The organism is Neptuniibacter caesariensis (assembly GCF_000153345.1).
GTDB lineage: Bacteria > Pseudomonadota > Gammaproteobacteria > Pseudomonadales > Balneatricaceae > Neptuniibacter > Neptuniibacter caesariensis.
Genome location: NZ_CH724125.1, coordinates 1,552,031 through 1,609,701, shown reverse-complemented (window position 1 = coordinate 1,609,701; position 57,671 = coordinate 1,552,031). Strand labels below are relative to the sequence as shown.

The 57,671-nt window shown below is 46.5% G+C and carries 52 protein-coding genes (1 of these 52 cut by a window edge); 32 read left to right on the top strand and 20 right to left on the bottom strand.

Going from position 1 to position 57,671, the window contains the following annotated elements; all coding sequences use genetic code 11:
* Positions 1–816, top strand: partial view of a putative metalloprotease CJM1_0395 family protein gene (locus MED92_RS07555; RefSeq protein WP_007020933.1) — the 3' portion only. 114 nt of this gene lie to the left of the window's left edge; 816 of the gene's 930 nt are visible here — the last part of the coding sequence; its start codon lies beyond the left edge, outside the window; its stop codon occupies positions 814–816.
* Positions 817–852: 36 nt separating this feature from the next.
* On the opposite strand, the gene MED92_RS07550 is transcribed toward MED92_RS07555, so the two are convergent.
* Genes MED92_RS07550 through xseA form a run of 4 tightly spaced genes read right to left on the bottom strand, consistent with a single transcriptional unit; the run spans position 853 to position 4,563 of the window.
* Entirely contained in the window at positions 853–1,608 is a 756-nt protein-coding gene (locus MED92_RS07550; protein WP_007020932.1) for an alpha/beta fold hydrolase, read from the bottom strand.
* Between the two features lie 59 nt (positions 1,609–1,667).
* Positions 1,668–2,294, bottom strand: coding sequence for a BamJ family beta-barrel-assembly machinery protein (locus tag MED92_RS07545; protein ID WP_007020931.1), 627 nt, complete (start codon positions 2,292–2,294; stop codon positions 1,668–1,670).
* A 56-nt stretch (positions 2,295–2,350) separates the two neighbouring features.
* A complete protein-coding gene (locus tag MED92_RS07540) occupies positions 2,351–3,199 on the bottom strand; it encodes a peptidoglycan DD-metalloendopeptidase family protein (protein WP_007020930.1) in 849 nt (282 codons plus the stop codon).
* 5 nt (positions 3,200–3,204) lie between these two features.
* On the bottom strand, positions 3,205–4,563 hold the full coding sequence (gene xseA / locus MED92_RS07535; protein ID WP_007020929.1) for an exodeoxyribonuclease VII large subunit: 1,359 nt from the start codon (positions 4,561–4,563) through the stop codon (positions 3,205–3,207).
* Positions 4,564–4,726: 163 nt separating this feature from the next.
* On the opposite strand from xseA, the gene guaB reads away from it, so the two are divergent.
* Together guaB and guaA are read left to right on the top strand one after the other, a co-directional pair.
* The gene (gene guaB, locus MED92_RS07530) at positions 4,727–6,196 is read left to right on the top strand and encodes an IMP dehydrogenase (protein WP_007020928.1); all 1,470 of its coding nucleotides are present in this window, start codon (positions 4,727–4,729) and stop codon (positions 6,194–6,196) included.
* A gap of 91 nt (positions 6,197–6,287) precedes the next feature.
* Positions 6,288–7,868 carry a glutamine-hydrolyzing GMP synthase gene (gene guaA / locus MED92_RS07525; RefSeq protein ID WP_007020927.1) on the top strand — a complete coding sequence of 527 codons (1,581 nt, stop codon included), beginning with the start codon at positions 6,288–6,290 and terminating at the stop codon, positions 7,866–7,868.
* 73 nt (positions 7,869–7,941) lie between these two features.
* Here the strand turns inward: guaA and MED92_RS18480 are convergent, their stop codons facing one another.
* Positions 7,942–8,577 (bottom strand): TetR/AcrR family transcriptional regulator, encoded by a 636-nt coding sequence (locus tag MED92_RS18480; protein ID WP_007020926.1) that lies wholly within the window; start codon positions 8,575–8,577, stop codon positions 7,942–7,944.
* Positions 8,578–8,698: 121 nt separating this feature from the next.
* Between MED92_RS18480 and MED92_RS07515 the strand changes: the two genes are divergently transcribed.
* Together MED92_RS07515 and tadA are read left to right on the top strand one after the other, a co-directional pair.
* Positions 8,699–9,121, top strand: a complete 423-nt coding sequence (locus MED92_RS07515) for a DUF2852 domain-containing protein (protein ID WP_007020925.1) — start codon at positions 8,699–8,701, stop codon at positions 9,119–9,121.
* A gap of 85 nt (positions 9,122–9,206) precedes the next feature.
* Positions 9,207–9,713, top strand: coding sequence for a tRNA adenosine(34) deaminase TadA (gene tadA / locus MED92_RS07510; protein WP_007020924.1), 507 nt, complete (start codon positions 9,207–9,209; stop codon positions 9,711–9,713).
* Here tadA and mltF read toward each other — a convergent pair.
* Positions 9,710–11,188, bottom strand: coding sequence for a membrane-bound lytic murein transglycosylase MltF (gene mltF, locus MED92_RS07505; RefSeq protein WP_007020923.1), 1,479 nt, complete (start codon positions 11,186–11,188; stop codon positions 9,710–9,712). The genes tadA and mltF overlap by 4 nt on opposite strands.
* A gap of 107 nt (positions 11,189–11,295) precedes the next feature.
* Between mltF and purL the strand changes: the two genes are divergently transcribed.
* Positions 11,296–15,198 carry a phosphoribosylformylglycinamidine synthase gene (purL, locus tag MED92_RS07500; protein ID WP_007020922.1) on the top strand — a complete coding sequence of 1,301 codons (3,903 nt, stop codon included), beginning with the start codon at positions 11,296–11,298 and terminating at the stop codon, positions 15,196–15,198.
* A gap of 65 nt (positions 15,199–15,263) precedes the next feature.
* Here the strand turns inward: purL and MED92_RS07495 are convergent, their stop codons facing one another.
* From MED92_RS07495 to MED92_RS07480, 4 genes are all read right to left on the bottom strand, one after another.
* Positions 15,264–15,707, bottom strand: coding sequence for a DsrE family protein (locus tag MED92_RS07495; RefSeq protein ID WP_007020921.1), 444 nt, complete (start codon positions 15,705–15,707; stop codon positions 15,264–15,266).
* Between the two features lie 75 nt (positions 15,708–15,782).
* The gene (locus tag MED92_RS07490) at positions 15,783–16,379 is read right to left on the bottom strand and encodes an OmpA family protein (protein WP_007020920.1); all 597 of its coding nucleotides are present in this window, start codon (positions 16,377–16,379) and stop codon (positions 15,783–15,785) included.
* A gap of 211 nt (positions 16,380–16,590) precedes the next feature.
* Positions 16,591–16,890 carry a YciI family protein gene (locus MED92_RS07485; RefSeq protein WP_007020919.1) on the bottom strand — a complete coding sequence of 100 codons (300 nt, stop codon included), beginning with the start codon at positions 16,888–16,890 and terminating at the stop codon, positions 16,591–16,593.
* Positions 16,891–16,901: 11 nt separating this feature from the next.
* The gene (locus MED92_RS07480) at positions 16,902–17,450 is read right to left on the bottom strand and encodes a septation protein A (protein ID WP_007020918.1); all 549 of its coding nucleotides are present in this window, start codon (positions 17,448–17,450) and stop codon (positions 16,902–16,904) included.
* 70 nt (positions 17,451–17,520) lie between these two features.
* Between MED92_RS07480 and MED92_RS07475 the strand changes: the two genes are divergently transcribed.
* The 4 genes from MED92_RS07475 to rluB all read left to right on the top strand — a co-directional run bounded on the left by MED92_RS07475 (position 17,521) and on the right by rluB (position 20,451).
* Positions 17,521–18,354: a PHP domain-containing protein gene (locus tag MED92_RS07475; RefSeq protein WP_007020917.1), complete on the top strand. Its 834-nt coding sequence runs from the start codon at positions 17,521–17,523 to the stop codon at positions 18,352–18,354.
* A 76-nt stretch (positions 18,355–18,430) separates the two neighbouring features.
* On the top strand, positions 18,431–19,048 hold the full coding sequence (locus MED92_RS07470) for an L-threonylcarbamoyladenylate synthase (protein ID WP_007020916.1): 618 nt from the start codon (positions 18,431–18,433) through the stop codon (positions 19,046–19,048).
* A gap of 82 nt (positions 19,049–19,130) precedes the next feature.
* The gene (locus MED92_RS07465) at positions 19,131–19,523 is read left to right on the top strand and encodes an H-NS histone family protein (protein ID WP_007020915.1); all 393 of its coding nucleotides are present in this window, start codon (positions 19,131–19,133) and stop codon (positions 19,521–19,523) included.
* Positions 19,524–19,620: 97 nt separating this feature from the next.
* A complete protein-coding gene (rluB, locus tag MED92_RS07460; protein WP_007020914.1) occupies positions 19,621–20,451 on the top strand; it encodes a 23S rRNA pseudouridine(2605) synthase RluB in 831 nt (276 codons plus the stop codon).
* 68 nt (positions 20,452–20,519) lie between these two features.
* Here rluB and MED92_RS07455 read toward each other — a convergent pair whose 3' ends face one another.
* The 3 genes from MED92_RS07455 to ubiG are packed head-to-tail and all read right to left on the bottom strand — an operon-like array spanning position 20,520 to position 22,684.
* Entirely contained in the window at positions 20,520–21,260 is a 741-nt protein-coding gene (locus tag MED92_RS07455) for a YciK family oxidoreductase (protein WP_007020913.1), read from the bottom strand.
* 14 nt (positions 21,261–21,274) lie between these two features.
* Positions 21,275–21,958 (bottom strand): HAD-IA family hydrolase, encoded by a 684-nt coding sequence (locus MED92_RS07450; RefSeq protein WP_007020912.1) that lies wholly within the window; start codon positions 21,956–21,958, stop codon positions 21,275–21,277.
* Positions 21,959–22,684: a bifunctional 2-polyprenyl-6-hydroxyphenol methylase/3-demethylubiquinol 3-O-methyltransferase UbiG gene (gene ubiG, locus MED92_RS07445; protein ID WP_007020911.1), complete on the bottom strand. Its 726-nt coding sequence runs from the start codon at positions 22,682–22,684 to the stop codon at positions 21,959–21,961.
* 197 nt (positions 22,685–22,881) lie between these two features.
* On the opposite strand from ubiG, the gene gyrA reads away from it, so the two are divergent.
* The 12 genes from gyrA to MED92_RS07385 all read left to right on the top strand — a co-directional run bounded on the left by gyrA (position 22,882) and on the right by MED92_RS07385 (position 36,464).
* A complete protein-coding gene (gene gyrA / locus MED92_RS07440; protein ID WP_007020910.1) occupies positions 22,882–25,482 on the top strand; it encodes a DNA gyrase subunit A in 2,601 nt (866 codons plus the stop codon).
* A gap of 68 nt (positions 25,483–25,550) precedes the next feature.
* Positions 25,551–26,630, top strand: coding sequence for a 3-phosphoserine/phosphohydroxythreonine transaminase (gene serC / locus MED92_RS07435; RefSeq protein ID WP_007020909.1), 1,080 nt, complete (start codon positions 25,551–25,553; stop codon positions 26,628–26,630).
* A gap of 25 nt (positions 26,631–26,655) precedes the next feature.
* Positions 26,656–27,747: a prephenate dehydratase gene (gene pheA, locus MED92_RS07430; protein WP_007020908.1), complete on the top strand. Its 1,092-nt coding sequence runs from the start codon at positions 26,656–26,658 to the stop codon at positions 27,745–27,747.
* A 10-nt stretch (positions 27,748–27,757) separates the two neighbouring features.
* A complete protein-coding gene (hisC, locus tag MED92_RS07425; RefSeq protein ID WP_007020907.1) occupies positions 27,758–28,864 on the top strand; it encodes a histidinol-phosphate transaminase in 1,107 nt (368 codons plus the stop codon).
* Positions 28,861–31,077, top strand: a complete 2,217-nt coding sequence (locus tag MED92_RS07420; RefSeq protein ID WP_007020906.1) for a bifunctional prephenate dehydrogenase/3-phosphoshikimate 1-carboxyvinyltransferase — start codon at positions 28,861–28,863, stop codon at positions 31,075–31,077. The genes hisC and MED92_RS07420 overlap by 4 nt, the downstream gene beginning before the upstream one ends.
* Positions 31,077–31,763, top strand: a complete 687-nt coding sequence (gene cmk, locus MED92_RS07415) for a (d)CMP kinase (protein WP_007020905.1) — start codon at positions 31,077–31,079, stop codon at positions 31,761–31,763. Before MED92_RS07420 ends, cmk begins: the two co-directional genes overlap by 1 nt.
* 33 nt (positions 31,764–31,796) lie before the next feature.
* Complete coding sequence (gene rpsA / locus MED92_RS07410) at positions 31,797–33,488, top strand: 30S ribosomal protein S1 (protein WP_007020904.1); 1,692 nt, start codon at positions 31,797–31,799, stop codon at positions 33,486–33,488.
* Positions 33,489–33,522: 34 nt separating this feature from the next.
* The gene (locus MED92_RS07405; RefSeq protein ID WP_007020903.1) at positions 33,523–33,813 is read left to right on the top strand and encodes an integration host factor subunit beta; all 291 of its coding nucleotides are present in this window, start codon (positions 33,523–33,525) and stop codon (positions 33,811–33,813) included.
* A 17-nt stretch (positions 33,814–33,830) separates the two neighbouring features.
* Positions 33,831–34,136 carry a LapA family protein gene (locus MED92_RS07400; protein WP_007020902.1) on the top strand — a complete coding sequence of 102 codons (306 nt, stop codon included), beginning with the start codon at positions 33,831–33,833 and terminating at the stop codon, positions 34,134–34,136.
* Positions 34,126–35,319, top strand: coding sequence for a lipopolysaccharide assembly protein LapB (gene lapB / locus MED92_RS07395; RefSeq protein WP_007020901.1), 1,194 nt, complete (start codon positions 34,126–34,128; stop codon positions 35,317–35,319). Before MED92_RS07400 ends, lapB begins: the two co-directional genes overlap by 11 nt.
* A gap of 53 nt (positions 35,320–35,372) precedes the next feature.
* A complete protein-coding gene (gene pyrF / locus MED92_RS07390; RefSeq protein ID WP_040662369.1) occupies positions 35,373–36,083 on the top strand; it encodes an orotidine-5'-phosphate decarboxylase in 711 nt (236 codons plus the stop codon).
* A 78-nt stretch (positions 36,084–36,161) separates the two neighbouring features.
* A complete protein-coding gene (locus MED92_RS07385; RefSeq protein WP_007020899.1) occupies positions 36,162–36,464 on the top strand; it encodes a ComEA family DNA-binding protein in 303 nt (100 codons plus the stop codon).
* 47 nt (positions 36,465–36,511) lie between these two features.
* On the opposite strand, the gene MED92_RS07380 is transcribed toward MED92_RS07385, so the two are convergent.
* The 7 genes from MED92_RS07380 to MED92_RS07350 all read right to left on the bottom strand — a co-directional run bounded on the left by MED92_RS07380 (position 36,512) and on the right by MED92_RS07350 (position 43,979).
* Positions 36,512–37,408, bottom strand: coding sequence for an ROK family protein (locus MED92_RS07380; protein WP_007020898.1), 897 nt, complete (start codon positions 37,406–37,408; stop codon positions 36,512–36,514).
* 60 nt (positions 37,409–37,468) lie between these two features.
* Positions 37,469–38,359 (bottom strand): AEC family transporter, encoded by an 891-nt coding sequence (locus MED92_RS07375; RefSeq protein ID WP_007020897.1) that lies wholly within the window; start codon positions 38,357–38,359, stop codon positions 37,469–37,471.
* Between the two features lie 60 nt (positions 38,360–38,419).
* On the bottom strand, positions 38,420–38,908 hold the full coding sequence (locus tag MED92_RS07370; protein WP_007020896.1) for a universal stress protein: 489 nt from the start codon (positions 38,906–38,908) through the stop codon (positions 38,420–38,422).
* Between the two features lie 128 nt (positions 38,909–39,036).
* A complete protein-coding gene (gene dld / locus MED92_RS07365; protein ID WP_007020895.1) occupies positions 39,037–40,740 on the bottom strand; it encodes a D-lactate dehydrogenase in 1,704 nt (567 codons plus the stop codon).
* A gap of 94 nt (positions 40,741–40,834) precedes the next feature.
* Positions 40,835–42,217: a TRAP transporter large permease gene (locus MED92_RS07360; protein ID WP_007020894.1), complete on the bottom strand. Its 1,383-nt coding sequence runs from the start codon at positions 42,215–42,217 to the stop codon at positions 40,835–40,837.
* Positions 42,217–42,744: a TRAP transporter small permease subunit gene (locus MED92_RS07355; protein ID WP_007020893.1), complete on the bottom strand. Its 528-nt coding sequence runs from the start codon at positions 42,742–42,744 to the stop codon at positions 42,217–42,219. Before MED92_RS07355 ends, MED92_RS07360 begins: the two co-directional genes overlap by 1 nt.
* 164 nt (positions 42,745–42,908) lie before the next feature.
* A complete protein-coding gene (locus MED92_RS07350; protein ID WP_007020892.1) occupies positions 42,909–43,979 on the bottom strand; it encodes a TRAP transporter substrate-binding protein in 1,071 nt (356 codons plus the stop codon).
* A gap of 363 nt (positions 43,980–44,342) precedes the next feature.
* Here MED92_RS07350 and pdhR point away from each other — a divergent pair, with 363 nt between their 5' ends.
* The 10 genes from pdhR to MED92_RS07300 form a co-directional block, all read left to right on the top strand.
* Positions 44,343–45,098 carry a pyruvate dehydrogenase complex transcriptional repressor PdhR gene (gene pdhR, locus MED92_RS07345; RefSeq protein WP_007020891.1) on the top strand — a complete coding sequence of 252 codons (756 nt, stop codon included), beginning with the start codon at positions 44,343–44,345 and terminating at the stop codon, positions 45,096–45,098.
* A 249-nt stretch (positions 45,099–45,347) separates the two neighbouring features.
* Positions 45,348–48,008 (top strand): pyruvate dehydrogenase (acetyl-transferring), homodimeric type, encoded by a 2,661-nt coding sequence (aceE, locus tag MED92_RS07340; protein WP_007020890.1) that lies wholly within the window; start codon positions 45,348–45,350, stop codon positions 48,006–48,008.
* A 45-nt stretch (positions 48,009–48,053) separates the two neighbouring features.
* Complete coding sequence (aceF, locus tag MED92_RS07335; RefSeq protein WP_007020889.1) at positions 48,054–49,997, top strand: dihydrolipoyllysine-residue acetyltransferase; 1,944 nt, start codon at positions 48,054–48,056, stop codon at positions 49,995–49,997.
* A gap of 394 nt (positions 49,998–50,391) precedes the next feature.
* Positions 50,392–51,729, top strand: a complete 1,338-nt coding sequence (locus tag MED92_RS07330) for a UDP-glucose dehydrogenase family protein (protein ID WP_007020888.1) — start codon at positions 50,392–50,394, stop codon at positions 51,727–51,729.
* A gap of 93 nt (positions 51,730–51,822) precedes the next feature.
* Positions 51,823–52,824, top strand: coding sequence for an NAD-dependent epimerase (locus MED92_RS07325; protein ID WP_007020887.1), 1,002 nt, complete (start codon positions 51,823–51,825; stop codon positions 52,822–52,824).
* 111 nt (positions 52,825–52,935) lie between these two features.
* Positions 52,936–53,988, top strand: a complete 1,053-nt coding sequence (gene rfbB / locus MED92_RS07320; RefSeq protein ID WP_007020886.1) for a dTDP-glucose 4,6-dehydratase — start codon at positions 52,936–52,938, stop codon at positions 53,986–53,988.
* 10 nt (positions 53,989–53,998) lie between these two features.
* Entirely contained in the window at positions 53,999–54,874 is an 876-nt protein-coding gene (gene rfbA, locus MED92_RS07315) for a glucose-1-phosphate thymidylyltransferase RfbA (protein WP_007020885.1), read from the top strand.
* A 6-nt stretch (positions 54,875–54,880) separates the two neighbouring features.
* Entirely contained in the window at positions 54,881–55,417 is a 537-nt protein-coding gene (gene rfbC, locus MED92_RS07310) for a dTDP-4-dehydrorhamnose 3,5-epimerase (RefSeq protein ID WP_007020884.1), read from the top strand.
* Complete coding sequence (gene rfbD / locus MED92_RS07305) at positions 55,414–56,295, top strand: dTDP-4-dehydrorhamnose reductase (RefSeq protein ID WP_007020883.1); 882 nt, start codon at positions 55,414–55,416, stop codon at positions 56,293–56,295. Before rfbC ends, rfbD begins: the two co-directional genes overlap by 4 nt.
* Positions 56,296–56,538: 243 nt before the next feature.
* A partial coding sequence (locus MED92_RS07300; protein WP_007020882.1) for an MBL fold metallo-hydrolase occupies positions 56,539–57,671 on the top strand: 1,133 nt, incomplete at its 3' end.

Sequence of the window (57,671 nt, the reverse complement as noted above, 5' to 3'; positions counted from 1 at the left end):
GAACAAGAACTTCAATCTTCTCGCAATCTGGCCAATCGGGATCGGGTGACTTTGTCTGCCCAGGCTACTGAACTGTCTCGACTTGCCAGTTCGGGCTCTGCTTCGCTTGAGCGTGAAGATGGAGAATTGGTTGGTTTAGAATCTGATAGTGAGCTGGTGGGGTTAGAAACACCAACCGCATCCGGGCCGGTAAGTTCTTCTAAATCTGAAGAGGTTCAGCAGCAAAAAGAGTTGGAGATTACCCGGGATCTGGCTAAGCGGGATCGGGAAGTGCGTGCCCACGAACAAGCGCATGCGGCTATCGGCGGTCAATATACTTCAGCGCCCAGCTACACTTATGAACGTGGACCGGATGGTCGATTATATGCAGTTGCTGGTGAGGTGAAAATTGATACATCTCCCATTCCAAATGACCCGCAGGCCACTTTAGAGAAAGCTGAGATTATTCAGCGAGCCGCCTTGGGTGTTGCAGAGCCATCACCGGCAGACCGTGCGGCAGCAGCAGAAGCCAGAGCAATGGCTGCGGAAGCCCGTGCTGAGATTGTACAGCAGCAAGAGGAAGAAAGAGTTGAAGAGTCTCGAGCTCGTGAAGAGAGTGCTGGTGAAAATGATGGTCCGACAGCAGGCGAGCGCCTTCAGGAGTTAAGGGACCAGCGAGAGGCGCGATCTGAATCGGCCGCGGAATCGCTCAACGAGTTTAACGATCGCCTAAATGATATCAATAAGCAGCTTGCTGAGATAAACAAGAAGTTAGTCGATGCAGGTGTATTCCAGAAGCTCTTCCCTGAAGGTTCACTTCTGGATCAACAAATCTAAATAGCCGTTGTTCTGATTGGCTGCTCTGATCGTTTTCTATAAATAGCTTAAGACTATGTCGGTAAACTTGGCAGGTTTCTCGGCATGGGGCCAGTGGCCAGCGTCTCTGATTACTTTATAGTCAGCTTTGGGGAATAGCTTGATTACGGCATCCCTGTATTTGGGAATTAGGTAATCCGACTTGCCGCCCTTAATAAACAAAACCGGTTTTTGATAAGGTTGCCCTTGAGGGGCAGCACTGATGTTCGAATATTGCTTATGTAGCAATGGCAGGTTCATTCGCCAAGAGAATTCACCGTTTTCATTTTTATATAGGTTTTTCAACAGGAAAGCTCTAACTCCTAATTCTGGGATGGAGTTCGCTAGTTGTTTATCGGCATCACCTCTGGATTTCAATGAGGGTAATTCAACAGAAAATAAGCCTTTGAATACATCATCATGATGTGGTGTGTATTGGACAGGGGCGATATCAACAATAATCAGTTTTTTTATGCGATCCGGATGTAAGAGGGCAAGCTGCATAGCTGCCTTCCCCCCCATGGAGTGGCCGATAATGTGAGCCGCTTCCAGTTGAAGGTGTTCCATCAGGTTGATGATATCTTTTGCCATCAGCTCGTAACTGATCTCGTCAGTGTGAGGTGAGCGGCCGTGGTCACGCATATCAACAGCAATAACCTGGAACTGCTCGGCTAAAGATTTTATCTGGCTGCCCCAGTTTTCTGAGGTGCCAAACAGACCGTGAAGGATAATAAGCGGTTCTCCCTCACCGTGAACCTGATAGTTTAATAGCATAGTTTTGACCTAAAAAAGGCGACCTTATGGGTCGCCTTGATATGTTCTTTGTCTGTATCTTACAGGATTTCCAGCAATTCTACGTCAAATACCAGAGCAGAATATGGAGGGATGCCGCCCGGGGAGCCCTGAGCGCCGTATGCCAGGTTGTAAGGGATGTATAGCTTCCACTTAGCGCCTTTGTTCATAAGCTGCAGTGCTTCAGTCCAGCCAGCGATAACACCGCCCACTGGGAATTCTGCCGGCTGGCCGCGATCATAGGAGCTGTCGAATACGTTACCATCGATGAATGTGCCGTGGTAATGCGTACGAACTTTAGACTCAGCAGTAGGTTTTTCACTACCTTCTTCACCGGCTTCGATGATTTCGTACTGTAGGCCAGACTCAAGTACGGTTACTTCGTCACGCTTAGCATTTTCAGCCAGGAACTCTTCACCAACAGCAGCAGCTTTCTTAGCTTCTTCTTCCTGCTTAGCGCGAAGACGCTCGTTGATCACGTTAAATGCTTCCTGAATCTCTTGTACTTCAACCTGCATCGCTTCGCCGTTAAACGCGTCCGTGATACCTGCAGAGATTGCATTTAGATCCATGCCGTCAAATGGCTGTTGAGCCAGCTGATCGCCCATCTGGCGACCGATACCGTAGCTAGCTTTTTGTTCCAGTGTTTCGAATTTAGCTTCAGACATTATTGAGTCCCGTTGGATTAAAAAAACGAGCTCAGTCATGGCCCGTTTGGTATTTCTTACTTCTTCAAAAACAATATGGGGTCGACACGTGTGTTATTCAAGCTTACTCCCCAATGTAGATGAGGACCGGTTGAACGGCCTGTTGATCCAATAGCCCCAAGCTGATCCCCTTTTTGGATTTTATCCCCGATTTTTACGTCTATGCGGCTCATATGGCAGTACATCGTAGTCAGTCCTCTGCCATGATCAACAATGACGGTTTTGCCATTGAAAAAATAATGTCCTGTATCGGCAACAACCCCCTCAGCAGGGGCTATGATAGGTGTGCCTTTAGGCGCGGCGATATCCAGGCCGCTGTGCGGATTACGGGGCTGCTTGTTATAAAATCGTTTCAAACCGAATGGGCTGCTGAAGCGTCCTTGGGCGGGCAGATCAAATTGAATGTCTTTGAGGGCTGGTTCGCTCCAGCTCTTATAAGCAGCGACCATCTTGGCCTTTTCTCTCCTCCAGCGCTTCACGTCTTCTGGATCAGGTTCTACATGGCGTTTGTTTTTAATGGTTAAGTACTGAGCTTTGTATTCTTTGTCATCGACTGAAAAATAGAAGGAGGTAGCGTTAGCTCTTAAATGCTGTTTCTTTGTCGCTTTCGCGCTCAAAGGGATGCCAGCTACTGCAATCCACTTGGCTTGTTCAGCGTAGCTAGTCCCCTCTGACGGCAGCACCATAATCCGATTACCCTTATACCAGGCAGAAGGTGTAGCTTTCGTGTTAAGGCCTTCCAGTGGGATAATCGCTATGCCGCCAGGAACGCGGCTTTCTTTCGGTAGTTCGAGTGCGTAGATGTTGGAACAAAGTAAGCAGCCAATAATGGAAAGCGTTGTCGCTGCTTTCTGAATGATTTTCATAAGAATTAATCCGTTATTATCTCGTTAATGGTGCACTTCATGCGCCCTTGGTGAAGTCGGGCTTCAATCTGGTCGCCAACAGATGAATCATGAGTGTCGGTTAGCACTTTGCCCTGTTGATCCTGAACAATGGCATAACCTCTTTCCAGGGTCGCCAAAGGGCTCACTGTATTGAGTTGAGCCGCTGCTTTGTTGAGTTGCTGACGATTGAACTCAAGCTTGTGTAGGATTCCTTGTGCAAGCCGCGATTTAAAGTTCTTAATACGTTCTGAATGCTGCAAGAGCCTTTGTTGCGGAGTGTTAGCCTGCAAGCGGGTTCGAAGGTTTTCAATGCGGCATTTACGACCACTTAGCGACAGCTGGGCCGCTTGTTGCAATCTTATTTCCAAATGGTCGAGCCGTTGGGCTTTCTCGCGAAGTTGTTGGCCTGGATGGCGAAGTCGGCTCTTCAGATTATAAATACGATTATTGGCATCCTGGATAACTGAATTCAACTGACGTTGCAGGCGTTCAGATTGCTGTCGAAGTCTTAGTTTAAGCTGATGTTGGTCGGGGCTGATGAGCTCGGCAGCTGCAGAAGGCGTGGGTGCACGTACATCTGCTACATAGTCAGAAATTACCGTGTCGACTTCGTGGCCGACTGCGCTGATAACCGGGATCTCGCAGTCGAAAATGGTACGTGCAACGGGTTCTGTATTGAATGGCCACAAATCTTCAAGGGATCCACCGCCACGGCCTACAATCAAAACGTCACATTCTTGATGTGCTTCGGCCAGAATAATTGCTTTACAGATTTGTGCCGGAGCATCTTCACCCTGAACTGCTGTGGGGTAAAGGGTTACAGGTAAACCGGGAAAGCGTCTTTTTAACACAGTTAAAATGTCATGAATGGCTGCGCCTGTGGGGGAGGTGACAACGCCTATACGGGCAGGATGTTCAGGGAGAGGCTTCTTGTGTTCGTTTCCGAACAGGCCTTCCTGATTTAGTTTTAGTTTGAGTTCTTCGTAGGCTGCCTGCAGGGATCCGCCGCCATCTTGGGACATGAATTCGCAGATGAGCTGATAATCCCCACGCCCTTCGTACAAGCTAACTTTAGCGCGAACAACAACCTGATCTCCCTGTTTCGGGCTGAAGCGAATCAGTTGGTTGCGGTTTTTGAACATCGCGCAACGTACCTGAGCTTTGTCGTCTTTCAGGGTGAAATACCAGTGGCCAGAGCTGGGTTTAACGAAATTAGAGATCTCGCCAGTCACTTCGATGGTTAAAAAAGATCGTTCTAAAAGTAATCGGGCTTGTCGGTTCAGCTCCGAGACACTTAAAGCGTGATTAGAGGTTCTTATTTGGGCGCGTTTTTCAGTTAGCATCCGCGAATCTTAAACCATCTCTGACTACACTACAGTGGTTTAAAGAAAAAATTCTAAAAACTGCTTTATTTGTACAGTTTGCCGCTATTTTGAGATTGAGACGAAAGGCTAATTTCTGTATAATTTCGCGTTTAAATTTACTGACTACACAGGCTGGCAAAGAATGTTGCGTATTGCTGAGGAAGCTCTCACTTTTGACGATGTGTTGCTGGTTCCAGGCTACTCTGAAGTACTGCCGAAGGACGTTTCACTAAAAACTCGTTTGACTAAAGGAATTGAGCTTAACATTCCTCTGGTCTCTGCTGCTATGGATACAGTGACCGAATCTGGTCTGGCAATTGCCATGGCTCAGGAAGGCGGTATCGGTATTATCCATAAAAACCTAACCATTGAGCAGCAAGCTGCAGAAGTGCTTAAGGTTAAAAAATATGAAGCAGGCGTTGTAAGCGACCCTGTTACTTGTCGTTCTGACATGACTGTGGGTGAACTACGCCAGTTGGCTGCTGAAGTCGGTTTCTCTGGCTTCCCTGTGGTTGATGATGGTGATCTGGTTGGTATTGTAACTGACCGTGATTTTCGTTTTGAGCGCAAGCTGGATGCAACAGTTGCCTCCATCATGACGCCTAAAGATCGTCTTGTGACGGTTGAAGAAGGTGTTGATCCTGATGAGGTTCGCAACTTGTTGCGTAAACACCGAATTGAAAAAATCCTGGTTGTTGATAGTGCCTTCAAACTGCAAGGCATGATGACAGTTAAGGATATGAACAAAGCGCAGACCCACCCAAATGCGGCGAAAGACGCGAAAGGTCGTTTGATCGTAGGTGCTGCTGTAGGCACAGGCCCTGAAACAGGTGATCGTGTTGCTGCTTTGGTTGAGGCGGGTGTTGATGTTGTTATCGTTGATACTGCACATGGCCACTCTAAAGGTGTAATCGATCGTGTTGCCTGGGTTAAAGAAAACTTCCCGCAGGTGCAGGTAATTGGCGGTAATATCGCAACAGCTGAAGCGGCGATTGCGCTGGCTGAAGCAGGCGCGGATGGTGTGAAAGTGGGTATTGGTCCAGGCTCCATCTGTACAACGCGTATTGTTGCAGGTGTTGGTGTTCCTCAGATCAGTGCGGTTGCGAATGTTGCTGCTGCAATGTCTGAGCGTGGCGTACCTGTTATTGCTGATGGCGGTGTTCGATTCTCTGGTGATTTGGCTAAGGCTGTTGTAGCCGGTGCTTCCGCGATCATGGTTGGCTCTATGCTGGCAGGTACTGATGAAGCGCCTGGCGAAGTTGAACTGTTCCAGGGGCGTGCTTTTAAATCCTACCGTGGTATGGGTTCACTGGGTGCTATGGGTCAATCTTCAGGTTCATCTGACCGTTACTTCCAGGATGCTTCTAAGGGTGTTGAGAAGCTGGTGCCGGAAGGTATTGAAGGTCGTGTTCCTTGTAAAGGCCCGATGGGCGGGGTTGTTCACCAATTGGTGGGCGGCTTGCGCGCATCAATGGGTTATACCGGCAGTGCCGATATCGATACCATGCGTACTGTTCCGCAGTTTGTTCGGATTACAAATGCGGGTATGAGTGAAAGTCACGTGCATGACGTGAGCATCACAAAAGAAGCGCCTAACTACCGCGTAGGCTAAGTTACTAAACTCTGAAAAGCGGGGTGGATTTATTTCCGCCCCCTTTTTTTTTTGCAGAAATAGATTCTGTAAAACATAGAGACAGAAAGATATGACTAAAGATATTCACGCTCAACGAATTCTGATTCTGGATTTTGGTTCTCAGTACACCCAGCTAATTGCGCGTCGTGTACGTGAAATTGGTGTTTACTGTGAGATTCATGCCTGGGATATGTCTGAAGAAGATATCCGTGAATTTGCACCTAAAGGTGTGATTCTTGCGGGTGGTCCTGAATCTGTAACTGAAGGTGATTCTCCGCGTGCGCCGGAAGTTGTCTTTGATCTGGACGTACCGGTTCTGGGTATTTGCTACGGTATGCAGACAATGGCCGCTCAGATGGGTGGTGAGGTTTCAACCTCTGATAAGCGTGAATTTGGTTATGCTCAGGTTCGCCTGGAGAGCAGCCCAAGCCGTCTATTAGAAGGTATCGAAGATCATGTAGCTAACAACGGCTCTCTGTCTCTTGATGTTTGGATGAGCCACGGCGATAAAGTTACGGCGTTGCCGGAAGGCTTTACTGTCATTGCTTCTACAGAATCTGCGCCGATTGCGGCTATGTGCCACCCAGAGAAGCAGTTCTTCGGTGTGCAATTCCACCCAGAGGTGACTCACACTAAACAAGGTGGTCGTATTCTGGAGCGCTTTGTTGTTGAAATTTGCGGTACTGAAGCGCTATGGAACTCTGCGAATATCATCAAGGATCAGATTGAAAAGGTTCGTGAGCAGGTGGGCAATCAGAAAGTCTTGCTCGGCTTGTCTGGTGGTGTGGATTCATCTGTTGTTGCAGCGCTTCTGCATAAGGCAATCGGCGATCAGTTGACGTGTGTGTTTGTGGATAACGGCCTACTGCGTAAGCAGGAAGGTGATCAGGTTATGGACATGTTTGCTAAGAACATGGGCGTACGCGTTATCCGTGCGGACGCTGAAGATCTGTTCCTGGGTCGTCTTGAAGGCGAAAATGATCCTGAGAAGAAGCGTAAAATTATCGGTAACACATTTATTGAAGTGTTCGATGATGAAGCGACTAAACTGTCGGATGTTAACTTCCTTGCTCAGGGTACTATTTATCCGGATGTGATTGAGTCTGCTGCAGCGAAAACGGGTAAAGCGCATGTAATTAAGTCCCACCACAATGTGGGTGGTCTGCCCGAAGATATGCAGTTTGAGCTTGTAGAGCCACTGCGTGAGCTGTTTAAGGATGAAGTTCGTAAGCTGGGTCTTGAGCTGGGCTTGCCGTATGACATGGTTTATCGTCATCCGTTCCCGGGCCCAGGTTTAGGTGTGCGTATTCTGGGTGAAGTTAAGAAAGAATATGCTGATATCCTGCGTGAGGCTGATGCGATCTTTATCGAAGAGCTGCACAAAGCGGATTGGTACCATAAAACAAGTCAGGCGTTTGCTGTATTCCTACCTGTTAAATCAGTAGGTGTCGTGGGTGATGGTCGTCGCTATGAATACGTCATTGCTATCCGTGCAGTAGAGACAATTGACTTTATGACAGCGCGCTGGGCGCACCTGCCATATGAGCTTCTGGAAACTGTTTCCAGCCGTATTATCAATGAGATTCCAAAGGTATCTCGTGTGACTTACGATGTCAGCTCTAAGCCGCCTGCTACGATTGAGTGGGAATAAAAATAAGGGCCGCTAATAAAGCGGCCTTTTTTTTGGAGAAGTGGTTATTTTTCTTAATAAACAGTCTGAGCTTCTATGCTTGGCTGCAGGCGTTTTTTAATTCGCCCATAACGGATTTAGCTAACTCCAGCTTTTGATCCTGTTTCATTTCTGCGGCGATTGGGCCGTCGACAAATAAATTGGCCATTCCGTGAACTGACGACCAGGCCAGCATTTCATGGGCACTAAAACTCTTAGGATCTTCATCCGTTATTGTGCCGGCAAACCCCTCTTTCAAATAGCCAACCAAGCGCTTTGCTGCGGCTAAATAGTCAGGATCTTTGGAATAGATTGTTTCCTCTCGCCACATTGCGCGAAACAAAGCTGGATTTTCCAAAGCGAAAGTAAGGTAGGCCATGCCAACGGAATAAAAAGCATCATTCCCGGTCTCTCTGGCGTCTTCCTCTGCAGCGTCTAAAGTATCCGCCAGTTGATTCAACGCGCGAGCAGCAAAGGCTGTTAATAATGCTCTTTTATCTTGAAAGTGGCGAAAGGCGGCTCCCGGTGACACGCCGACTTTTTTGGCGCAGGCGCGAAGGGTGACTGCCTCTATACCAAACTGTGAAGAGATATCGTCTACTGCCTGAAGTAGGGATTCGGATAAATGGCCATGATGGTAGCGCTGTTTTTGAGTACTCATAAGGGTATTTTTAGCATTAAATGTGAACATTGTTAACTTTTTTCTTCAAAGGTCTTGATTATTTATTTTGGATCCTCTAATTTATATGTGAACAGTGTTTACATAAGATGTTTTGCAACACAGATAAGCTAACATCGGGAGGTGTATTAGCATGGCAACATATGAACATTCAGGAACAAACAAAGAGACCCATAAGGCACATAGATGTGGTGGCGGTCACTGGAGTGCAGCAAACATAGCATCGATGGTGCTTGGTTTTATTATCTTTGCACCGCTGGGATTTGTTATTTTGGTTTGGTCAATCCTGGGTAATCCTGTGCAAGAGTTACCTGGTTGGATCCGAGCTCAGTGGGGGCGCGTTGTTCGAGGCGGTAAAGTTAAAACCGTTAATGGCGAAGAAAATGAGGTATTCAACGAATACCAGCAGACCCAGCATGACCGAATTAGCGAAATTAAAGAAGAGATCAGAAAGCGTGCTGAGGCGTTCCGTGATTTCAAAGCTAACGCTCAACGACGTAAGGATCAGCAGGAGTTTGATGATTTTATGGCGAATAAACCTGAAAATGGTGCTTAATCGATTAAGTTGAAATAAACAGAATCTGTTAAGATTTAAAGCCTGCATTTTGCAGGCTTTTTAGTTTTTTAAAGTAGGTTTGATTTTGGATACCAGTAAGACAGATCTGCATTGGATGGAGCGGGCACTAGAGCTGGCCGATCGAGCGGAGCAACTGAATGAAGTGCCAGTCGGTGCGCTTGTCGTGCTTGATGGTGAAGTTGTAGGAGAGGGGTGGAATCATCCTATTAGTGGTAATGATCCTACTGCCCATGCGGAGATGATGGCGTTGCGCGCTGCAGCCCAAAAAGTAGGTAATTATCGACTGGTTGGGGCTGAGTTATTTGTCACTATTGAGCCTTGCACTATGTGTTCTGGGGCGATAGTGCATGCACGAATTAAGCGGGTTATTTATGGTGCGACTGAAGCTAAATCAGGGGCTGTAGATAGTAATTGTCAGTTGTTTTCGCAGCCCTGGATTAACCATGATGTCGAAATAACACGGGGTGTTTTGGCGGAAAGGTGTAGCAAGAAAATCAGTGCTTTCTTCCAGCGTCGCCGTGATGAAAAAAAAGCAGCGAAACGTGCGGCAAAGAGTCTGGAATCAAATTAAAAATCAGGGAATAAATCATCGACCACTGTGGTGCTATCCCAGCTTTCATGATCAGGATCCATATCCGCTTTTTCATCCCTTCTTTTTGCCTGCATCAGCTGGATCTCCCAGCTAAGAAGTTCCATGTATTTACGAATATTACTCACGTAATGAACGGGCTCGTAGCCTCGGGCATAGCCGTATCTTACGGTGCTGTAGTGTTTGTGCTGAGTCAGAAGGGGTAAAAACTGTCTTACATCTTCCCATTTGTCTGGGTTTTTACCTGCACGGGTCGTTAATACACGGGCATCTTCAAGGTGCCCGTATCCAACATTGTATCCCGCTAGGGCAAACCAGGTATGATCGGGTTCTTTAATCCTCTCAGGAATTTTCTTCTTCACTATGACGAGATAGTGAGCGCCACCAATAATACTCTGAACAGGGTCTGTCCTGTCGGTAACGCCGACCTCTTTTGCTGCTGCATTGGTGAGCATCATGATCCCTTTTACCCCTGTGGGCGAAACGGCTTTGGGATCCCAGTGTGACTCTTGATAGGCAATGGCGGCGAGTAATTGCCAATCTATATCCGTTTCCTGTTCAGCCATCATGAAGTACTGCTGAATTTTAGGGAAACGTGTCTGCATGTCTTCTTTGAAAGCGGCAGTATCATAGAAGCCAAAAGGGTTGGTGCGGTTAAAATATTTCTGGTGCAGATCGATCATCAGCGACTTGGTTGACTCCAATGCCATAAAGTCATTCAACGATGTTTTTAGCGATTGGTCTTCGTTAGGTGCGAACATCCAGGCAAGAGGTTGCGGTTTATCCAGATCAAAAGCTTTGGTTAGGCCGGGAAAAAATGACTTTTGGCTATCAAAAGCGATAGCGTCAGTGATGGTGTAATCAATTTCTTTGTTATGAACGCGTTCGAGTAGTTCTACAGCGGTGTGTTCATTGGTTTCTTCCCAGTTAAGATCAGGGTGGGTATCTTTTAGTTTTTTTAGCAGCTCAACGTGGCTGCTGTTGGCAATGACAACAAGCTTTTTATCTTTTTTTATCAAGTCCTCTAAATTCTTGGGGCCTGGTACACCCTGTATTTTTCGATAGATTACTGCTGTGGTGGTATGAAGGTAGGGAGGGGTGAATTCGAATGTTTGCTGCCTTTCTGAAGTGGCCGTCAGCATTGCCCCGGCAAGGTGTCCTTTGCGATTAAGAATGGTAGGGAATATAGAGCCAAATGTATCGGGTAGAACCAGCTTGAGATTGACATTCAGATAGTCAGCATAGGCTTTGGCGAGTTCATACTCAAACCCAGCGGGCTCCCCTTTATCGATAAAATAGGTATTTGGGGAGTTTCTGGTAACGAACTTCAGACTACCAGATTCGACTATGCCATCCAGTTGCGTCTTGTTATTCCAGCTTGTAAGCGCCGGAATCGATAACAGGATTAAGGCAGCCAGAAGGTATGAAGAATTCTTTTTACGACAAATATCAAACATATTACTGCTTTTCTGGTATCCAACAGGCTGTTTCGGTAAAATTCACAACCTATATTTCTCCTGTAACTACTGCCCAACTGGGTAGCTATCTAGAGGCTCTATTCGAGATGCTGGCACTGCGCGGAGCACCTGCTCTTTCCGCTTTTCGTCACGAAAAGCTACTTTCTGGTATTCAGTCTAAAGTTTCAGCCGTCACTGGCCTGTATGCTGAATTTATGCACTTTTCCGATTTGTCTCAAGCATTATCGGAAGAACAGACCCAAGTTCTTGAACGTATTCTACGTTACGGACCTAAAGCAGAAGCCAAAGAACCTAATGGAAAACTGTTCCTGGTTGTACCTCGCCCGGGCACGATCTCACCTTGGTCTTCAAAAGCAACTGATATCGCACATAACTGTGGCCTAGATGCAATCAAGCGCCTGGAGCGCGGTATTGCATACTATGTAGAAGTATCCGGTGAATTGTCTGACGAAGCTTGTCAGCAAATTACCGCAGAACTTCATGACCGTATGGTAGAAGCTGTATTGCCAAGTATAGATGAGGCAGAAAAGCTTTTCTCGGAAGAAGAGCCTAAGCCGCTAACCACAGTTGATATTCTGGGCGGTGGCCGTGAAGCACTGGTCAGCGCGAATACTAACTTGGGGCTGGCACTGGCGGAAGACGAGATTGACTATCTGGTAGCTAGCTTCGTTGAGCTTGATAGAAATCCGACTGACGTTGAACTGATGATGTTTGCTCAGGCAAACTCAGAGCACTGTCGTCATAAAATATTTAACGCATCATGGGATATTGATGGCGAAGCACAGGAGAAGTCGCTGTTTGCCATGATTCGTAATACAAATGAAATGGGCGGTGAAAACGTTCTTTCTGCGTATAAAGACAATGCTGCGGTGATGGTTGGCTCCAAAGCAGGGCGTTTCTTCCCGAAACCAGATTCTAAAGAGTACAGCTACAATCAGGAAGATATTCAGATCCTGATGAAAGTTGAGACGCATAACCACCCAACAGCTATCGCCCCTCATTCAGGTGCGGCTACAGGCTCCGGTGGTGAAATTCGTGATGAAGGTGCGACGGGTAAAGGTTCAAAACCGAAAGCGGGTCTGACAGGTTTCACTGTTTCTGATTTGAATATCCCTGGTTTTGAGCAGCCTTGGGAATCTAAATACGGTAAACCTGATCGTATTGTGACGCCCCTGGATATTATGTTGGAAGGCCCAATTGGCGGTGCTGCGTTCAATAACGAATTTGGCCGTCCTGCCCTTACAGGTTACTTCCGTACATTTGAGCAGAAAGTTAATGGCGCGGCAGGTGAGGAAGTTCGTGGTTACCACAAACCCATTATGATCGCCGGTGGTCTGGGTAATATCCGTGATGAGCATGTTGAGAAGGGTGAAATTCCGGTTGGCGCGAAGCTGATCTGCCTGGGTGGTCCTGCTATGCAGATTGGTCTGGGTGGTGGTGCTGCCTCTTCCATGACGTCTGGTTCTTCTACGGCTGACCTTGATTTTGCATCAGTACAGCGTGACAACCCTGAGTTGGAACGTCGTTGTCAGGAAGTAATCGATCAATGCTGGCAACTGGGTGACGAGAACCCTATTGCATTTATCCATGATGTAGGTGCGGGTGGTTTGTCCAATGCTTTCCCTGAATTGGTAGGGGATGGTAATCGCGGTGCAAATTTTGAGCTGCGTAATGTGAATAATGATGAGCCTGGTATGTCTCCGCTGGCTATCTGGTGTAATGAGGCGCAAGAACGTTACGTTATGGCCGTAGCTCCAGCAGATATGGCTCGTTTTGAAGCGATCTGTGAACGTGAACGTTGCCCTTATGCTGTTGTCGGTGAAGCGATTGAAGAGATGCACCTGACATTGGGTGATACACACTTCGAGAACAAGCCAGTTGATCTACCGATGAGCGTGTTGTTTGGTAAGCCACCAAAAATGCATCGTTCTGTCGAGCGCAAGAGCTACCAGGTTGCAGAATTCGATACCGCATCCATCGATCTGAAAGATGCAGCTGAGCGCGTAATGAAATTGCCTGCGGTTGCGTCTAAATCATTCTTGATTACGATCGGTGACCGTTCGATTACCGGTCAAGTGGCACGTGATCAGATGGTTGGTCCGTGGCAGGTTCCAGTAGCTAACTGTGCGGTAACGACTGCTGCTTACGATACCTATGCTGGTGAAGCGATGGCTATGGGTGAGCGTACACCGCTGGCTTTGGTTGATTCACCTGCGTCTGGACGTATGGCGATTGGTGAGACGATCACTAATATGGCATCAGCACGTATCTCTGAGATCAAAGATATTAAACTGTCTGCAAACTGGATGTGTGCAGCAGGTCATCCAGGCGAGGATGAAAAGTTATACGATACAGTTAAGGCTGTGGGTATGGAGCTATGTCCACAGCTGGGGATCACAATCCCAGTAGGTAAAGACTCAATGTCTATGCGTACTGTTTGGGACGATGAGGGTGAGCAGAAGTCAGTCACAGCGCCAATGTCTCTGATTATCTCTGGCTTTGCGCCGGTTACAGATACGCGTAAAACGATCACTCCTCAGTTGCGTACAGATCAAGGTGAAACAGATCTTGTTCTTTTAGATCTGGGTAATGGTAAGAACCGTATTGGCCTATCTGCACTAGCGCAGGTTTACAATGAAGTAGGTCAGGATGTACCGGACGTTGATCAGCCTGAGCAACTGGTTGCCTTCTTTGCAGCTATTCAGGAATTGAATGAGCAGGGGTTAATCCTGGCTTATCATGACCGTGCAGATGGTGGTTTGTTTACTACTGTTGCTGAAATGGCATTTGCAGGTAAGTCTGGTGTTGATATCAACCTGGATATGCTTGCGGGTGAAGAGTCTGAACTGGCTGCGGCGCTGTTTGCTGAAGAACTGGGCGCCGTTGTTCAGGTTAAGCGTGATGATCTGGAAACTGTCCTGACAGAGCTGAATGCGGCTGGTCTGGGTGATGTGGCTCAGGTTATTGGTTCGCTGAATCCTGATGATGAAATCCGTTTCCACTTCGATGAAGAAGAAGTGTATTCAGAATCACGCGTCCAGCTACAGCGCTGGTGGGCTGAGACCTCTTACCAGATTCAATCACTGCGTGATAATTCGGAGTGTGCTCAGCAGGAATTTGATCGCATTCTGGACAAAGAAGACCCAGGTCTGCATGCTGAGTTGACCTTCGATCAGAATGACGATGTGGCGGCGCCGTTTATTCAAACTGGCGTACGACCACAAATGGCCATTGTTCGTGAGCAGGGTGTTAACGGTCAGATCGAGATGGGTGCAGCATTTGATCGCGCAGGCTTCGCGGCGGTTGATGTTCACATGAGTGATATCCTGTCTGGTCGTGTTGAGCTGGATCAATTCAAAGGCCTGGTCGCTTGCGGTGGTTTCTCTTACGGTGACGTACTGGGTGCGGGTGAGGGTTGGGCTAAGTCAATCCTGTTTAATGCTCGAGCGCGTGATCAGTTCCAGGCTTTCTTCAATCGTGAAGATACCTTTGCATTAGGTATCTGTAACGGCTGTCAGATGTTGTCTAACCTGCATGAGCTGATTCCTGGTTCAGAAATGTGGCCGCACTTTGTGCGCAATGTATCTGAGCAATTTGAAGCGCGTGTCGCGATGGTTGAAGTTCAGGAATCTAAATCTGTGTTCCTGCAGGGTATGGCTGGCTCTCGTATGCCAATCGCAGTGGCGCATGGAGAGGGTCGTGCGGAGTTTAAGGACGAAGCTCACCTGTCTGGCCTGAAGTCATCGGGTACTGTTGCACTTCGTTATGTGGATAACTATGGCCAGCCTACTGAAATGTATCCGGCTAACCCGAATGGTTCACCAGCGGGTATTACTGGGGTAACAACCACAGATGGTCGAGTTACTATTATGATGCCGCATCCTGAGCGTGTGTTCCGAGCTGTTACTAACAGTTGGGCGCCGGATGAATGGGCAGAAGATGGTGCGTGGATGCGTATGTTCCGTAATGCACGTGCTTGGGTTAAGTAACCCGCGTGTTGCAAGATAAAAAAAGGTGGCTTAGGCCACCTTTTTTATTGTTTGGTAATTTGGAGTTACGGTCGTACGTAAAAGTAGCCTTGTTGCTGCAGGTGGATTATTTCGGGTAGTCCTGCTTGAACAACATCCTCAGCTTCGACTTCATACAGGTCTTCATGGGTAATTTTGAAACCGTCCAGGCTGTTACCGCAAATGATAAATTGCACATCATTGAGGCGAAGGGAGTCGATGGCTGTCTGCTTAGCTTCATCTTCGCTTGCCTCGAGGAAATACTTAATTGCCGGGCCGTGAACAACAGCTTTAATGGTTACTCTGCCTTCACCTAGCTGGTTGATATGGTTCGCCATATTCGCAAAGGTCGCGGAGATGCGCTTCGGTTCTTCGTAGTTGATGTGGTAAACGACTTTTTGTTCTTGGTATTCGTCGGCAATAACCGATCCGGAAAGGAAGGTTAAGAGTAAGAAAGGTAGTAACAGAATGCGCTTTAGTGAATGTGCCATTAGCCTTATCCTTAAATTAAAAGGGCGTTCAAAAGAACGCCCTGATAAACAATAAAGCCTTAGTGACTTTATCGGTTATTTTTTACCAGAGATCTCAACTTCTACACGACGGTTAGCGCGTAGGCAATCGATCAGGTTAGTACCACGCTGGCCGTCACAAGACTTAGCTGGCGCGTTTTCACCCATGTAACCAGTGCTGATAGCAGAACCGCTAACGCCTGCACCCTGTAGAGCATCAGAAACTGCGTTTACGCGCTTCTGAGACAGTGCGTCATTGTATGCGCTTGCACCAATACGGTCAGCGTGACCAACCAGGTTTACGCTGTTTACTTCTTTCAGTGACTTGATGTAATCCGCAATGTCGCTTACATCGCCAGGATTAGAGCTGTCAAAATCGAAGTATACGATGTGCTTCTCTACTACGCTCTTAGCCATTGGCTTTGGAGCTGGAGCTGGAGCTTCTGGAGCAGCTGGGGCTTTATAGCCGTCACAGCCCTCAACAGTATTGCTATCGTTCCAAAAACCATGACGCCAGCATTCGCCTGCACTGTTCGTCCATACAGTCTGATGTGGAGACTCGTCCCAGTAGCCGTTGTTTTCTGGGTGAGCCTGAGCGCCAGTTGCCATGCCCATAGCCAATACTAGGCCTGAAGCGATTGCTAATTTTTTCATATTTGCTGTCCTTAATACGATTGGGTTCTGTATTTTAGAATAATAAGAGATAATGAGTTTATTACAACTCTTCTTACCTGAACCTAAGGTAAACAGCAGTAAAATTCTTTAGAAATAACTAAAAAACTCTATATAAGTACTTTCTAATAAAGTTTACTGCATACCTTTACAAGACTGCTCTTAGCCTTTGGTCTCGGTTTTTTACCCGCAGTTATGGCAAAACTTTTTTATAGGGTTTAACGACAACCTTTGCGTATACGCCAGCATCAATATATGGGTCTGCGTCAGCCCAGCTTTGAGCATCTTCAAGGGAATTGAATTCAGCAACAACTAAACTGCCGGTAAAACCAGCGGCACCCGGGTCTTCGCTATCGATAGCAGGGTGCGGGCCGGCTATCAGTAAACGCCCCTCTTCATTGAGTTGCTGTAAACGGGCCAGGTGATCCGGACGAGCTGCCAGGCGTTTTTCCAGACTGTTCTCTATATCTTCAGAGATAATTGCGTAATACACGTGTATTCCCTTTATTTTTCGTTCTGTTCGGTATTTTCCATGTGTCGCGAAAGGTAAAACCCCTGCGCGATCACAAAGACAAGTGTTAGGCCAAGCATGCCAAAGAGTTTAAATTCTACCCAGATTTCTTCACTAAACGTATAGGCTACAAAAAGGTTCACAATACCCAGGACGATAAAGAAGATTACCCAGGCTATGTTAAGTTTTTTCCAGGCAAATGCAGGCATGGAAATGCTTCCTCCCATAAGCCTTTCTACAATGGTCTTTTCGCCAATGAACTGGCTGCCCAAAAAGGCAATACCAAATAACCAATTTACAATAGTGGGCTTCCACTGGATGAAGGTCTTATCCTGAAATAGAACGGTCGCTCCACCTAGTAGCACGACAAGGACAAGTGTGACCAGCTGCATTTTTTCAATCTTGTGGGTCTTGAACCAAGTGTAAAGCATCTGGAGAAGTGTCGCTGGAATCAAGATAGCTGTCGCTAAAATAATGTCATTTGTTGTTTTATAAACAGCAAAGAAAATAATAATCGGTAAAAAATCTAATAAAAGCTTCATGTTCGTTGCAATCAGTGGATGAAAAGTAAAGTATAAGTTCGAAGCGACTTTATATAAACAGTGAAACCTTATGGATTTACCAAGTTACGACTTACATTGCCATTCTACGGCCTCTGATGGTGCGCTGGCCCCATTAGAATTGTTAGAGCGGGCCCGAAGTAGGGATATTAAAATCCTGGCATTAACTGATCATGATACGGTTCAGGGTGTAAGGGAAATAGAGCGCTATTCCGATGAAGGAATAAAGATTATCCCGGGGACTGAATTAACCTGCCTGTGGAATGGTCGGGTTATTCATCTGGTTGGTTTGGGGTTTGACTCTGGTTCATCGGAACTAAATGCTTATTTGGCGAGAATTAATGAGCTTCGTGTTGCTCGTTCACAGGCTATCGCGCAAAGAATGGTGAAGCTGGGTTTGCCTGATTTATATGACGATGCACAAAAGCTTGCTGGAAATGGTGTGGTGGGGCGGCCTCACTATGCCCGCGCAATGGTTGAAAAGGGTCTTGTTGCTAACGAGCAGCAGGCTTTCAAAAAGTATCTGGGAGCGGGTAAGCGCGGGGATGTGAAAATGGAATGGCCATCTATTGAAGAGGCTGTTTCAGTTATTAAGCGAGCAGGTGGCGTATCCGTTATAGCGCATCCGACAAAGTATAAAATGACATTCACCAAAATCAGAGCACTGGTTGCGGACTTTGTATCCATTGGTGGGGATGGAATAGAAATATCTTACCCGGGTGCAACCCCTGATCATCAATTTCATTTATTAAGAATTGCAGCTGAAAACAGATTAATGGTCTCGGCGGGAAGTGATTTTCACACGCCGTCTAATGGTTGGACCGATTTGGGTAAATACCCGCCTTTGAAAGGCCAGGAAAATCATGTGCTCAATTATCTGCTCTAAAAAATGCCAGGTTATACGAAAATCAGCTGAATTGAGTTAAAATTAAAACTCTTCTGCTTTAATAAGGCTTTTAATTGTGAGTCAGTTTTTCCAGATCCATCCTGAAAACCCACAGCAGCGTTTGATTAATCAAGCGGTAGAAATTATTAATCGTGGTGGGGTTGTTATTTATCCTACGGATTGCGCCTATGCGCTAGGCTGCCATCTGGGAGATAAGTCGGCGCTTGAAAAGATTAAGCGAATTAGACAGTTGGATGATAAGCACAACTTTACTCTGGTGTGTCGTGATCTGAGTGAAATAAGTACTTATGCGAAGGTTGATAATAGCTGTTATCGTCTTTTGAAGTCACATACCCCAGGCGCTTATACTTTTATTCTAAAGGCTACCTCCGAAGTTCCAAGAAGATTGCTTCATCCCAAAAGGAGAACGATCGGAATCAGGATCCCTGATAATCCGATTGCGCTGGCATTAACAGAAGCTTTAGGTGAGCCAATAATGAGTACTTCTCTAATAATGCCAGGGGAAGAGATGCCTTTAATGGATCCATATGAAATGCGCGAGCTACTTCAGCATCAAGTCGATCTTGTAATTGATGGTGGTTATTGCGGAATGGAAGCTACAAGTGTAATTAATTTAGTTGAAGAAACGCCTGAAATTATTCGTGAAGGCGCAGGTGATGTATCTGATTTTTAATTAAGTTGGCTTTACATATTTCTTGATTAATATATCTTTATAGCATCATGTGTCTGTTTATTTATTATCGGTGAGTGTGGAAATGTCTGATTTTCTAAAAATTCTAACGCGTAAAAATTCGCTACGTAAACAATGTCATGATTTATCAGTGGCAGAGTTAGAAAAAGTTATTTCTGATTTGACTGTAATCACGGAAGATAAGCGAGCTGAAGAAGAGGCTGTTTTAGCGGCTGAGCAGGAAAAAGCTGCGAAAATTGAATCGATTCGTCAAAGTATGCAGGATGCAGGCGTTGATATTAATGATTTGATGAGTCTGATTGGTGAAACAGCTGCGCCTAAGAAAAAGGTTCAGCCTAAGTATCGAATTGTTGATGATGAAGGGAATGAGCATGAGTGGTCCGGCCGTGGTCGTACACCGTTAGCATTCCAGGCTTATTTCGATAAAGGATTTACTAAGGACGATTGTCTCATTTAAAATATGAGATCTATTCGTTTATAGAGCCCTTTCTTTTGAAAGGGCTTTTTTATTTTATCGCTGATAAATACTCAGCTTAATGTCTATGGTGCGTCAAATGGCAGATGAAAAGTTACATAAGGTTCTGGCGCGCTCCGGTGTAGGCTCACGTCGTGAGATGGAGCGTTGGATCAAAGAGGGTCGAGTTCAGGTTAATGGTCAGGTTGCCACGTTGGGAGATAGAATCTCTGAAGGTGATCAGGTCGAAGTGGATGGTCGTAAAACGCCACTGATTTTTGATAATCAGGCCGAGAGAAGGGTGCTGATCTATAACAAGCCTGTTGGTGAAATCTGCACACGGCATGACCCGGAAGGCAGGCCTACGGTTTTTCGTCATCTGCCGCCACTTAAAGAGGGGCGTTGGATCGCTATTGGTCGCTTGGATATCAACACGTCGGGATTGTTGCTGTTCACGACGGATGGTGAGTTGGCCAATGCGTTGATGCACCCTTCCGCTCAGATTGACAGGGAATATGCTGTACGCGTGCTGGGTGATGTTGATGAGGCAATGCTTCAGCGTTTGAAGGATGGAGTGTTGCTTGAAGATGGAATGGCGCGCTTTACGGATGTTCAGTTCTTTGATGGTGAAGGCGCGAACAAATGGTATCACTGTGTTGTTATGGAAGGGCGTAACCGAGAGGTGCGTCGGCTTTGGGAATCGCAGGAAATACAGGTTAACCGCTTGAAGCGAGTTCGCTTCGGGCCTCTGTTTCTGCCGAGTGATGTGCGTTCCGGTACGTGGAAAGAATTAACTGTTAAAGAGGTTAACTCGCTTTCTAAAATGCTGGAACTGAAGCCTAAACGAGCGCCTAAAATGACAGCTGATGAAAAGCAAAAATATCAGCGTCGTTTTAAAAAGCAGAAAGCCCGCCGTCAGGAAGGTAATTAATCAGGCATAAAAAAACAGCCATCTGGCTGTTTTTTTATGTCCGGAATTCAGGGAGTGGTGCTCCCAGCTTATTGGGCGTCAAGTGATTGCCCGTGAGTTTCCTGGCTGTCTGATCCCATAAGGTATAAGTACAGTGGCATAATATCTTCTGGGGCTGCCACGGTAGAAGGGTCCTCGCCAGGGTAAGCATCTGCGCGCATCTGCGTGCGGGTGGCACCTGGGTTGATGCAGTTGACTCGGATTTTGCTTATGTTGCTGAGTTCATCTGCCAGAGTCTGCATCAGGCCTTCGGTTGCAAACTTCGATACTGCATAAGCACCCCAGTAGGCTTTGCTTTTTCTGCCTACGCTGGATGAGGTGAAAACAATCGATGGGTTCTCAGAGTTTTCTAATAAAGGCATAAGGATCTGGGTTAGCATGAAAGGTGCGTTAACATTCACCTGCATAACTTGTTGCCAGATTACCGGGTCATATGACTCAATCGGTGTGCGAACGCCCAAAAGACTGGCGTTGTGAAGAATGCCATCGATTCGGCCGAACTCCTGTTCCAGAGTGTTGGTCAGCTCGATAAAATCGTGCTCTTGTGCGCTTTCCAGATTCAGCGGAACCAGCGCTGGTTGAGGATGACCAGCCGCTTCGATTTCATCATAAACATGCTCTAATTTTTCCAGCGTGCGACCTAATAGAATGACGGTTGCGCCATGGGCGGCAAAAGTCTTTGCTGCTACGCGGCCAATGCCGTCGCCGGCGCCGGTTACCAGAATGATTCTGTCTTTTAGAAGATTTTCAGGTGCCTGGTACTCAAACATGTTTCTGTTCCTGATTAAGAAGCAATATCTTTGTATATGGATTGTAGCAGGGGCTTAAGCTCTGTTGCACATTCAATGTAGTGATCCGCCTGCCAGGAGATAGGGTCTTCGCCGTCATTGAGATAGCCGTAACTGGCGCCAATAGTCACCATACCTGCTCGATTTCCTGCTTCAATGTCCCTGACATGATCACCTACATAAACGCTATGTTCAGGTATCTTGTCGAGCTGTTTGCAGGCAAGGAATAAAGGCTCAGGGTGGGGCTTTCTATTTTCAACATGGTCCGGGCAAATGATGCTTTGTGCCTGATCAATAATGCCTAGTCCGCGAAGTACCGGGATCGTGTAAAGCTCAGGCTTATTGGTTACGACACCCCATGGGATTTTATTGTCGTTTAGCCAAACTAGTGTATCGGCAATGCCGGGGAACAATTTGCTCTCTTTATCCAGATGAGAGAGGTAGATCTCCAGCATGCGTTTGTGAAGACGGGTAAAGCGCTCATCTCCCTCCGCTAGCTCGAATGATGCGGCAATCATGGCTCGGGCGCCATTTGATACATGTTGGCGTAAAAACTCGTAGCTGACTTCGGGCAGCCCTTCTTCTTTTAGCAGTAGGTTGATTACCGCGTGGAAGTCAGGCGCCGTATCGATCAGTGTGCCGTCAAGATCAAACAAAACGGAAGCGGACAGGTGATTCATTTACTCAGGCTTCTCGGTTGCGATCATATAGTTCACATCAACATCGGTTGGGTGAAGGCTGTATGTCTTGGTAACCGGGTTGTATGTCATGCCGCAAATTTCAGTGTTCTTAAGGCCGCTTTGTCGAATCCAGTTGCCTAGCTCTGAGGGGCGAATAAACTTTTTAAAGTCATGTGTGCCTTCAGGTACGAGTTTAAGTACCTTCTCGGCACCGAGAATCGCAAACAGGTAGCTCTTAGGATTGCGGTTCAGTGTAGAGAAAAAAGCCTGGCCGCCTGGTTTGCAGAGTCTGGCACATGCCGCAACGATCGAAGATGGATCGGGTACGTGCTCCAGCATCTCCATACAGGTAACAACATCATAGGATTCAGGCTCTTCTGCAGCGAGTTCTTCAACTGTGATCTGCTTGTAAGTGACATTTACGCCGCTCTCAAGGCCGTGAAGCTTGGCTACTTTAAGAGGGGCTGCACCCATGTCGATGCCGGTGACCTCGGCGCCCCGTTGGGCCATCGATTCAGAGAGAATGCCTCCGCCGCAACCCACATCTAAAACACGTTTTCCGGACAGGCTGGCAATCTTGTCGATAAAGCCAACCCTGAGAGGGTTGATGTCATGCAGTGGTTTGAATTCACTGTTGCGATCCCACCATTTGCTGGCAAGTTCTTCAAATTTAGCGATCTCTTCCGGATCAATGTTCTGTTTAGACGTATTTTCAGACTGAGTCATGATCGATCATTAAGCATATAATTTTGCTGACATTCTAACACTCCAAAGGGGATCTGAAACAGTTCTGAATGTATCTAGGATTTTAATTACTTAAGCGCTTATTTTTTCAGGATTCTCTCGCTTGAATTGTGATATACTCCGTCGGTTAAAAATATCCGCGGAAACCTTCCGTTGTGAGAGTGATTCAAGGATAGGGAATGGGTGATTTAGCCAAAGAAATCCTGCCAGTTAACATCGAAGATGAACTGAAGCAGTCATACCTTGATTACGCGATGAGCGTAATCGTAGGTCGTGCGTTACCAGATGCGAGAGACGGCCTAAAACCGGTGCATCGTCGTGTGCTATTTGCGATGAATGAGCTGGGCAACGATTGGAATAAAGCATATAAGAAATCGGCCCGTGTGGTTGGGGATGTAATCGGTAAATACCATCCGCATGGCGATAGCGCGGTTTACGATACTATCGTACGAATGGCGCAAGACTTTTCCATGCGTTACACCCTGGTTGATGGTCAGGGTAACTTCGGTTCCATCGACGGTGACTCGGCCGCGGCGATGCGATACACCGAGATCCGCATGGATAAGATTTCGCATGAGCTACTGGCCGATCTGGAGAAAGAAACGGTCGATTTCGTAGACAACTACGATGGTACTGAGAAAATTCCAGCGGTTTTACCTAACCGTGTGCCAAACCTTTTGGTGAATGGCTCCTCCGGTATTGCGGTAGGTATGGCAACCAATATTCCGCCCCACAACTTATCTGAAGTTGTTCGCGGTTGTATTGCGCTAATTGAAAATTCAGATCTGTCTGTTGATGACCTGATGGAGTTTATTCCAGGTCCGGATTTCCCAACAGGCGGTATCATTAATGGTCGCGCCGGTATCCTGCAGGCATACCGCACAGGGCGTGGTCGTATCTATGTGCGTGCTAAACACCATGTAGAGGAAGATCAGAAGAGTGGCAAGGCGTCACTGATTATCACTGAGATCCCTTATCAGCTGAACAAAGCTCGCTTGATCGAAAAGATCGCTGAGCTGGTTAAAGATAAGAAGATTGAAGGTATTACAGAGCTTCGCGACGAGTCTGACAAAGACGGTATGCGAATTGTTATCGAGCTACGTCGTGGCGAAATGCCTGATGTGGTTATCAATAACCTGTTTGCTCAGACACAGATGGAATCGGTTTTCGGTATCAACATGGTTGCCCTTGTTGATGGTCAGCCTAAGATTCTGGATCTTAAAACTGCGCTGGAATGCTTCATTCGCCATCGTCGTGAAGTAGTAACTCGTCGTACGGTTTACTTGCTGCGTAAGGCACGCGAGCGCGGTCATATCCTGGAAGGTTTAGCGGTAGCGCTGGCAAATATTGATCCGGTTATTGAACTGATCAAAACATCTCCAACACCAGCGGAAGCGAAAGAGCGTCTTATCGCAGAAGCCTGGACGCCTGGTGATGTAATACAGATGCTGGAGCGTGCAGGTGAAGATGCTTGTCGCCCTGAAGATCTGGAAGAGCAGTACGGACTTCGTGAAGGTAAGTATAATCTTTCCCCTGCTCAGGCTCAGGCTATTCTTGAGCTGCGTCTGCATCGTCTGACCGGTCTTGAACATGAAAAACTGATCGCGGAATATAAAGAGCTGCTTGAGCGTATTGCTGAGTTGCTGAAAATTCTTGGCTCACACGAGCGCCTGATGGAAGTTATTCGTGAAGAGCTGGAGGCGATTCTGGAAGAGTATGGTGATGAACGTCGAACGGAAATCACTGCTTCCCGTAAAGATCTGACAGTTGCTGACCTGATTACTGAAGAGGATATGGTGGTAACCATCTCTCATGGTGGTTATGCGAAAACTCAGCCATTGACTGACTATCAGTCTCAGCGTCGTGGCGGTAAAGGTAAATCTGCAGCTGCCATTAAAGATGAAGACTTTATCGAGCATCTGCTGATCGCAAATACCCACGATACCATCCTCTGTTTCACCGATCGGGGTAAGGTTTATTGGTTGCGCGTCTTTGAAATTCCTGTCGCGAGTCGTACCGCTCGTGGTCGTCCTATCGTGAATATCCTGCCATTGGATGAAGGGGAACGTATCAGCACCATTCTTCCTGTCGGTGGATATGAAGAAGACAAGTTTATCTTCATGGCTACAGCGTCCGGTACTGTTAAGAAAACAGCGCTGACGAACTTCTCCCGTCCACGTGCGAGTGGTCTGATTGCATTGGATCTGTTGGATGATGATCATCTGATTGGTGCGGCAATTACCAATGGTGAAGATGATGTCATGTTGATGACCAGCGCTGGTAAGTCTATGCGTTTCCGTGAAGAAGATGTCCGTCCAATGGGTCGTACAGCGCGAGGAGTTCGAGGCGTTAAGATGGATGACGGTGTTAAAGTCATCTCGTTGATTATTCCGCAAGAGGGCGGAAAAATCCTAACGGCTTCTGAAAATGGCTACGGTAAGAAGACTGCAGTAGATGACTTCCCGGTTAAAGGCCGTGGTGGTCAGGGTGTGATTGCGCAACAGTGTTCTGATCGAAATGGTTCTCTGGCAGGTGCCGTGCAGGTATTTGACGGTGATGATGTAATGCTGATCAGTGACCAGGGTACCTTGGTACGTACTGGTGGTGACGAAATCTCTGAGCTGGGTCGAAATACGCAAGGCGTAACATTGATTCGTGTTGCGGATGATGAGCGCTTAGTGAGTGTTGCCCGTATCGAAGAGCCTGAAGAGGATGAGCTGCTTCAAGGTGAAGAGAGCGAGCAACAGGGTGAAGCGCAGGCTGAACCTGCTGAAGAGTAATCAGTAACAAAGTGCGGCGCAAAAGTGCCGCACTTTTTTATATGCTTTAGAAAGAGTGATTAAGGCAGATGACACGTAAGTTTAATTTCAGTGCGGGTCCTGCGGGCCTACCCGATGCGGTATTGGCTCAGGCGCAGGAAGAACTTCTCGATTGGCACGGAAAAGGGCTCTCCATCATGGAGATGAGCCACCGTAGTAAAGAGTTTGTATCTGTTGCTGAAACCGCAGAGCAAGATCTTCGAGAATTAATGGGAATTGGGGACAACTATAAGGTGCTTTTCCTCCAAGGAGGAGCAACGACTCAGTTCTCAATGATTCCAATGAATTTGCTACGTGGCAAATCATCTGCTGATTATATTAATACAGGTATCTGGTCGAAAAAGGCCATTAAAGAAGCCGCACGTTATTGTGAAGTCAATGTTGCAGGTAGCAGCGAAGCAAATGGGTTCACAGCGGTGCCTTCTCAGGACGAGCTGAAGCTGAATCCTGAAGCTGCTTATCTCCACTATACGCCCAATGAAACCATTGGTGGACTGGAATTCGATTATATTCCACAGTCTGATGTGCCTCTGGTTGCCGATCTTTCTTCTACGATTCTTTCGCGCCCACTCGATGTGGATAAGTTCGGTTTGATCTATGCCGGTGCGCAGAAAAACATCGGTCCTGCCGGTTTAACTGTCGTTATTGTTAGAGAAGATCTGCTAGGCGGCGTGATTGAAAATGCGCCAACAATGTTTGACTACAAAGTGCACGCTGAAGCTGATTCCATGCTGAATACTCCGCCTACGTTTGGCTGGTATCTGGCAGGGCTGGTCTTTAAATGGCTTAAAGACCAGGGCGGTGTAGAAGCAATGGCTGCAATGAACCAGCGTAAAGCTGAGAAACTGTATGCAGCCATTGATGGTAGTGATTTTTACGGTAATCCAATGGCGCTTAATAACCGCTCCTGGATGAATGTGCCGTTTACCCTGGCTGATGATGCACTGGATAAAGTTTTCCTTGAGAAGGCAGAAGAAGTGGGTTTACTTAACCTGAAAGGTCACCGTTCTGTCGGTGGTATGCGTGCCAGTATATACAACGCAGTCCCAGAAGCTGCAGTTGATGCATTGATTGACTTCATGCAAACATTTGAAAAAGAGCACGCCTAAAGATAAACAGAATAAGTAGAACATTATGAGCGAACAAGAGAAAGAATTACGCGTACTGCGTGACCAGATCGATACTATTGATCGTAATATTCACGAATTGCTGAATAAGCGCGCAAGTTGTGCTCAGAACGTTGCTGAGGTTAAAGAGAAATATCAGGGCGAACAGAGCGCTGTATTTTATCGTCCAGAGCGTGAAGCTCAGGTTCTGCGTACAGTCATGGAACGTAATGAAGGTCCCTTAGCTGACAAAGAAATTGCGCGTCTATTTCGTGAAATTATGTCTGTCTGCCTCGCTTTGGAAGAGCCGATGCGAGTGGCTTTCTTGGGTCCTGAAGGAACGTTCACACAGCAGGCGGCGATGAAGCACTTTGGCCATTCTGCTCATAATATGCCGATGCAATCCTTGAAGGATGTATTCAGAGAAGTGCAATCCGGAGCTGCACATTACGGTGTTGTTCCCATTGAAAACTCATCGGAAGGTGTGGTGAACCATACCCTTGATCTGTTTAAACAGTTCAATCTTAAGATCTGTGGTGAGGTAGAAGTACCTATTCATCTACACCTGTTGCTCAATAAGGGCGATAGCATGGATGAGATAGCAAAGATCTACTCACATGAGCAGTCTTTAGCGCAAAGCCGTGGTTGGTTGGATGCTCGTTATCCGCATATTGATAAAGTGGCTGTTAGCTCAAATGCAGAAGCTGCCCGTCTTGTGATGCAGGAAGGCCATGGTTATGCGGCTGTCGCAGGAGATATGGCAGCAGAGCTATATGATCTGGATGCAGTTGTTAAAAACATTGAAGACCAGGCTGATAATACAACACGCTTCCTGATTATTGGTGATCAGGATGTCGGGCCAAGTGGTGATGATAAGACATCTATTTTGGTCTCTGTTCCTGACGCTCCGGGTGCGCTTTATCAACTGTTGGAACCATTCCACCGTTATGAGCTAAGTCTGACTCGTGTTGAAACAAGAACATCAGCGAAACACTCTTTGTTCTACATCGATTTCGAAGGGCATTCCGAAGATAAGCTGGTTCAAAAAGCACTTGCAGAGCTGACTAAAGAGTCCGTTGAGCTGAAAGTGCTTGGTTCCTACCCAAAAGCGGTACTTTAAGGTTAGCTATATGAGCTGTGATTTTATAGCCCTGGCAACAGATGGGGTACAGAACCTGAACCCTTACCTGCCAGGAAAACCACCTGAAGAACTTGAGCGTGAGCTTGGTTTGACTGATGTCGTTAAACTCGCTAGCAATGAAAACCCATTGGGATTGTCACCTAAGGCGGAAGCGGCAATAAATTCAGGGTTAAAGGGGCTTGCGCTATATCCAGATAGTGGTGGCTACAGACTTAAGCAGAAGTTAGCGGAAAAGTTTGGTTTCTTGGCGGATCAGGTAACACTGGGCAATGGCTCAAATGACGTTTTGGAACTGATTGCAAGGGCGTATCTCAGACCAGGTGATGAGGTTATCTATTCTGAGTATGCGTTTGTGGTTTACCCGCTGGTGACACAAGCAACCAACGCGACACCTGTTGTTACGCCAGCAAAAGAGTGGGGCCATGATCTGGATGCAATGGCTGCGGCTATTACCAATCAGACTCGCATTATCTTTATAGCTAATCCAAATAACCCTACAGGTACCTGGCTAACTAAGGCTGAATTAACAGCGTTCCTGGATAAGGTGCCGGAAAATGTGCTGGTCGTTTTGGATGAAGCCTACACTGAGTATGTAAGTGAAGCTGAATTTCCTGATGGATTGGATCTATTGGGAAGCTATCCGAATCTGATTGTTACTCGCACCTTTTCTAAAGCTTATGGTCTTGCTGGGCTGAGAGTTGGTTATGCTGTGGCGGATCAGGCTATTACAAATGTTTTAAGTCGTGTTCGTCAGCCTTTTAACGTGAACAGTCTGGCTTTACTTGCGGCTGAAGCGGTATTGGATGATCAGGATTACATCGAGCGTGCCGTTGGGCTTAATAGTGAAGGCATGGCTTTCTTTGAAGAAGAGCTGACTAAGCATGGTCTTGAATATATTGCATCGGTGGGCAATTTTATAACTGTCGATCTGAAGCAAGACGCGCTACCTGTTTATCAATCAATGCTTGAGCAGGGTGTTATTGTGCGCCCGGTTGGTAATTATGCGATGCCTGCACACCTACGAATTAGCATCGGTTTGCCTGAAGAGAACAAACGCTGTATGCAAGCACTGTTGAATGCGGTGGACAAGTCTTGAGTAAAGTAATTAATAAGACGCTCATCATTGGTCTGGGGCTGATCGGTGGTTCTCTGGCAAAAGCCTTAAGGTCTAACCGCCGGTTTGGCCAGATTATTGGTTATGACCGTGACCCTGATGAAACTTCAGTAGGCATAGAATTAGGCGTGATAGACATTGCGGCTGAAAGCCTTGCAGATGCAGTGTCTGAGGCCGATCTGGTTGTATTAGCTGTACCCGTCAAAGCGATGGAAACCGTGCTGGTGGATATTGCGCCTTTCATTGCTGAAGATACGTTAATAACGGATGTTGGCAGTACTAAAGCCAATGTTGTTGCGGCGGCAAAGCGGGTTTTTAAAACAATTCCAACGGGTTTTGTACCGGGCCACCCGATAGCGGGCTCGGAGAAAAGCGGTGTGGCCGCAGCTGATGAAGGGCTGTTTGATAAACATAAAGTCATTCTTACGCCTTTAGCAGAATCTTCATCTGAAGCTGTTAATGTGTTTGCTGATTTATGGGAATCGACCGGTGCTGAAGTTCTGGTTATGGACGTTGAAAAGCACGATGAAGTTTTGGCCGCGACGAGTCATCTTCCGCATATGCTGGCTTTTTCATTAGTCGATACCCTTGCCCAGGAGCAGGATCATAACACCGATATATTTCGTTATGCGGCGGGTGGGTTCAGAGACTTTACCCGCATCGCAGGTAGTGATCCTACAATGTGGCACGATATCTGTCTGGCGAACAAAGATGCATTGCTTAGCCAGCTAGACAGATACATAACAGGATTAGGCCGTTTAAGAACAGCCATTGAGTGCAGTGACAGTGAAACGATGCTTGGGACTTTCACCCGGGCCCGCGCTGCAAGAGAACATTTTTCAAGAATACTTTCCGGTACAGCATATTCACAAGATATGAGTAATCAATTAGTGACCTTTCGCGCCCAGCCTGGCGGCAGCGTTAGTGGTAAGATCCGTGTTCCAGGTGACAAATCAATCTCTCATCGTTCTATCATGCTGGGTTCCCTGGCAGATGGGGTAACTGAAGTTTCAGGCTTCCTTGAAGGGGAAGACAGCCTTGCGACGCTTCAGTCTTTCCGCGATATGGGTGTGGTAATCGAAGGGCCGGTTGATGGTAATGTAACTATCTATGGTGTTGGGCTGAACGGCCTGCAGGCACCTCCGGGCCCTCTTTATGTCGGCAACTCAGGAACCTCCATGCGATTGCTGTCAGGTTTGTTAGCAGCTCAGCAGTTTGATACTGAACTGACGGGCGATGCTTCCCTGACAAAACGTCCAATGGGTCGTGTTGCTGATCCATTACGATTGATGGGGGCTGAAATTGAGACAGCTGAAAATGGACGTCCACCGCTGAAGATAAAAGGTGGTCAGCCATTGAAAGGTATTCACTATGATATGCCTATGGCGAGCGCACAGGTTAAGTCTTGTCTGCTGCTAGCGGGTTTGTATGCTGAGGGTGAAACCTCAGTCACTGAGCCTGCTCCAACGCGAGACCACACTGAGCGTATGCTGACTGGATTCGGTTATCCGGTGAAACAGGAAGGTGCTCAAGCGGCTGTATCCCCGGGTGGGCAGTTGCATGCGACGAAAATAGATGTCCCTGCTGATATCTCTTCTGCAACCTTCTTTATGGTAGCTGCAGCGATTGCTCCCGGCTCTGATCTGACACTTGAGCATGTAGGAATCAACCCAACTCGTATTGGTATTATCAACATTCTTCGCTTGATGGGAGCAAACCTGGAGTTGCTTAATGAGCGTGAAGTGGGTGGTGAGCCAGTTGCTGATATCCGCATCCAATATGCGCCTTTGAAGGGTATTCATATCCCAGAAGATCAGGTGCCATTAGCGATCGATGAGTTCCCGGCTCTGTTTGTTGCTGCGGCCTGTGCCGAAGGTACAACTATTGTCAGCGGCGCTGAAGAGTTACGAGTGAAAGAGAGTGACCGTATTCAGTCTATGGTAGACGGTTTGAAAACGCTGGGTGTTGATATTGAAGGTACACCAGATGGTGCGATTATTCAGGGCGGTACCATAGGTGGCGGTGTAGTAGAAAGCCATGACGACCACCGTATCGCAATGTCCTTCTGTGTTGCATCATTAAGAGCGACAGATACCATTACTATTAATGACTGTGCAAATGTAGCGACGTCATTCCCAGGTTTTGTTGAGCTGGCAAAGAGTGCCGGTATTCAGGTTGAGAAGGAGGAGGGCTGATGTCTAACGGACAGGTCCCCGTAATAACCGTGGATGGGCCAAGTGGCTCAGGTAAAGGAACAATCTGCCAGCTGCTGGCCAGAGAACTGGATTGGGGGTTGCTGGATAGTGGCGCCCTATATCGCCTGGTGGGTCTGGCTGCACGCCATCACGGCGTCGAGTTAGATGACAAGGAAGCACTGGTTGTATTGGCTGCTCATCTTGATGTGCAGTTCATTGCCACTGAAGATGATACGGTTCAGATCGTCCTTGAAGGGGAAGAGGTGACCGATGCTATCCGCACTGAGGCAGTTGGCAAAGATGCATCAATCGTTGCGGCGATTCCTGAAGTGCGAGATGCCTTGCTGGAAAGGCAGCGTGCCTTCGCCGAAGAACCGGGTTTAATCGCTGATGGCCGTGACATGGGAACTGTTGTTTTTCCCGAAGCTGCGCTAAAAATATACTTAGATGCCAGTGCAGACGAGCGCGCTGTGCGTCGTTATAACCAGTTGATAAACAAGGGACTGGGTGCTAGTCTTCAGGCTATATTGGAGGATATTCAGGCGCGCGATGATCGTGATATGAATCGTGCTGTTGCTCCTCTTAAGCCCGCGGCGGATGCAGTAATTCTCGATACGACTAAAATGTCGATTGATGAGGTCCTTGCCGCTGTAATGGATGAAGCGAGGCATAAAGGGCTTCGCTGAAGACGTTTTACTGACTGAAAGCGGGATAATGATATGAGCGAAAGCTTTGCTGATCTTTTTGAAGAGAGTCTTCAAGAACTAGAGATGGCGCCAGGTGCCATTGTTAGCGGAACGGTTGTCGCGATTGAAGATGACTATGTCATCGTCAATGCGGGGCTCAAATCAGAAGGTATTATCCCGAAAAGCCAGTTTCTCGATGAAAATGGTGATCTGACCATCGATGTTGGTTCAGAGGTTAAGGTCGCGCTGGAAGCGGTTGAGGATGGGTTTGGTACTACTCAGCTATCCAGAGACAAAGCTAAGCGCGCCGAAGCCTGGATTGAGCTGGAAAAAGCCTACGAAGCCGATGAAATTGTCACAGGTAACATCACCGGTAAGGTTCGCGGCGGCTTTACAGTTAACGTCAATACGATACATGCATTTCTTCCTGGCTCCCTTGTGGATGTCAGACCTCTCAGAGATACATCCCATCTGGAAAACCAGGAGCTTGAGTTCAAGTTAGTTAAACTTGATGCTAAGCGAAACAATATTGTTGTCTCGCGTCGGGCTGTCCTAGAAGCAGCCTATAGTGAAGAGCGTGAAAAACTTCTGGCGAACCTCAAAGAAGGGCTCAAAGTTAAAGGGATTGTTAAGAATATCACTGACTATGGTGCCTTTATTGATCTGGGTGGTGTCGATGGTCTTCTACATATAACCGATATCGCCTGGAAGCGCGTTAAGCACCCTAGCGAAGCGTTGAAGGTAGGTGAAGAGATCGATGTTCAGGTGCTTCGCTTTGATAAAGAACGCAATCGCGTTTCTTTGGGGATGAAACAACTATCCGAAGATCCATGGACTCAGCTGATTTCAAATTACACGGTGGGTGCTAAGGCGAAGGCCAAAGTGACTAACCTTACAGACTATGGCTGTTTCGCTGAGATTGAGAATGGCATTGAAGGGCTTATCCATGTATCAGAAATGGATTGGACCAATAAAAATGTTCACCCATCAAAAGTTGTTCAGGTCGGAGACATGGTCGATGTGATGTTATTAGACATCGATATGGAGCGCAGGCGTATTTCTCTGGGCATGAAGCAATGCAAGCCGAACCCTTGGAATGAGTTCTCAAGTAAGTTTGATAAAGGCGATAAAATTACCGGCAGTATTCGTTCAATAACGGATTTTGGGGTATTTATCGGGTTAGATGGCGGCATTGATGGTCTAGTTCATCTTTCTGATCTCTCCTGGGAGCAGCCAGGTGAAGAAGTTGTTAAGTCCTATAAGAAAGGTGATGAAGTCGAAGCTGTCGTGCTTTCGGTTGATGCAGAGCGTGAACGTATTGCTTTAGGTATTAAGCAGCTTGATTCTGATCCATTTGTTAATTTCACATCGGTAAACGCTAAAGGTTCGATCGTTAAAGGGCAGGTATCTAATGTCACAGATAAAGCCTTAAGTGTTACGTTAGCCGAGGGTGTCGAAGCTAGTTTGAAGATCGCGGATGTTTCCCGCGATCGTATCGATAATTTGTCTGAACGCTTTACTGTCGGTGACGAAGTTGAAGCGGTTATTTCAAATATTGATCGTCGAAATCGCGTTATTACCCTCTCGATTAAACAGCTAGAGATCGAGCAGGAGAAGAAAGCGATGGATAAGATAAGTCAGCAGTCGGACGCGGTTATTTCAGGGCCTACCACTATCGGAGACCTGATCAAAGCGCAGATGAATAAGGATGACGACTCCAAGTAATCTCGTCAAAGAGTAACAGAGCGGAGATGTAAGTATGACTAAATCTGAACTGATTGAAATACTGGTAGATCGCCATGATCAGCTGTCTGTGAAGGATATTGAGCTTTCAGTTAAAACCATGCTGGATCACATGACTGAATCCTTATCAGAAGGCAATCGCATTGAAATCAGAGGCTTTGGTAGCTTTTCCCTGCATTACCGTGCACCCAGAACGGGGCGTAACCCGAAAACTGGGGAATCAGTTTCATTGGAAGAAAAATTTGTTCCGCATTTCAAGCCTGGTAAAGAGCTTAGAGAGCAAGTTAACGACTCCATCAATCAATAATATTTGAGGTTTACCCGGTGCGTTTTATTAAAAAGATACTTCTGGCGCTGCTAGCGCTGCTGATGCTTTTTATTGGTGTGATGATTACTGTGAGCAATCCAGCGCTTGTAAGTATTGATCTTGTATTTATTCAATTGCCAGAGTTAACACTGGGTGTCTGGTTGGCCATCGTATTTTTCCTTGGTAGTGCACTGGGTCTCATCATTGGTAGCCTTTTGGTATTTGCACTTCGAACAAGAGTGGGCTCTTTAAAACGCAAACTTGCTACCAATCAGAAAGAACTTGATCAACTGAGAGTCGCTAATCTCAAAGATGCCGTTTAACGCAAACGAATTCCTCCTTCTGATTCCTCTGGTCATAGCAATAGCAATAGGTTGGTTGCTAGGCCGGAGGGAAGTCAAAAAGTCTGTATACACCCCTGCCCAGACTAACTTAAGTCATGAGTACTTCACGGGCCTTGATTACCTTTTAAATGAAAAAATGGATGAAGCGATCGAAAGCTTCATTCGAGCGTTAGAAGTCAATTCGGATACCATTCCTGCCCACCTGGCCCTGGCAAAACTCTTTCGTCGAAAGGGTGATGTGGACAGAGCCATTCAGATTCATCAAAATCTGTTGGCGCGTCCGGACCTGTCCCGTTCTGATTTTATGCGTGTACAGATGGCGCTTGCCCGTGATTATTATGCAGTGGGCCTGCTCGACCGAGCGGAAAACCTATTGCAGGAAATCATCAAGTCAAACTCCACTGCCAAGACGCAATCTAAAGCGCTCAGTTTGCTGATCAAGCTCTATGAAAAAGAGGGGGAGTGGGAAGAAGCGTTAAAAGCGGCTGAAAAGTTAGCGGCCGAAGAAAAGCGCGATATCTCAGTTGAGCTTTCTCATTACTGCTGTGAGCTGGCCGAAGTGGCTTTCGAACATAAGCAGTTTCAAAAAGCGTCAGAAGTACTTAAACGTGCAGAACAGTTGGACTCTGTGAATGTCAGAGTCAGTCTTCTGAAAGCTCAGGCTTACATGTCGACCGAACAGTGGAAACAAGCCATAAAATGTTTGAAATCCATTGCTAAGCAAGACAGTTTATTTGTTTCAGAAACTATCCCGTACTTAAAACTGTGTTACCAGAAAATCGGTGATAAAAATGCATATGCTAGCTATTTAAAAAGTAGCTTAAACAGTGCTCCCTCGACTACCGTCATCGTTGCTCTGGCAGAGCTGATTAAAGATGAAAGAGGTATCTACGCTGCGGGTAGTTTTATTACTGAAGAATTGAAACGTCGGCCGTCGGTAAAAGGATTTAATAGTCTGATCGATCTTCATATAGAATATGGCTCGGAGAGTGCCAGGGACAGCCTTCGTGTACTAAGAGGTTTGACGGGGCAGCTTGAACTGTCTAAGCCGGTATACCGATGTAACAGTTGTGGATTTTCCGGACGTAGCCTCTCCTGGCAGTGCCCGTCTTGTAAAACCTGGGGTACAACCAAACCGATTCAAGGCCTTGAAGGTGAATAACCAGCAGGGTTAATGCTACCTAAGGGTGGCGAGAAATAGTGATTGAGAAAAATATGTCATCAGATAAAAAACGCGTCATTGTTGCTTTAGATTACCCTAATCAGAAACAGGCTTTGGAGATGGCGGCACAGCTAGACCCGGCTCGCTGTAGAGTTAAAGTGGGTAAAGAGTTATTTACCCGCTGTGGTCCTTCCATTGTTGAATCGCTACACACTTCTGGTTTTGATGTGTTTTTAGATCTCAAGTTTCATGACATTCCAAACACAACAGCTAAAGCCGTTCGCGCAGCTGCTGAAATGGGAGTTTGGATGGTAAATGTTCATGCATCGGGTGGTCGTAAAATGATGGAAACCGCACGCAATGAGCTTGAGCAGGTCAATGGCGCTAACACTTTGCTAATTGGTGTAACGGTTCTGACGAGCATGGAGCGATCTGATCTGGCTGATCTGGGTTTGGATGTTGATCCCCTTGAGCATGTTAAGCGCTTGGCGTTACTGACCGAGGCAAGTGGACTGGACGGTATTGTCTGTTCTGCGCAAGAAGTCACACCGTTGCGTCAGGTCGTGGGAGCCGATTTTAAACTAGTGACTCCTGGTATTCGTCCTGCTGATGCTGAAGTAGGCGATCAGAAACGTATCATGACGCCTTCTGATGCCATTACCGCAGGAAGTGATTATTTAGTTATTGGGCGCCCAATAACCAAAGCGGATTCTCCTGTTGATGCGCTGGCCGCGATCGATGCAGAATTGGCGCCGTTGCTTTAAAGCGATAAGCACGTTATAAAGAAAGCCTGGCTCAAGGAGTGAGTCAGGCAATTCATAATTGAGTAAAAGGATATTACGATGAAACTACGTTCTCTAAGAGCGCTGGTCCTAGCGCTTATCTGTCTTGTTCCAGTGTCGGCTTTTGCAGAACTTCTGGATATTAATACCGCTTCAGTTGAGCAACTATCCACAAACCTTAAAGGTATTGGTCATTCGAAGGCCGAGGCTATTGTGGCTCACCGGGAGCAACATGGGCCCTTTAAAACGGTGGATGAGTTAACTCAGGTTAAAGGTATTGGTAAAGCGACGGTCAGCAAAAACCTTGATGTAATGACTGTTACTATGCCGAAAGAGACAGAAGAGGTTGCAGTGAAAAAATAGCGCATAAGCTATTTCATACAAGCTCGCTGCGCATGGGCGAGCTTGTTCTAGGAAAGCCATGCAGCGCCTCTTACTCCGCTTGAATCTCCATGTATCGCTTTAACAATAGGTGTATCTACCTGGTCAGAAAAAACGTACTGACTTAGTAGGGCGGGGAGCTCTTGATAGATTCTGCCCTGATTGGATAAACCGCCTCCTAGCACAATAACCCCAGGGTCCAGAATATTTATAACAGAAGCGAGAGCCCTGGCGAGCTGGTCAAGATAGAGGTGAGTATCTGCTAAAGCATCATTGCCCTGTTTAGCTCGTGACCAGATCTGATCAGATGAAAGGTGTTTGCCATAGTGGCTTGAAAAGCTTTTCTCAAACCCTGGGCCTGAAAGAAAGGTTTCGATGCAGTCTGTCTTGCCGCAATAACAAGGTCGGTTATTTCTGTCTGAATCTTTTAGCCAGGGGAGCGGATTGTGGCCCCATTCACCGGTAATTGCATTAGGGCCGGACAATAGCTGCTGGTTAACGCAAATACCCCCGCCAACCCCTGTGCCCAGAATAACACCGAAAACAGTGCTGTAACCTGCGCCAGCGCCATCACAGGCCTCTGACAAGGTAAAGCAGTCTGCGTCATTAGCTATTTTCACCGAGCGTTGTAGCTTATTACTAAGATCGACATCCAGCCGATTACCGATCAGGCAAACTGAGTTTGCATTCTTCACCAGCCCGGAAGCAGGGGATACTGCGCCAGGGATGCCTACGCCAACCGAGAGTGCCGGCTCGCTAAGGGTTTGCTCAGTTAATGAAACGAGTTTATCGATTGCATCGATAGTGGCTGTGTAGTTGCCTTGAGGGGTGGATATTCGCTGGCGAAACAAGGTGCTGCTGTCATCGCTGATGGCGATAACTTCGATCTTAGTTCCACCAAGATCAATTCCGATTCGATAACTCATAGCAGGCCAAGTTAGTTAGGTTAGAAACATATTATCTAACCCCGGAGAGCGGAGCCAGGGCTATAGAACGAAGGCCAGTGTTAACGGAATAAAAATAAGGCTACCCATATTGCCGAGCAGAACGATTGAGGCAACCTGGTGCGGCTCCTGATTGTAACGTTCCGCAATCATATAGTTCAGCACAGCGGGTGGTAAGGCGCCAAACACAACCAGATAAGCAAGTTGAACAGGATCAAGTTGTAGGAATTGCTGACAGAGTAAAGCGATGGCTATGCCGCTAAGTGGACAGAGAACCGCACTATAAGTACCGATGCGCCAGTTGCTGAAGTCGACACTCGTCATGCGAACACCTAGGGCAAATAGCATCAATGGAATGGCGATCTGACCGAGCATGTCGATGAATGTGTGCACGGATTCAGGAATAGGTAAATTAAAACCGCTCCAGACTAATCCCAGAATTGTCGCAACAATCATCGGCATTCTAAGAAGGTTTAATAAGCGGGTTTTGTGGTCGAGTATATAAATACCAACGGTAAAATGAAGAACATTTTCAACCAGAAACAATACAACAGCGGCTTGAAGTGCATGCTCGCCAAATGCCAGAACAATGAGCGGAATCCCGAGATTGCCGCTGTTACTGAACATCATAGGTGGAATAAAGGTTTTTGGATGAACCTTAAATAGCCGGCAAAAAGGCAATAGCAGAAGGCCAGATCCGAGCACGACAATGGCGGCTCCGATTGCAAGTGATTGATACTTGATCAGGTCAAATGATTCCGCCGATAGTACTGCAAAAATTAGGGCGGGAACGAATACATCGATATTGATCTGATTCGCTACATTCATATCTGGCTTGTAGCGACGGGCGTATATAAAGCCGACAGTGACAATAGCCACTAGAGGAAAAACGGTAAGGAAGATTCTTTCAATTAGCAGACCTTGAGCTTCCATTTACAAACTATCCTTATCTGGGCGCAAGGTCTGCGCATGAGCGGGTTTAAGTCTAACTAATTAGTCAAACTCTTTACCGGTTGGAACAACCAATACAGGTATTTTGGCATGGCGCATAACCTGCTGGCTAGTATGGCTGTGATGACCAAAGCGGTTTTCAGCACCCATCACGATCATATCTGCGTTTACCGCCTGAGCAGCATCCAGAATTGAATCGGTGTGGTTACCTTCAGCAACTTTGTGCTCAACGTTCAGCACAACAGGGTTTTCCAGGCTTTGCATCTCATCAGCGCAGAACTTTTCGATACGTTCCTGCATGTTCTTGTGGATCTCTTTAATGCCTTCATCGTGCATCTGTTTGATCAGATCTTCAGAAACGTAGTTCTGGATGAGGGCGTGACCCATTTCTCCCATAGGCTCTACCACGTGAAGCATTACGATCTTGGCGTCATTTTGCATTGCTTGCTTCACTGCCTGGCGGAAAACAGGGCGAGTGTGTTTACCTAAAGAAGTCGCATAAAGAATAGTTTTAATATCTGGGAGTGCCATGATCAGTTCCTTTATAATTCTTAGACTAAAGTATTGTGTTTAGGTCATTCTAGCACTTAGTTTTTAAGGGCTAAGAATTACTCATTGTTTGATAGACCTAGCTCAATATTTTTGTGGGTGAAGCCTCATTAATGAGGCGTGCCACAACCACAGCGTGTCTTTTGTGTTTTACCAATACCAGGGTTAAAGCTATTAGTTGGGTCAAGATCGAAGTAGAAGTTTTGTAGTCCTTCTTCTGCTTCGTAAAGATGCCCAACATTATGTTCAGCAGGATACTTGGCTCCTTTCTCCTTAAGCAGATCCAGCATCATCTTTTTCACGGCTTTACCGTCAGCGCCCTTTTTCAGGATGTAATCCTGATGGAACACGTGACACATAAAGTGCCCGTAATAGAGTGAATGAACGATATGCTGACTGATCTCTTCAGGTAAATTTTCAACCCAATCGGGATCATTGCGTCGCAGGGCGATATCCAATGCCAGAATATCTTCTACTTCATTCTGGTGAATAATCTGATAGCGAATTGCGGCACCGGCAGCGGCAAAGCGGTGTAGGTAGGCTTTTTTCGCTTCATCCGCATCACATTCGAAATAGTCGCCTTTATCGCTAGCTGCAAAGAATTGCTTCAGGAATTTATCCGCTTCTTTGATGCCACCATCGCTCATTTTCAGAACAAGGTAGTGATCATACTTTTCACGGAAGTCTCGCATGCGCTTTGGAATAATGTTTGGCCACAGCTTGCAAGCAAATTGCATAACTCGATCAGGAATATCCTTTGGCAGGAAGCTGATTTTGTTTAGGTACGCAGCGATTTTGCCTTTTATCGCGAATAGTTTTGGCAGTGGATCCGTTCCGAAGTAATTAATCATCATGAACGTATCTTTGCCGTACTTTTCAGCAATATCGTAAATGTCTTTATGCATATACTCGGCAACTTCAGGCAGATTTTCGAAGTGCTGAAGTATATGACGTCGAATATCGGTCAGTTCCTGAGGGTCATTGGTGCCGATGTAGTAAACCTGTTCCTTGTTCGCAACTGGGAAAGTATCCAAACGAACCGCGAATACGCCCACTTTGCCTGCACAGCCGCTTGATTCATACAGGCGGCTGGTATCAGCGTTATAGCGAGCAGGTGTGTCTGCATCGACATCCCTGACGATCTCAGGGTAATCATTAGCCGACGCTTTCTCTGTGCTGGCTTTAACGTCAGTGTCCGCAAAATTGCGTTGCTCAAGGTTGGTCAGAATCTCTTCTGGGGTTTCCCCAAGGTCAATACCTAAGTGGTTAACCAATTCCAGTTCGCCTGCATCATTAAGCTGAGCAAACAGAGACAATTCAGTGTAAGCCGGGCCACGTTGTACTAACGCGCCGCCAGAGTTATTAGCGATACCACCAACAATGGAGGCGCCAATACAGGAAGAGCCTATCACTGAGTGAGGTGCACGGTTTATTGGCTTGAGCATCTTTTCCAGGGTAAACAGTGTAGCGCCGGGAAAGCTAATGATTTGGTTGCCTTCATCGAGCAGATAGATCTTATCCATGCGTGTGGTGTTAATTACCACTATTTCACGATCATAATCTTCACCGCTCGGGGTCGAACCTTCGGTGAGGCCAGTATTAGCGGCCTGCATGATCACAATCTTATCTGCTTTTACACAGGCATTAAGTACTTTCCACTGATCAAGAAGTGTGGTTGGGAACACGACAGCTAGGGCAGAGCCCTGGCCTGAACGGAATCCTGTACGATAATGTTCAGTCTGATTTTCTCCGGTAAGAACATTTTTCTCACCCAGAATCGAGATAAGCTCATCGACAAAATTATGGTTAGACATGACGCACTCTTAACTATTTTTATCTGGCTCTGCGGCCTATTTATTATGAGTTGTCACTCCAGGCCTGGTGTAAGCCCGGAGTGACGTAGCTTGATTAGCTATAGGCGATGGTTGGTAGCCAAAGAACGATCTGCGGCCAGAAAACCAATACCAGTAGTGCAATCAGCTGAAGAATGATGAAAGGAGTTACACCTTTATAAATATCAGTGATCTTAACGTTCGGTGGGCACACACCTTTAAGGTAGAAGAGTGCGAACCCGACGGGGGGGGTTAAGAACGAGGTTTGCAAGGCCATGGCGACAAGCATGACGAACCAAACCAGCTCTGGGTTATCAATACCCGGTGCGGAGATATCTAATCCTAAGGCCGAAATAACCGGTGCCAGCAATGGCAGGATAATCAGCGTGATTTCGATCCAGTCCAGGAAGAAGCCCAGTAGGAAGATAACACCCAGAATGAAGAAGATAATTCCATAAGGGCCAAATGGCAGACCTGTCAGGAATTCTTCGATCATCTCGTCACCGCCCAGCTCTCGCAATACCAGGGCAAAACAGGTTGCACCGATAAAGATAGCGAAGATATAAGCGGTGGTGTTCATTGTTCCGCCAACAACTTCATGAAGAACCTTGAAGTTGAACTTCTTATTGTACATTGCCAGTAGTGTCGCACCGAATGCGCCTACACCTGCGGCTTCCGTTGGTGTAGCAATACCAGCAAAGATAGAGCCCAATACAACAAAAATCAGCAGTACAGTTGGCAGTACATCTTTTAGAACGTTGAAGAAAATGCCAAACGTCACACGTTTAGCATCATCAGGAACAGGCATGTGCGAAGGATTGATAATGCCGCGAGCAACGATGTAGATGATATAGAATGCACCCAGCATCAGGCCTGGGAATACCGCACCCATAAACAGGTCACCTACAGATAGGCCCAGCTGATCAGCCATGATCACCAACATGATGCTTGGTGGGATCAGGATGCCCAGTGTACCTGCAGATGCAATCGTACCTAGGGCAAGAGGCATGTTATAGCCTTGCTTAGTCATAGCCGGCAGCGACATAACCGCCAGAAGTACAACTGACGCACCGATGATACCTGTAGATGCGGCCAGGATAATACCAATTGCAGTAACCGTAATAGCCAGACCACCATGGACGCGGCCGAACAGTTCCTGCATCGATTTCATCAGGCGTTCAGCAACACCCGATTTATCCAGCATGATCCCCATAAATATGAACATGGGGAGTGCCACTAGTATCCAGTTTTCCATTATGGTCCATAGACGGTTAACCACCAGTCCCAGTGTGGTGTAATCCAGACCCGTCATTGTATCCATGTATGAGTCAGTGAACTGACCCAGAAAAGCAAAGATTATTCCGATGCCGCCCAATACCCAGGCAACAGGAATACCTGTAAATAGTAGCGCGATGAACGAAAGGAACATCGCGATTACGAGAACTTCATTCGCATCCATCAGTCATCACCTTTAATCAACAATGTAATATCACGTATAAATCTTGAAATAACAGCCAATCCCAAAAGTGCAAAGCTAATAGGAATTACTGATTTCATAGCCCATCGGTATGGCAGGCCTGAAGCTGCTTCAGACGCCTCATTTACACGGTAGGATTCTGCAGTGAAGTCGATACCCTGCAGGAAGATGATCACGATAAATGGCAGCACCATAGTAGGGATGCTGATAACTTCGATGATACGTTTTGTTTTAGCTCTCAAACGAGAATAAAACAGGTCTACGCGGATGTGGGAATTGGTTGTCTGTGCATAAGACAAACCAAACATTACGCCGATGGAATACAGATGCCACTGCAGTTCCTCAAGAGCGATCAAGCCACTGGCAAAACCTTTACGCAGGATAACCTGCAGCATAATTACCAGAACCAGAACAACGTATACCCAAGCGACGGACATACCAATGCGCTTAATGAAATTGTCGATTGCATCAGCGAGTGGTACTGGGGTCAGTTTTTCGTTTTCAGTCACCGAAACTTACCTTCGCTATTTATGTCAGAGTAGGATGCTGTAGGGACATGGGATCCACAGCTCTGACTTATTTATAGTTATAGAATATGGCTTAAGCAAAAGGGGCGGCCTAAGCCGCCCCTTAAGAGACACCGGTAAGCTGGGCTGCTACCGGCGTTTTTGGATTACTTGGTTGCGCGTGGCAGGAATGCGTTAGCTTCCCACAGATCGTAACCAGAGCGGAATGTGCTCATGTCATCCCATACTTTCTTGAAGAATGGGTCTGCAGCTGTTTTCTCTGCAACAACTTCATCCCAAGTAGATTTGAAAGTATCCAGCATTGTCTGGTTCCAGTAGCGGATCTGCACACCGTTATCAGCGGCTTTCTGCATTACTGGGAACTGCATTGCTTCACCTTCAGCGATAGCGTTAGTCATAGAAGCTTTACAAGTTGTTTCAACCAGAGCTTGCTGACCTTTGCTCATCTTGCCCCAAGTGTCTTTGTTGATCAGTAGTTCGAATACTGTCGCCTGCTGGTGCCAGCCTGGGAAGTAGTTGTACTTAACGATCTTGTGGAAACCAAGACGCTGGTCGATTGCTGGCTGAGAGAACTCAGAAGCGTCGATTGCGCCTTTTTCAAGAGCACCGAAGATTTCACCACCAGGCAGCTGAACTGTACCAACGCCCAGTTTCTCCATTACAGAAGCACCCAGACCGAAGAAGCGCATGTTCAGACCTTTCAGATCTTCAGGCTTTTCGATTGGCTTAGAGAACCAGCCAGATGTTTCAGGAGAGATGATTGCACAAGGAAGAACTTTTACGTTGTAACCAGCAGTATCGTACATTTCCTGATACAGGTTCATGCCGTTACCGTAGTACAACCAAGCCATGTACTCACCCGCTTCTGGACCGAAAGGAACTGCAGAGAACAGTGCCGCTGCAGGCATTTTGCCCTGCCAGTAACCAGCAGTTGAGTAACCGGAGTTAACTTTACCAGAAGATACTGCGTCCAGAATCTCTTTAGGACTTACCAGCTTGCCTGGTTCGTAGATCTTCATTTTTACTTTGCCGTCACTAACCAGTTTCAGCTGATCTGCAACCCAAACGATTGGAGTACCCAGAGCTGGAAGGTGAGAGCCGAAAGCGATTGGAGTTTTCAGAAGCAGTTTGTCAGCAGCCTGTGCTGGAGCTGTGGTGCCTGCAACAGCAGCAGTAACAACAGCTGCAGAGATCAGAGACTTGGCGAACTTTTTCATGTCACATCCTCTAGAGATTCATTTTTATATTTAGTATTTAACGCAATTTTAGGAGAGAGGCTTTGACCTGTAGGAACCTCTTTTGCACTGCGTCAATCTCAATTGGTATTACCAATTTACCATCAGAGACTTCTTACTGTATTTTTTTTGAGCAGGGGATGTCAATGTTTTTTTTCGCTGAATCCAATATAGACTAAAAAAAATTTTTTGCGCTATGTTTGAGCTGCCCTATAAATTTAGGGCTTGTTAAAGAGTGTCTTGTTGGTGTAATTAATAAAAAAACACGCGTACACAGTTGTGTTGTCTGAGTGCTTTCCTTTACTATTCTTATTGGTCTTACCAATATAATTTCGAGTATTACAGATGGGCTACAGTAGGGTTAAACAACCAAAAATTTCTGATGTGATCATGGAGCAGATGGAAGCCATGATTCTGGAAGGGACCCTTAAACCAGGTCAGAAACTACCGCCGGAGAGGGAGCTGGCAAAGCAGTTTGAAGTATCACGTCCGTCACTGCGTGAAGCTGTGCAAAAGCTGGCAGCTAAAGGGCTGTTAATTAGCCGTCAGGGCGGTGGCACCTATGTGTCTGAGGATCTGGGTGGATCGTTCTCGGACCCTTTGTTGGAACTATTCAGAACCCATCCTGAATCTCAGTACGATCTTCTGGAATTTCGTCATGCACTTGAGGGTGTTGCGGCTTATTACGCAGCATTGCGAAGTACGCCGGCAGATAAAGAAGCTATTCTCAAATGCTACGATGATCTGCAGCGTTACCATGACACTAAAGAGATCCAAAAAGAGGTGTATGCCGATGTGGATTTCCATCTGGCAATAGCAGCCTCAACCCATAATATGGTTTTACTGCATATGATGCGGGCGCTTTTTAATCTGTTGCGTGAACATATCTGGGATAACCTTAAAAATATCTATCCGAATTCAGATTACCGCGAAAAAATTCATGATCAGCACAAAGTGCTAATGGATGCTATTCTCGAAGGTGACCCGGAAAAAGCTCGACAAGCTGCGCATCATCATCTGGCTTATGTCGAAGAGGCGTTGCTTGAGGGTGAAAGGGAAAATACGCGTTTGGAGCGAGCTTTACGTCGGGCCAATATTTAGTTTAGATCTTAAGTGATGTACTAAAACTACATTTATTAAGGTAGAAACCCAGCTGTTTATAAAATAATCGATGGATTTTGTAATTTTGTAGACAGTTTGGTCATAAATATGTAGTATTACTACAAGATAATTACTATAAGACTTGTCAGGTTATTCTGGAATGCCTCAAAAGGGCAGGGGATTTCACTGGCAAAAAGTCATTACTAAAAAAATATACGCTGCGTTAACTTTTAGAGTGGAGAGGTCAAAGTGCAAGACATTATTGATGACGTTGATCCAATTGAAACACAAGAGTGGTTGGATGCGCTTGAATCAGTTGCAAAGAATGATGGCGACGAACGTGCGAAGTACTTACTGCGTAAACTAGGTGAGAAAGCAAATGACATGGGCGTAAGCTCTGCATCAGCGCTCACGACACCCTACCGTAATACAATTTCCGTTAAAGATGAATCACGTATGCCAGGCGACCTGTTTATGGAGCGCCGTATTCGTTCTTTCATTCGTTGGAACGCAATGGCAATGGTTATGCGTGCTAACGACAATGAAGACGGCCTGGGTGGTCACATCTCGTCTTTCTCTTCTTCTGCAACACTTTACGATATTGGTTTTAACTACTTCTTCCGTGGTAATGAAGGTGGTCAGGAATCTGACATGGTCTTCTTCCAGGGGCATATCTCTCCAGGTATCTACTCTCGCGCTTACCTTGAAGGTCGTTTGACTGAAGAGCAGATGGATAACTACCGTCGTGAAGTAGACGGAAACGGTCTTTCATCTTACCCGCACCCTTGGTTGATGCCTGATTTCTGGCAGTTCCCAACGGTTTCTATGGGTCTGGGACCGATTCAGGCAATTTACCAGGCGCACGTAATGCGTTATTTGTCAGCACGTGAATTGATTAACCGTGGTGACCGTAAAGTATGGGCATTCCTTGGTGATGGTGAGTGTGACGAGCCAGAATCTCTGGGCGCTATCTCTCTGGCGGGTCGTGAGCAGCTGGAAAACCTGATCTTCGTAGTTAACTGTAACCTGCAGCGTCTGGATGGTCCGGTACGTGGTAATGGTAAGATCGTTCAGGAACTTGAAGGTATCTTCCGCGGTGCTGGCTGGAACGTTATCAAATGTCTATGGGGTCGTCATTGGGACGCCCTGTTCGAAAAAGACACCAAAGGTCTTCTACAGAAGCGCTTTGATGAAGTATGTGACGGTGAGTTGCAGAACTACAAAGCGAACGGCGGTGCATACACGCGTGAGCACTTCTTCGGTAAATACCCAGAGCTTCTGGAGCTGGTTGCAGATCTGTCTGATGAAGACATCATGAATCTGAACCGTGGTGGTCATGACCCTTACAAAGTGTTTGCTGCTTACAACGAAGCAGTTAACCATAAAGGTCAGCCTACGGTAATCCTGGCGCAGACTGTAAAAGGTTACGGTACGGGTAAGTCGGGTGAAGCGAAGAACGATACCCACTCTATGAAGAAAGTGGCGATGGATGATCTGAAAGATTTCCGTGACCGCTTTAACATCCCGCTAACGGATGATCAGCTGAAGGAAGTTCCATACTACCGTCCAGCGCCAGATTCACCTGAAATGAAATATATGTTCGAACGTCGTGAAAGCCTGGGTGGTTTCTACCCGGTTCGTCGCACAGAGTTCGAAAAACTGGAAACACCACCACTATCAGATTTCGACGGTCAGTTGAAAGACAGTGGTAAGCGTTCTGCCTCTACCCAGATGGTACTTAACCGTGTGATGAGCACACTGGTTAAAGACAAAAACATGGGTGAGCGTGTAGTGCCAATCGTACCTGATGAAGCACGTACTTTCGGTATGGAAGGTATGTTCCGTCAGTTGGGTATCTATACCTCTGAAGGTCAGCGCTACGTACCACATGACTCTGATCAGATCATGTTCTACAAAGAATCTAAGACAGGTCAGATTCTGGAAGAAGGTATCAACGAAGCAGGTGCGATGTCTGCATGGATGGCTGCGGCTACATCTTACGCAAACAATAACTGCACAATGGTACCGTTCTACATCTACTACTCTATGTTCGGATTCCAGCGTGTGATGGACCTGGCGTGGGCTGCAGGTGATATGCAGGCACGCGGCTTCCTGATCGGTGCGACTTCTGGTCGTACAACACTGAACGGTGAAGGTCTGCAGCACCAGGATGGTCACAGCCATCTGATGGCGCAGATGATTCCGAACTGTAAGTCCTACGATCCTACTTACGGCTACGAGCTGGCAGTGATTGTTCAGGACGGTCTGCGTCGCATGTATCAGGATCAGGAAAACTGCTTCTACTACATCACGACAATGAACGAGAACTACCACCACCCAGCAATGCCTCAGGATGCTGAAGAAGGCATAATCAAAGGTATGTACCTGCTGAAAGAGGGTAAGAGCTCTGATAAGAAAGTACAGCTGATGGGCTGTGGCACTATCCTTCGTGAAGTTGAAGCTGCGGCTGAGATTCTAAGCGAAGAGTACGGTGTTGAGTCTGATATCTGGAGCACAACATCGATCAATGAACTGCGTCGCGATGCGATGTCTGTTGCACGTGAGAACATGTTGAACCCAGAAGCTGAGCCTAAGAAAGCTTATGTAACTGAATGCATCGAGAGCCGTGGCGAAGGTCCGGTTATCGCATCAACAGACTACATGCGTTCTTATGCGGATCAGCTGCGCGAATACATTCCTCGTAACTTTAAAGTACTGGGTACAGATGGCTACGGTCGTTCTGATACGCGTACTAAGTTGCGTGAATTCTTCGAAGTTAACCGTTACTACGTAGTACTGGCTGCGCTGAAAGCTCTCCAGGAAGAAGGCAAGGTTGAAGGCGCAGTAGTTGCCAAAGCCATGCAGAAGTTCAACATCAACCCGGCTAAACCGGCACCGTGGACTGTTTAAGTCTGCGATGAACTTCTTAACAGCTTAGAACTGGAGGAATTCAAAGTGAGTATTATCACAATTACTGTGCCAGACCTGTCAGGTTCCACAGATGTTGATGTTGTTGAAGTGCTGGTTAAAGACGGCGACACCATTAGCGAAGGCGACAGCCTGATTGTTCTGGAAACAGATAAAGCATCCATGGAAGTGCCGGCAACCCATAGTGGCGTTGTTGTGTCCATGAAAGTTAATGTTGATGATCAGGTTAATGAAGGTGATCTTCTGCTTGAACTGGATACAGGTGCTTCGGCATCTGCACCAGCGGCGGAAGAAGCGCCGGCACCGGCTGCTGCGCCTGAAGCAGCACCAGCTCCGGCTGCTGCTCCAGCAGCGGCTTCGGCTGTAGAAAATGTACTGATCCCGGATCTGTCCGGTGCAACTGACGTTGATGTTGTTGAAGTACTGGTAAAAGACGGTGACACCGTATCTGAAGGCGATAGCCTGATCGTACTGGAAACAGATAAAGCGTCTATGGAAGTACCAGCACCTAAAGATGGTGTGGTGGTTTCTATGAAGATCAACGTTGACGACCAGGTTAACGAAGGCGATCTTCTGATGGAGCTGAGTGTAGGTGGTGCAGCTGCGCCGGCTGCAGCAGCCCCAGCAGTCGCTCCTGCTCAGGAGGCAGCACCTGCTGCAGCCCCTGCACCGGTTGCGGGTGGTAAAGAAAACGTTCTGATCCCTGATCTGTCAGGTGCGAGCGATGTAGACGTTGTTGAAGTATTGGTTAAAGACGGCGACAGCGTTGAAGAAGGCGATAGCCTGATCGTACTGGAAACAGACAAGGCTTCTATGGAAGTGCCAGCACCTAAAGCAGGTACGGTTGTTTCCATGAAGATCAATGAAGGCGATACGGTAAACGAAGGTGATCTGCTGCTGGAGCTTGAAGTTTCCGGCGGTGCGGCTCCTGCGCCAGCAGCTCCGGCTGCTGCACCGGCAGCGCCTGCTCCTGCGGCTCCAGCGCCATCTGCTCCTGCTAAGGCAGCGCCAGCAGCGGGTAATGTTGATAAAGCAGCCCTGGAGAAGAAAAACAAAACTGTTCATGCGGGCCCGGCAGTACGTGCCATTGCGCGTGAATTCGGTGTGGATCTGTCTCTTGTTACCGGTACCGGTCGTCGCGGTCGCATCGTTAAAGAAGACGTTCAGGCATACGTTAAAGGTGCACTGAAACAGCTGGCTGAAGCACCAAAAGGTGGTGCGGTAACGGGTGGTTCAGGTATCCCTGCAATTCCAGAAGTTGATTTCAGCAAGTTCGGTGAAATTGAAGTCGAGAAACTAAGCAAAATTGCTAAAGTGACTCGCGACAACATGAGCCGCTGCTGGTTGAACATTCCACATGTGACTCAGTTTGATAAAGCCGATATCACAGATCTGGAAGCGTTCCGTAAAGAGATGAAGGACGAAGCTGCGAAGTCTGGCGTTAAGCTGACACCGCTGCCATTCATGCTGAAAGCTATTGCGATCGCACTGAAAGAACATCCTAAGTTCAATGCATCTCTGCACGCTGACGGTGAGCACATCGTTTACAAGAAATATGTAAACATCGGTATGGCGGTAGATACGCCAAACGGCCTGATGGTTCCTGTTATCAAGGATGCAGATAAGAAGAGCATCTACGAGCTGTCTAAAGAAGCGATCGAACTGGCGGGTAAAGCTAAAGATCGTAAGTTGAAGCCAGACGAAATGCAGGGTGCATGTTTCACAATCTCAAGCCTGGGTGGCATCGGCGGTACTGGCTTCACGCCAATCGTTAATGCACCTGAAGTTGCGATTCTGGGTGTATCTAAAGCAGACATCGAGCCTCGCTGGAATGGTAAAGAGTTCGAACCACGTAAGATGTTGCCATTGTGCCTGTCTTACGATCACCGCGCGATCAACGGTGGTGATGCGGGTAAGTTCCTGACCTACCTGAATGGCTTGCTGAGCGACATTCGTCGCCTGGTACTTTAGTAATAAACCGCCGCGAGGGCGCGCCTCCTACAGGTAATGTTTCTTTGTGGGAACTATGCCCTCGTCGCGATAAATCATGGGCTTAAAGCTCATGGTTGTAAAAATTTACCAATCCCTTGGCTCAACGCCTCTCCGGAGGCGATCTTTTTCCAGGGGGGTAGATAAACAAACGGCGACTCTGTGCAGGAGGTCGCCGTTTTTTTTGCCTTTCTTTATGTGGAATAGGTGCTTTTTCCCAGATCAAGCTGTTACCCCATTTTTGGGGGCTGTCGAAAACATTTTTCAATAGAAATAACTTTTTAATTTTTCGTGGGTATAATGTGTCACTTAGGTTAAATGTATAGAGCGGACAGGAAGTCATTAGTCGTCCGATGGAGCTGTTAAGGGAATTTCGATGAAAGTTACGGTTTTTGGTATTGGTTATGTGGGCTTGGTTCAAGCTGCTGTTTTAGCTGATGTTGGCCACGATGTGGTGTGTGTGGATGTTGATCAGAATAAAGTAGATAACCTGAAAAAAGGTCTTATCCCTATCTATGAACCTGGTCTAACCCCTATCGTAGAGAGTAACTTTGCTGAGGGCCGACTGCGTTTTACCACTGATGCTGCGGAAGGCATTGCTCATGCTGAAATACAGTTTATCGCAGTAGGAACGCCGCCCGATGAAGATGGTTCGGCAGACCTGAAATATGTGTTAGCTGTTGCTGAAACCATTGCTACCCATATGAATTCGCCAAAGATCATTGTAGATAAATCCACAGTGCCTGTAGGCACTGCAGATAAGGTTTCAGCAAAAGTCGGCTCTGTGCTTAGTACGCGTAATGAAAGGATTGATTACCACATCGTATCAAATCCAGAATTCCTCAAAGAAGGTGCAGCAGTCAGTGATTGTATGCGCCCTGATCGTATTGTTATAGGAACGGATAGCCAGCATGTAGAAGAGCAGATGCGTGAGTTATATGCGCCGTTTAACCGCAACCATGATCGTATGATCTTTATGGATGTGCGTAGTGCTGAACTGACCAAGTATGCTGCGAACTGTATGTTAGCAACAAAAATCAGCTTTATGAACGAGATGTCACAGCTTGCCGAACGACTGGGTGCGGATATTGAAAACGTTCGTCGTGGTATTGGTTCTGATGAGCGAATTGGTTACCACTTTATCTATCCCGGTTGTGGTTATGGTGGCTCCTGTTTTCCTAAGGATGTTCAGGCACTGGTTCGCACAGCTGATGAGATTGAATATGACGCGCAACTACTGAAATCTGTTGAATCGGTTAACTATAAACAGAAAGAAGTTCTTTTTGATCGTGTATTTAACTATTTCAATGGCGATCTTGCAGGTAAAACTATTGCGTTGTGGGGGTTGTCGTTTAAGCCAAATACCGATGACATGCGTGAAGCTTCTAGTCGAGTGCTGATGGAAAAGTTGTGGGAGCAAGGTGCAAAGGTGCGAGCATACGATCCTGAAGCGATGGAAGAAACGCAGCGCGTTTATGGTGTTCGCAATGATCTGGATTTGGTTGGTACAAAGGAATCTGCGATGCAAGGTGCAGACATACTTGTCATCTGCACTGAATGGAAAGTTTTTCGTGCGCCTGATTTTGATCAGATTAAAAGATCGCTGACATATCCAGTTGTGATCGATGGCCGAAATATGTATGAGCCTGAAATAGTTGAGCGTCATGGGCTTGAATACTTCGGGATCGGTCGTGGTCGTAGTATTACAGCCTAAGCCGTACAGCAAAATCAGCAGGTGAGGCGGCTTTGCCTCAGGCGCCCCTTATTGTTTGAATGGGGGCTTAAGTACCCTTACAAAGGTAATTAAATGAAGTTTTTAGTCACCGGAGCTGCAGGTTTCATTGGTTTTTACACCGCGGCGCGTTTGTGCGAAGCCGGTCATGAAGTTGTTGGGCTTGATAACCTTAATGATTACTACGATGTCAATTTGAAGCATGCTCGCCTGAAGGAAATAACACCCTATAAAAACTTCAGATTTGTTGAGCTGGATATTGCTGATAGAGCAGGAATGGAGAAGCTTTTCAAAACTGAAAAGTTTAACCGGGTAATCCACTTAGCAGCACAGGCAGGCGTAAGGTACTCTCTGGAAAATCCGTTTGCCTATGTTGATTCTAACCTTGTTGGAATGATGACAATTCTGGAAGGCTGCCGTCAGAACAATGTAGAGCATCTGGTGTATGCTTCTTCATCGTCAGTTTATGGCATGAATACTAAAATGCCGTTCTCTACCGTAGATGGTGTTGATCATCCGGTATCGCTGTATGCGGCAACTAAGAAATCCAACGAGCTGATGGCTCACTCATACTCACATCTCTACGATATACCAACTACAGGCCTGAGGTTCTTTACTGTATATGGTCCATGGGGACGTCCGGATATGGCGCCTTTCCTGTTCACTGATGCGATTATTAATGAGCGGCCAATAAAGGTGTTTAACCACGGGAAAATGCGCCGTGATTTCACCTATGTAGATGATATTGTTGAGGGTGTTGTCAGAATTCAGGATGTGATTCCAAGCCGTGATAATAACCGGACTATGGATAACCCTTCCATCAGTAAAGCACCTTACCGTGTTTACAATATCGGTAACAATGAGCCGATTGAGCTGATGGAGTTTATTCAGGCAATCGAAAGTGCTGCAGGCAAAGAAGCAGTTAAAGAATTCATGCCTATGCAGCCGGGTGATGTACCTGCCACATTTGCCAATGTAGAAGATCTTGAAAAAACGGTAGGTTTTAAACCAAACACCTCTATACAGGGTGGAATGAGCCAATTTGTTGATTGGTATAAATCATATTATTTGAAATGAACCCTGCCGTCACATGCTATCCGATTGATAGAACTATTTGTAAATTTATATTAATTGACTCTCAGGTATAATTGGTTGGAACTGCAATAGGTCGAACCAAGGAATGGAATAATGAAACTACTCGTTACCGGTGGTGCAGGTTTTATTGGAAGTGCGCTTGTAAGATATATTCTCAATGCCACAGATGATGAGATTGTAAATGTAGATTGCCTAACCTACGCAGGTAATCTTGATTCGTTGCCCTGCGCAAGCGAATTTGATAGGTATGCTTTCGAACAAGTGGATATTTGCGATCACCAGTCGCTTACTAAAGTTTTTGCAAAGCATCAGCCTGATGCGGTCATGCATTTGGCGGCAGAATCACATGTTGACCGATCGATAGAGGGGCCTGCGCAGTTTATACAAACGAATATTGTTGGTACATTCAATCTTCTTGATGTATCGAGACGTTACTATGAGAACCTGAGCGAAGAGAAAAGAAGTATTTTCAGGTTTCATCACATATCTACAGACGAAGTATATGGTGATCTTGACGAAGGTGGTTTTTTTACAGAAGAAACACCCTATGCCCCGAGTTCACCTTACTCTGCAAGTAAAGCAAGTTCTGATCATCTGGTAAGAGCCTGGGGCCGAACTTATAACCTTCCCGTGGTGATCACCAATTGTTCCAATAACTACGGACCTTATCACTTTCCGGAAAAGCTTATTCCCCATATGATCCTTAATGCCTTATCGGGTAAAGAATTACCTATTTACGGCGATGGTCAGCAAATCAGGGATTGGTTATATGTGGAAGATCATGCTAAGGCCTTATATACAGTTGTTACTCAGGGGGGCTTAGGTGAAACATATAATATTGGAGGGTATAACGAAAAAACCAATTTGGAGGTAGTGCATAAAATTTGTGAACTGTTGGAAGAGCTGGTCCCTGAGAAGCCTTCTGGAGTTAAGCACTATGTAGATCTGATTACTTATGTAAAAGATCGACCAGGACATGATCTTCGTTATGCAATTGATGCAAGCAAAATAACTGCAGAGCTAGGCTGGAAACCGGAAGAAAGCTTCGATTCAGGTATTCGTAAAACTGTGCAATGGTATTTGCAAAATGAGTCTTGGTGGGAAAGAGTATTAAGCGGGACTTACAAGCTAGAACGTATTGGTTAAGGGAAATAAAATGGCAAATTACAAGGGCATAGTTTTAGCGGGTGGTTCTGGAACGCGTTTACATCCAATTACCAAAGGCGTCTCTAAGCAGATGCTCCCCATTTACGACAAACCTATGATTTATTATCCGATTTCGGTCCTGATGTTATCCGGGATCAAAGAGATACTAATCATTTCTACACCTGATGATCTTCCCGGGTTTCAGAAGCTTCTGGGTGATGGCAGTGATTTCGGAGTTCGTTTTGAATTTGCCGAACAGCCGAGCCCTGATGGATTAGCACAAGCTTTTATCATAGGTGAAGAATTCATAGGATCGGATAACGTCTGTCTTGTCTTAGGCGATAATATTTTTTATGGGCAGCATTTTACTGATAAGTTGCATTCTGCCGTTTCCAGAGAAAAAGGCGCAACAGTATTTGGCTATCATGTCAAAGATCCAGAGCGATTTGGCGTTGTGGAGTTCGATTCTGAAGGCAAAGCAATTAGCATAGAAGAAAAGCCAGAACAGCCAAAGTCAGAGTTTGCAGTGACAGGTTTATATTTCTATGACAACAGTGTTGTTGAGATTGCAAAAAACGTAATTCCTTCTGCCAGAGGCGAATTAGAAATTACAGATGTTAATAATGCTTACCTTCAAAGAGCCGATTTAAATGTTGAGCTATTGGGTAGAGGGTTTGCGTGGCTTGATACTGGTACGCATGATTCTCTGATAGATGCAGGGCAATTTGTTCAAACTATTGAGCATCGCCAGGGATTAAAAGTAGCTTGTCTCGAAGAGATTGCATTCAGCAATGGTTGGATTAGTAAAGAGCAGCTGCTTAGTCAGGCTGATGCGCTCAGTAAAACAGGCTACGGTCAATATCTAATCTCTTTGGCGGAAAAGTAGGTGTTTATGAAAGTTATCGATACTCCTATTGCGGATCTCAAAATTATTGAGCCCAGAGTTTTTGGTGATGAGCGTGGTTTTTTTCTGGAAACATTTCAGGAGAAACGTTACGCAACAGAAGCAGGAATCTCGCTTCCCTTCGTTCAGGATAACCATTCACGTTCCAGTAAAGGGGTTCTCCGTGGACTGCATTTTCAAAGGACAAAGCCTCAGGGTAAGTTAGTAAGGGTTGTAAGTGGTTCCGTATTTGACGTCGCTGTTGATCTTAGGGCTGGTTCGAATACTTACGGGAATTGGTTTGGGGTGGAGCTCTCTGCAGAAAATAAAAAGCAATTCTGGGTTCCGCCGGGGTTTGCGCATGGCTTTATTGTTCTATCTGATCGTGCGGACTTTGAGTATAAATGTACCGATTACTACGATCCTTCTGATGAAGCTTGCTTAAAATGGAATGACCCTGAAGTAGGTGTTGTTTGGCCAGATTTGGAGCCACTGTTGTCAGAAAAAGATAAGCAAGGCTTACCATTAGGTGAGCTTTTCTTATGAAAATACTTTTAACTGGAGCTGACGGGCAGTTAGGATCGGCGATTGCTGCAGCGGTACTTGCACAAGGTTGGAGCCTTAAAGCAGTGAATCGCCAGGACGTAGATATTACTGATCGTTGTTCAGTGCTTAGTAATATGGAGTGGAGCCCTCAAATAGTGGTGAATGCGGCAGCATATACGGCTGTTGATAAAGCTGAGGATGATTCAGATGCAGCTTTCGCTGTTAATGAATTAGGTGTTCAGAATCTCGTTTCCCTATGTACAGAGCTGAATATCCCTATCATTAGTTTTTCCACTGATTATGTCTTTTCTGGAAAACAAAGTTCACCCTATCTCGAATCTGATGAACCAAACCCGATTGGTGTGTATGGATTAAGTAAAAGAGCCGGCGAGAGAGTCTTAGAGGCTTCAGGTGTGCCTTACCTTAATATTCGTACCAGTTGGGTGTTTGGGGAGGAAGGACATAACTTTGTTAAGACAATGATCCGGCTAGCCGAGACTCATGATGAACTTAAAGTGGTCTCTGATCAAATTGGCTGTCCAACTTATACTGGAGATCTGGCGGAATTAGTGACTGCTATTGTTAAAAAATATGCCGCGGAGAATTCAATACCCTCAGGGCATTATCATTATGCAGGTATTGAAAAAGCCTCTTGGTATGAATTTGCTGAAGAGATTTTTACGCAGGCTAAAGCTATGGGGTTAATAGAAACCGCCCCTAAGGTTTTTCCAGTCCCTACCGATGAATACCCAACTCGGGCTGAACGGCCCACTTATTCGGTGATGTCGTGCCGTAAAGTAAAGGAAGTTTTTGCAGTTCCCGCTTCCGATTGGAAGGCAGGGCTTAGTAAGGTTTTAAAGACGCTGAAAGAGAACTGAGCTTAAGTTATTTTAAGGCTGTAAACTGCAATGCGTGGGTTAATTCCCTGAAAAACCAACTGTGGTAGAGCTTGTGATAATTGAGGTTGAGTAAGGTTCATATCTTGGTGAGAACGATACCGAGCGCTTTGATAATCTTTATGGGCGTGATTGAAATATAGTTTTTACGAGGGGGCTTCGAGGCTGGCACCCAAAGGGCATAGCAAGTGCCTCTCTTGCATCTAACTATAACAAGGACGTTATATGGCAAAAATACTTCACCATGGAGCGGTTACTGGCGTAACCGGTTCCTGTCATCAGCTATTTGATAATGATGACAACTCTATTCTAATTGATTGCGGATTGTTTCAAGGGGCTGAGGTTGGCTCTGGAGAAGATAAGCCTTTCCATATTGAGTTCCCGCTCAGTAGGGTTAGCGCCCTGGTGGTCACCCACTGCCATATCGATCATGTGGGCCGAATACCTTATCTATTAGCAGCGGGCTTTGATAAACCTATCTTTGTGACCGTTGCTACCGCGAAATTGCTTCCACTTGTTATTGAGGATGCGCTGAAAGTTGGTTTTACCAAAGATCAGCAGCTTATAGAGCAAGTCTTGGATTTGCTCAGCTCTCTGATTGTGCCTGTCGAGTATAACGAATGGGTTCAGGTTCCCGGTTTCAATGCTGAGGGTATTCGCTTTCAGGTTGCAGGGCATATCCTGGGCTCCGCTTATGTGGAGGTACAGTTGCCTACTGAGCGCGTTGTATTTTCCGGAGACTTAGGAGCTCCTCATTCGCCGTTGTTACCTTCCCCTAAGCCTCCCCAGTATGCCGATACGTTAGTAATTGAAAGTACTTATGGGGATAAGCTTCACGAATCCAGAGAAGATAGAGCAAATCGTTTGAGAGGTGTTGTAGAGCATTGCTTAAGCAATGCGGGCACGGTACTGATCCCAGCGTTTAGTATTGGGCGCACTCAGGAACTGCTTTATGAGATAGAGCATATTATTCATAAGGTGGGTAGAGATTGGGAAAACCTGGATGTGGTTGTCGATTCCCCTTTAGCAGCAAAATTTACTGAGCATTATCGAGAACTCAAAGGGTTGTGGGATGACGAAGCTTCAGAGCGTGTTGAGGCAGGACGGCACCCGCTATCTTTTGAGCAGTTAATTACCATTGATAGTCACGAAGATCATCTGCGGCTCGTTGAGTATTTAAAAGCTTCAGGCCGGCCTGCCATTGTCATTGCTGCCAGTGGTATGTGCGTCGGAGGGCGGATCGTAAATTACCTGAAAGTTTTGTTGGATGATCCGAAAACTGATGTGTTGTTTGTTGGTTATCAAGCAAAAGGTACGCCGGGAAGGGATATTCAGAAGTATGGGCCGCAAGGTGGGTA

What these genes read in the sequence shown, in the direction of transcription:
- MED92_RS07550 (WP_007020932.1), bottom strand. Translation starts at nt 1,608, where the DNA reads ATGCTATTAAACTATCAGGTTCACGGTGAGGGAGAACCGCTTATTATC.
- MED92_RS07545 (WP_007020931.1), bottom strand. Translation starts at nt 2,294, where the DNA reads ATGTCTGAAGCTAAATTCGAAACACTGGAACAAAAAGCTAGCTACGGT.
- MED92_RS07540 (WP_007020930.1), bottom strand. Translation starts at nt 3,199, where the DNA reads ATGAAAATCATTCAGAAAGCAGCGACAACGCTTTCCATTATTGGCTGC.
- xseA (WP_007020929.1), bottom strand. Translation starts at nt 4,563, where the DNA reads ATGCTAACTGAAAAACGCGCCCAAATAAGAACCTCTAATCACGCTTTA.
- guaB (WP_007020928.1), top strand. Translation starts at nt 4,727, where the DNA reads ATGTTGCGTATTGCTGAGGAAGCTCTCACTTTTGACGATGTGTTGCTG.
- guaA (WP_007020927.1), top strand. Translation starts at nt 6,288, where the DNA reads ATGACTAAAGATATTCACGCTCAACGAATTCTGATTCTGGATTTTGGT.
- MED92_RS18480 (WP_007020926.1), bottom strand. Translation starts at nt 8,577, where the DNA reads ATGTTCACATTTAATGCTAAAAATACCCTTATGAGTACTCAAAAACAG.
- MED92_RS07515 (WP_007020925.1), top strand. Translation starts at nt 8,699, where the DNA reads ATGGCAACATATGAACATTCAGGAACAAACAAAGAGACCCATAAGGCA.
- mltF (WP_007020923.1), bottom strand. Translation starts at nt 11,188, where the DNA reads ATGTTTGATATTTGTCGTAAAAAGAATTCTTCATACCTTCTGGCTGCC.
- purL (WP_007020922.1), top strand. Translation starts at nt 11,296, where the DNA reads ATGCTGGCACTGCGCGGAGCACCTGCTCTTTCCGCTTTTCGTCACGAA.
- MED92_RS07495 (WP_007020921.1), bottom strand. Translation starts at nt 15,707, where the DNA reads ATGGCACATTCACTAAAGCGCATTCTGTTACTACCTTTCTTACTCTTA.
- MED92_RS07490 (WP_007020920.1), bottom strand. Translation starts at nt 16,379, where the DNA reads ATGAAAAAATTAGCAATCGCTTCAGGCCTAGTATTGGCTATGGGCATG.
- MED92_RS07480 (WP_007020918.1), bottom strand. Translation starts at nt 17,450, where the DNA reads ATGAAGCTTTTATTAGATTTTTTACCGATTATTATTTTCTTTGCTGTT.
- MED92_RS07475 (WP_007020917.1), top strand. Translation starts at nt 17,521, where the DNA reads ATGGATTTACCAAGTTACGACTTACATTGCCATTCTACGGCCTCTGAT.
- MED92_RS07465 (WP_007020915.1), top strand. Translation starts at nt 19,131, where the DNA reads ATGTCTGATTTTCTAAAAATTCTAACGCGTAAAAATTCGCTACGTAAA.
- rluB (WP_007020914.1), top strand. Translation starts at nt 19,621, where the DNA reads ATGGCAGATGAAAAGTTACATAAGGTTCTGGCGCGCTCCGGTGTAGGC.
- MED92_RS07455 (WP_007020913.1), bottom strand. Translation starts at nt 21,260, where the DNA reads ATGTTTGAGTACCAGGCACCTGAAAATCTTCTAAAAGACAGAATCATT.
- MED92_RS07450 (WP_007020912.1), bottom strand. Translation starts at nt 21,958, where the DNA reads ATGAATCACCTGTCCGCTTCCGTTTTGTTTGATCTTGACGGCACACTG.
- ubiG (WP_007020911.1), bottom strand. Translation starts at nt 22,684, where the DNA reads ATGACTCAGTCTGAAAATACGTCTAAACAGAACATTGATCCGGAAGAG.
- gyrA (WP_007020910.1), top strand. Translation starts at nt 22,882, where the DNA reads ATGGGTGATTTAGCCAAAGAAATCCTGCCAGTTAACATCGAAGATGAA.
- serC (WP_007020909.1), top strand. Translation starts at nt 25,551, where the DNA reads ATGACACGTAAGTTTAATTTCAGTGCGGGTCCTGCGGGCCTACCCGAT.
- pheA (WP_007020908.1), top strand. Translation starts at nt 26,656, where the DNA reads ATGAGCGAACAAGAGAAAGAATTACGCGTACTGCGTGACCAGATCGAT.
- hisC (WP_007020907.1), top strand. Translation starts at nt 27,758, where the DNA reads ATGAGCTGTGATTTTATAGCCCTGGCAACAGATGGGGTACAGAACCTG.
- cmk (WP_007020905.1), top strand. Translation starts at nt 31,077, where the DNA reads ATGTCTAACGGACAGGTCCCCGTAATAACCGTGGATGGGCCAAGTGGC.
- rpsA (WP_007020904.1), top strand. Translation starts at nt 31,797, where the DNA reads ATGAGCGAAAGCTTTGCTGATCTTTTTGAAGAGAGTCTTCAAGAACTA.
- MED92_RS07405 (WP_007020903.1), top strand. Translation starts at nt 33,523, where the DNA reads ATGACTAAATCTGAACTGATTGAAATACTGGTAGATCGCCATGATCAG.
- lapB (WP_007020901.1), top strand. Translation starts at nt 34,126, where the DNA reads ATGCCGTTTAACGCAAACGAATTCCTCCTTCTGATTCCTCTGGTCATA.
- pyrF (WP_040662369.1), top strand. Translation starts at nt 35,373, where the DNA reads ATGTCATCAGATAAAAAACGCGTCATTGTTGCTTTAGATTACCCTAAT.
- MED92_RS07385 (WP_007020899.1), top strand. Translation starts at nt 36,162, where the DNA reads ATGAAACTACGTTCTCTAAGAGCGCTGGTCCTAGCGCTTATCTGTCTT.
- MED92_RS07380 (WP_007020898.1), bottom strand. Translation starts at nt 37,408, where the DNA reads ATGAGTTATCGAATCGGAATTGATCTTGGTGGAACTAAGATCGAAGTT.
- MED92_RS07375 (WP_007020897.1), bottom strand. Translation starts at nt 38,359, where the DNA reads ATGGAAGCTCAAGGTCTGCTAATTGAAAGAATCTTCCTTACCGTTTTT.
- MED92_RS07370 (WP_007020896.1), bottom strand. Translation starts at nt 38,908, where the DNA reads ATGGCACTCCCAGATATTAAAACTATTCTTTATGCGACTTCTTTAGGT.
- dld (WP_007020895.1), bottom strand. Translation starts at nt 40,740, where the DNA reads ATGTCTAACCATAATTTTGTCGATGAGCTTATCTCGATTCTGGGTGAG.
- MED92_RS07360 (WP_007020894.1), bottom strand. Translation starts at nt 42,217, where the DNA reads ATGGATGCGAATGAAGTTCTCGTAATCGCGATGTTCCTTTCGTTCATC.
- MED92_RS07350 (WP_007020892.1), bottom strand. Translation starts at nt 43,979, where the DNA reads ATGAAAAAGTTCGCCAAGTCTCTGATCTCTGCAGCTGTTGTTACTGCT.
- pdhR (WP_007020891.1), top strand. Translation starts at nt 44,343, where the DNA reads ATGGGCTACAGTAGGGTTAAACAACCAAAAATTTCTGATGTGATCATG.
- MED92_RS07330 (WP_007020888.1), top strand. Translation starts at nt 50,392, where the DNA reads ATGAAAGTTACGGTTTTTGGTATTGGTTATGTGGGCTTGGTTCAAGCT.
- MED92_RS07325 (WP_007020887.1), top strand. Translation starts at nt 51,823, where the DNA reads ATGAAGTTTTTAGTCACCGGAGCTGCAGGTTTCATTGGTTTTTACACC.
- rfbB (WP_007020886.1), top strand. Translation starts at nt 52,936, where the DNA reads ATGAAACTACTCGTTACCGGTGGTGCAGGTTTTATTGGAAGTGCGCTT.
- rfbA (WP_007020885.1), top strand. Translation starts at nt 53,999, where the DNA reads ATGGCAAATTACAAGGGCATAGTTTTAGCGGGTGGTTCTGGAACGCGT.
- rfbC (WP_007020884.1), top strand. Translation starts at nt 54,881, where the DNA reads ATGAAAGTTATCGATACTCCTATTGCGGATCTCAAAATTATTGAGCCC.
- rfbD (WP_007020883.1), top strand. Translation starts at nt 55,414, where the DNA reads ATGAAAATACTTTTAACTGGAGCTGACGGGCAGTTAGGATCGGCGATT.